Consider the following 57,671-nt stretch of genomic DNA (forward strand, 5'->3'; position numbering starts at 1 on the left):
GCTTGCCAGGTCGGCGGCATACAGCGCCGCACCGGCATTGAGCACAATCATCTCGGCAGCTTTCTGGCCGTTTTCGGTTTTGCGCTTGCCGAGGGCATCACGGATCAGCGCCAGCGAAGCTTCCGGGCCTTCGACCGACAGGCCGTGCAGGCTCTGGCTCTTCATGCCGAGGTCTTCCGGTTCGACCCAATACTCAGTGATTTCGTTGTTCTTCAGCTCGGCGACAAAGGTCGGCGCGGCGAGGCTGAATTCATCCAGACCGTCCTTCGAATGCACCACCAGCACGTGCTTGCTGCCCAGCCGCTGCAAGACTTCGGCCAGTGGCCGGCATAGCGTCTGGGTGAACACGCCGACGACCTGATGTTTCACACCGGCCGGATTCGTAAGCGGGCCAAGCATGTTGAACAACGTGCGCAGGCCGAGTTCGCGGCGCGGGCCGGCGGCGTACTTCATCGCTTTGTGATGGGTCTGGGCGAACATGAAACCGATGCCGACGTTGTCGATGCAGCGCGCGACCTGTACCGGAGTCAGATTCAGGTAAATGCCGGCAGCTTCCAGCAGATCGGCGCTGCCGCTCTTGCCGGACACTGCGCGGTTGCCGTGCTTGGCCACGGTGCAACCGGCCGCCGCGACAACAAAGGAAGACGCGGTCGAGACGTTGAAGATGTTCGCACCGTCACCGCCGGTACCAACCACATCGACCACGCCATCGAGGGTTTTCAGCTGGACCTGATCGGCCAGCTCGCGCATCACCGACACCGCGCCGACAATTTCGTCGATGCTCTCGCTCTTCATGCGCATGGCCATCATGAACGCGCCAATCTGCGCTTCGGTGCACTGGCCGGTCATGATCTCGCGCATCACGTCACGCATTTCCTCGGTGCTCAGGTCGAGATGCTCGACGATACGGCTCAGGGCTGTCTTGATATTCATGGGAAGTCCTTAGCGCGTGCCGCCGGTTTGTTTGAGGAAATTGGCAAACAGTTCATGACCCTGCTCGGTGAGGATCGATTCGGGATGGAACTGTACGCCTTCGATGTTCAGGGTCTTGTGACGCAGGCCCATGATCTCGTCGACCGAGCCATCATCGTGCTGGGTCCATGCGGTCAGCTCGAGGCAATCGGGCAGGCTGTCGTGCTTGACGATCAGCGAGTGGTAACGGGTAACGGTGAGTGGATGATTGAGGCCGGCGAACACGCCCTTGTCCTCGTGGAATACCGGGCTAGTCTTACCGTGCATGACTTGGCGGGCACGCACCACATCACCGCCGAAGGCCTGGCCGATGGACTGGTGGCCGAGGCAAACGCCGAGGATCGGCAGTTTGCCGGCGAAGTGCTTGATCGCGTCGATGGAAATGCCTGCCTCGGTAGGCGTGCACGGCCCGGGGAAACCACGATGCGCTCGGGATTCAGCGCCTCGATTTCGGCGATGGTCAGTTCGTCGTTGCGCACCACTTTGACCTCGGCACCCAGCTCGCCGAGGTATTGCACAACGTTGTAGGTAAAGGAGTCGTAGTTGTCGATCATCAGCAACATGGCGTTTCGAACCTCTTGAATTCTGACTTGATGACAGCCTTCAGATGACTTGCCCGCAGGGCGCTGCGCGATGTCGGACGCGCAGAGAGCGCCAGCACAGCGGCATTTCAAACAGACAAGGAAGGCAAAGCGATACAGATCCGGCGGGGCCGGCAGAGAAGATTCAGGCGCGCCAACGCCAGCGGGCGTGTGCCTTGATGACTTGATCCAGGAGTTTGCTGGTGATCAACACGGGGAAGGTCTCGTTCATACGTTCCGGCACAGTAACTTAGCTGGGCGGACCGTGCAATATGGCGGGGCCTGCGGGTTATAAAACGGCAGAAGGATTCGCGACCGATGGCAAAATGCCGAACGTTTTTGGTACTGTCGTTTCGTTCACCTACAACAATAAATAAACGGACTTGCTCATGATCAGACAGACGTTGTTTGTACCGCTGGCCAGTTGCTTGCTCGCACTGGCCTGCGCCCAGGCCAATGCGGCGCCCAATCCTTATTCCAGTTTCATTGTGTTCGGCGACAGCCTCAACGATGCCGGGACCTTCGCCGACACCGGCGGCCCCGCGGGTTCCACCGAGCGCTACACCAACCGCACCGGGCCGGTGTATCAGAATGGCAGCGGCGAAGTTTATTCATTGAATTCCACGCAACTGCTCGGTGCCCGCCTGGGCTATTCGCCTGACCAGACAGCCTCCTCCAGTTCTGCGGTGCGCGCGGCAAACGGTCAGCCCGACGGCAACAACTGGGCGGTCGGCGGTTATCGCACCGACCAGATTCTCGACTCGATCACTACCCAGTCGGCCACTGGCGAACGCACGCGGCCCGGTTACCTTCCTTCGAACGGCCTGCGCGCCGACCCGAATGCGCTGTATTACATTTCCGGTGGCGGCAACGACTTCCTCCAGGGCCGCATTCTCAGCCTGCCCCAGGCCAACGCCGCAGCCGATCGCCTGGCCGACAGCGTGCAAACCCTGCAGACCGCCGGCGCCAAATACGTGATGGTCTGGCTGCTGCCCGACGTGGGCCTGACCCCGGCCCTCAATGGCACGCCGCTGCAAGCATTCAGCAGCACCCTCGCCAACCAGTTCAACAGCCAGTTGGTGACGCGCCTGCAGGGCATCAATGCCGAAGTCATTCCGCTGAATATTCCAGTGCTGCTCTCGGAAGTCTTCGCCGACCCGGGGCGCTTTGGCCTGGCCACCGACCAGAACCTCACGGCGACTTGCTTCAGTGGCAATAACTGCCCGGAAAACGCCCGCTACGGCATCAACAGTGCTACGCCGGATCCGACCAAGCTGATCTACAACGATGGCGTGCACCCGACCGAATCCGGGCAGAAACTCATCGCCGATTACGCCTACTCTCTACTGGCAGCGCCGTGGGAACTGAGCCTGTTGCCGGAAATGGCCCACGGCACTGTGCGTGCGCATCAGGATGAATTGCGTAACCAATGGCAGGCGGACTGGGAGAACTGGCAAGCGGTCGGCCAATGGCGCGCGATTGTCTCGGCCGGCGGACAACGTCTGGATGTCGACAGCCAGAGCAGCGGCGCCAGTGCCGATGGCAGCGGTTACAACCTCAACGTCGGCGGCAGCTATCGCCTGAACGAGGCTTGGCGCGTGGGCGTAGCGGCCGGTTTGTACCGACAGGATCTCGAGGCCGGGCACAACGATTCCGACTACAAACTCAACAGCTACATGGCCACCGCGTTTGCCCAGTTCCAGCAGAACCGCTGGTGGGCCGACGCGGCGCTGACCGGCGGCAAACTCGACTACGACAACCTCAAGCGCAAGTTCGACCTCGGCGCCAGCGAGGGCGCGGAGAAAGGCGATACCGACGGCAGCCTGTGGGCGTTCAGCACGCGTCTCGGCTATGACATTGCCCAACCGGGCAGCCAATGGCACCTGTCGCCGTTTGTCAGCGCCGATTACGCCAGTGTCGATGTCGACGGTTACTCGGAAAAGAGCAACCGCGCCACCGCGCTGACCTTCGATGACCAGAGCCGCGATTCAAAACGCCTGGGCCTGGGCATCCAGGGCAAGTACAACTTCACCGCGCAAACCCAGGTGTACGGCGAATACGCCCACGAGCGTGAGTACGAAGATGACGTGCAGAAGGTCAACATCGCACTCAACACCCTGCCGGCCAATGACTTCACCCTGGAAGGCTACACACCGGCAAGTCACCTGAACCGCTTGAGCCTCGGTGTCAGTCACAAGCTGACGGCGGATCTGGCGCTGCGTGGCGGTTATACGTTCCGCAAGGACGATGACTTCAAGCAGCAGGGAGTGAATGTCGGGGTCGTGCTGGATTTCTGAGTCGTAGATGCAAAAAAGCGGCGCCTGACAGGGCGCCGCTTTTTTATGCCTCAACACAAAACCCAATGTGGGAGCGAGCCTGCTCGCGAAAGCGCTGGGTCAGTCAGCATCAACGGTGACTGACTCACCTCTTCGCGAGCAGGCTCGCTCCCACATGGGAAATTGCGTGGATCAGGCGTCCGGGGTCTGCTCGGCCAACGCCACGGCGCGGAACATCGCGCGGCGTTTGTTCAGGGTTTCTTCCCATTCCAGCGCCGGCACCGAGTCGGCGACGATGCCGCCGCCGGCCTGCACGTGCAATTCACCGTTCTTGATCACCGCCGTGCGAATGGCAATCGCGGTGTCCATGTTGCCGTTCCAGGCGAAGTAACCGACCGCACCGCCGTACACGCCACGCTTGACCGGCTCCAGTTCATCGATGATTTCCATCGCACGAATCTTCGGCGCGCCCGACAAGGTGCCCGCTGGCAGAATCGCCCGCAGTGCGTCCATCGCGGTCAGTCCTTCTTTCAACTGGCCGGTGACGTTGGAGACGATGTGCATCACATTGGAATAACGCTCGATGACCATTTCTCGGTGAGCTTCACCGAACCGATTTCCGAGACTCGCCCGGTATCGTTGCGGCCCAGATCGATCAGCATCAAGTGCTCGGCGATCTCCTTGTCATCCGAGAGCAGATCCTGCTCCAGCGCCACATCGGCTTCTTCGGTGGCACCGCGTGGGCGCGTGCCGGCGATCGGGCGCACGGTGATCAGGTTATCTTCGACGCGCACCAGTACCTCCGGCGAACTGCCGACGACGTGGAAATCGCCGAAGTTGAAGAAGTACATGTACGGCGTCGGGTTGAAGCACCGCAGCGCGCGGTACAGATCGATCGGCGCAGCCTTGAAGTCGATCGACATACGCTGCGACGGCACCACTTGCATGCAGTCGCCGGCAAGGATGTATTCCTTGATGGTGTCGACGGCTTTTTCGTAATCGTCCTGAGTGAAACTGGAACGAAACACCGGATCGGCCGCTTGCTGTTTGCTGAAATCCAGGCCACGACGCGGGGTAATCGGCTGACGCAGTTGCTCGAGCAGTTCCTGCAACCGCGCCTGACCTTGTTCGAAGGCATCGGCTTGCGCAGGGTCGGCAAGGACAATTGCGTGCATCTTGCCAGCGAGGTTGTCGAACACCACCACGGCGTCGGAGACCATCAGCAGAATGTCCGGCACGCCCAGCGGATCCGGGTTCGGGCATTTGCCCAGACGCTTCTCTACATAACGTACACAGTCGTAACCGAAGTAGCCGACCAGACCACCGTTGAAGCGCGGCAGGCCGGCGATGGTCGGCACGTTGTAGCGCGCCTTGAAGGTTTCGACGAACGCCAGCGGGTCTTCAACCTCGTGGCTCTCGGTCTCGACGCCATCCACGCTGATGCTGACGTGATGGTCGTGCACCCGCAGCACAGTGCGGCACGGCAGGCCGATGATCGAGTAACGGCCCCATTTCTCGCCGCCCTGCACCGATTCGAGCAGGTAGGAGTTGGGCTGGTCGGCCAGTTTCAGGTAGATCGACAGCGGCGTGTCGAAGTCGGCCAGGGTTTCGCAGGCCAACGGGATGCGGTTATAGCCATCAGCGGCCAGACGCAGGAATTCTTCGCGATTCATAAGGTGCCTCGTGGTGTGAGGTGCAATCAGTCAGGTATGCAAACGCGCCGGCAGGGCCGGCCAGAATCAGTCAGGCGCGCCAACGCCAACGGGCCAGGGCCTTGATGACTTTCATCCAGAGTTTGCGGGTGACCACCACGATGGCGTTTCCAGAAGGGGTTGAACAGCGTCGGGCAACGTTATCCCACCGGCCAGATCCAGGCAACCGGGAATTAGTTTGCGCAAATCGTCGATCACCAGCGCCGGCGATTCCTCGGCAATCGGCCGGCCATGGTTGTAGCCATAACTGAGCGCCACACATTTGACCCCCGCCGCTTTCGCCGCTTGCACATCGCTGCGCGAGTCGCCGACGAACAACGATTGCGAGGCCGGAATGTTGGCCATTTTCATCACGAAAAATAGTGCTGCCGGGTCAGGCTTCTTCTGCGGCAGGGTATCGCCGCCGATGATCCACTTGAAGTAGCGACCGATCTTCATCTGATCGAGCAGCGGCGCGACGAAGCGCTCGGGCTTGTTGGTGATCAGCGCCATGGCCACGCCTTGCTTGTGCAGCCACTTGAGCGTGTCGCGCACACCGGGATAGACCACGGTCAGCTCATGGCTGGCGCCGTACGCCTCCATGAAAATCTCCAATGCGCGCTCGGCTTCAGCGTCATCCACAGCCGAATGATCGATGCCACCGGCCAAGGCCCGACGCACCAGCACCGGCGCGCCATTGCCGACCCATTCGCGCACTGCTTCGATGCCCGCCGGCGGACGGCCGAGGGAGAGCAGCATGGTGTCCACCGCCGCCGCCAGGTCGGGAACCGAATCGATCAGCGTGCCATCCAGATCGAACATCACCAACCGTGGCAGTTGCCCCGGGAACAACTGCTCAAAACCGCTCATGGGCGTGCCAGTGCCAGTTCGGAACGCATCTTGTCGATGACTTCCTGATAGTTCGGCGCGTTGAAAATGGCCGAACCGGCGACGAAGGTGTCAGCGCCGGCAGCGGCGATTTCGCGGATATTGTTGACGTTGACGCCGCCGTCGATTTCCAGGCGGATGTCGCGGCCCGAGGCATCGATGATGGCGCGCGCTTCACGCAGCTTGTCGAGGGTGCCGGGAATGAACTTCTGCCCGCCGAAGCCCGGGTTGACGCTCATCAGCAGGACCATGTCGACCTTGTCGATCACGTACTTGAGCACGTCCAGCGGAGTCGCCGGATTGAACACCAGGCCGGACTTGCAGCCGCCTTCACGGATCAGCTGCAGCGAGCGATCGACGTGCAAAGTAGCTTCGGGGTGGAAGGTGATGTAGGTCGCGCCGGCTTCAATGAAGTCGCCGACGATGCGGTCCACCGGGCTGACCATCAGGTGCGCGTCGATCGGCGCGGTGACGCCGTACTTGCGCAGCGCCGCGCAGACCATCGGGCCGATCGTCAGGTTCGGTACGTAGTGGTTGTCCATGACATCGAAGTGGACGAAGTCGGCGCCGGCGGCGAGAACGTTGTCCACTTCCTCGCCGAGGCGGGCGAAGTCGGCGGAGAGGATCGACGGAGCAATTACGAAGGGCTGCATGACGCACCTGTGCTGAGCTAAATCACGATGGCGCGCATTGTATACCTCAAGTTTCCACGCGCGCACCGTGACCGGGATGATTGGGTTGTGCCATGAGCCCTCAGCGACCGCGCCTCAGTAAGCCGCGCGGTAGATCTTCTCGATATCGCCGGCGCTGAGTTTGCGCGGGTTGTTGCGCATCAGCCGCTCGATGCCGGCGGCCTCCACGGCCATCGCCGGGATCGCTTCCTCCGGCACGCCGAAACTGCGCAGCCCGGCAGGGATTTCCACCGCCGCGCACAGGTCGGTCATGGCCTGCACGGTTTTGTCAGCAGCTTCGCTGGCGCTCAGATGAGCGGTCTTCACGCCCATGGCTTCGGCAATATCCTGCATGCGTTCGACGCAGGCCATTTTGTTCCAGGTCATCACATAGGGCAGCAGCAAGGCGTTGCTGACGCCGTGGGCAATGTTGAAGCGCCCGCCCAGCGGATACGCCAGCGCATGCACCGCACCCACCCCGGCGTTACCGAACGCCATGCCGGCCATCAGGCTGGCGGTGGCCATGTCTTCGCGCGCTTGCAAGTTGGCACCGTTGGCGTAGGCCTTGGGCAAGGCGCTGGCGATCAACTTGATCGCGCCAATGGCGAGGAGTCGGTGATCGGCGAGGCATTCACCGACAGATAGGATTCAATGGCGTGCACCAGTGCATCGACACCACTGGCGGCGGTGACGCTGCGCGGACAGGTCAGGGTCATTTGCGGACTGACCAGCGCCACGTCCGGCAGCAGATAGTCGCTGACGATGCCTTTCTTCAACTGCGCGACCTTGTCCGAAAGAATCGCCACGTTGGTGACTTCAGAGCCAGTGCCGGCGGTGGTCGGAATGGCAATCAGCGGCGGGCCTTTGCGCGGCACCTGATCGACGCCGAACAGATCTTCCAGCGCGCCGTGGTAACCGGCGTAGGCGGCGACACTTTTGGCAATATCGATGGCGCTGCCACCCCGAGGCCGATCAAACCGTCATGCCCGCCCTCACGGTAGGCACGCATGCAATCTTCGACGATGGCGATTTCCGGGTCGGGCAGCACACGGTCGAAAATCTCGTACTCGCGCCCGCCAAGTTGCACCAGCGCCAGCTCGACAGTACCGGACTTGACCAGCGCGGCGTCGGTGACGATCAGCGGGTTGTCGATGTCGAGGCGGGTGAGTTCGGCGGCCAGTTGCTCGATGGCTGCGGCGCCGGTGATCAGTTTGTGAGCGATTTTGAACTGGGACAGACTCATGGTGCGCAGCCTCTTATAGATGTGGGAGCTGGGCACAAGATTAGCTGGGGATTTGGGGTTGTCTGCTATTCACCCTATGAATGGCCAGATCGAGAAGACCACGATCAACTGTGGGAGCGAGCGTGCTCGCGAATACGGTAGCCCTTTCAACTGATATGCCAGCTGACACACCGCCTTCGCGAGCAGGCTCGCTCCCACATTTTTGACCGCTTTCGAAGTCAGACTTGCGCGGTGCGGAGTTTCTCGCTGCGCCCGCGCAGCCATTCCAGCGTCAGCAGCAAGATCACCGAGAAGGCAATCAGCAACGTCGCCGCCGCGGCAATCGTCGGGCTGAGGTTTTCGCGAATCCCGCTGAACATCTGCCGAGGCAATGTCGCCTGCTCGGGCCCGGCAAGGAACAGCGTCACCACCACTTCATCGAAAGAAGTCGCAAAGGCAAACAGCGCCCCGGAAATCACTCCCGGCGCAATCAGCGGCAAGGTCACCCGGCGGAATGCTGTCAGTGGTGAAGCACCGAGACTCGCAGCAGCACGCACCAGGTTGTGATTGAAGCCCTGCAACGTCGCCGACACGGTGATGATCACAAACGGCACACCCAATACCGCATGCACGACGATCAGCGAGAAGAAGCTGTTGCCCAGCCCCAGCGGCGCGAAGAACAGATAACTCGCCACGCCGATGATCACCACCGGCACCACCATCGGTGAAATCACCAGCGCCATCACCAGCGACTTGCCGGGGAAGTCGCCACGGGTCAGGCCGATCGCCGCCAGCGTACCGAAGATCATCGCCAGCACCGTCGCCGCCGGGGCGACGATGATGCTGTTTTTCAGTGCGCGCATCCATTCCGCCGAGGCGAAGAAGTCGTGATACCACTGCAGCGAGAAACCCTGCAGCGGATAGACCAGAAAACTCCCCGAGTTGAACGACAGCGGAATAATCACCAGCACCGGCAGGATCAGAAACAACAGGATCAGGCCGCAGAGAATCCGCAGGCTGTAGAACCACACCCGTTCGATGGGCGACATGTAAGGACTCAGCATCGCAAATTCCCCTTAGCTCAGGCGCAGGCGACTGGCGCCGACCAGCCAGCTGTAGATCAGATAAAGCACCACGGTCGCCAGCAACAGCAAGCCGCCGAGCGCGGTGGCCATGCCCCAGTTGATGCTGGTGTTGGTGTAGAAGGCGACGAAGTAGCTGACCATTTGGTCGTTCGGACTGCCGAGCAGCGCCGGGGTGATGTAGTAGCCGATGGCGAGGATGAACACCAACAGGCAGCCGGCGCCAACGCCGGCGTAGGTCTGCGGGAAGTACACCCGCCAGAAACTGGCGAACGGGTGGCAGCCGAGGGAAATGGCGGCACGCATGTAGGTCGGCGAGATGCCTTTCATCACGCTGTAGATCGGCAGAATCATGAACGGCAGCAGGATGTGCACCATCGAGATGTAAACGCCGGTGCGGTTGAACACCAGTTCCAGCGGTTTATCGATGATGCCCATGGCCAGCAGCGCACTGTTGATCAGACCGCCGGATTGCAGCAGCACGATCCACGCTGCGACCCGCACCAGAATCGAAGTCCAGAACGGCAGCAGCACCAGGATCATCAGCAGGTTGCTCTGCCGCGAAGGCAGGTTCGCCAGCAGATAAGCCAGTGGATAGGCGAGCAGCAGGCAGATCACGGTGATGACCAGGCCCATCCAGAACGTGCGAGCGAAGATGTCGAGGTAGATCGCTTGATCCGGGGTGGCCGGGGCCAGTTCGCCGAGATCATCGATACGGTGATCGACCGCCGCCAGCAGGTAATACGGAGTGATGCTGCTGGTGTTGCGTTTCACCGCTTGCCAGTAGGCCGGGTCGCCCCAGCGTTCGTCGAGCGCTTCCAGCGCTTCTTTATAAGAGGCCGGTTCGCTGGCGAACGGCAGCGCCCGGGCGGTTTTGGTCAGCAGGCTGCGGTAGCCGGCCAACTCCATGTTCAAGCGCTTGGACAGATCGCCCAGCGTCTGGTTTTGCGGGCTTCGGCGAGGTCTTCGCTGGCCGCCTTGTACACCGGCTCGGCGGGCAGACCACGGCCGTCCCAACTGGCGATGGCAGTGACAGTGCGCGGCATGCCGCCAACCACTTCCGGGTTGCCGACGCTTTTATAGAGCAGCGCCACGATCGGCACCAGAAACACCAGCAGCAGAAACAGCACCAGCGGCGCAATCAGCGCTTGAGCCTTCCAGCGGTTGACCCGCTCGGCGCGCTTGAGCTTCTGCTTCAAGGTGGGGCTGGCGCCCTCGTTCAGGGAACGGCGATGGCCATGACGTACTCCGCAAATCTTTGATCGTTACAGAGGTGGCGAACCACCTCTGTTGCGTTGAAACACTGCTACCTGTGGGAGCGAGCCTTTCTGTGGCAGCGAACCTTTGTGGCGAGGGGATTTATCCCCGTTCGGCTGCGCAGCAGTCGTAAAACCTGAGAATGCGGTTTACCTGACCCACCGAGCGGGTATGGCTTCGGGGCTGCTACGCAACCCGACGGGGATAAATCCCCTCGCCACAAAAGCGCCCTTGCCATCTCCATACAGGTAAAACAGTGGTTATTTCGCCGCCCAGGAATTGAAGCGCTGCTCCAGTTGCTCGCCGTTGTCAGCCCAGAAGCTGACGTCGATCTGCACCTGGTTGGCGATGTTTTCCGGGGTGGTCGGCATGTCTTTCAGGACATCCTTGGCCAGCAGCGGCACAGCCTGGGTGTTGGCCGGGCCGTAGGCGATGTTTTCCGAGTAGGTCTTCTGCTGCTGCGGCTGTACCGAGTAGGCGATGAATTTCTTCGCCGCTTCCGCGCGCTTGGCGTCCAGGCCTTTCGGGATGGCCCAGGCGTCGAAGTCGTAGATGCCGCCGTTCCACACGACTTTCAGGTTGGATTCTTTCTGCACCGCAGCGATGCGACCGTTGTAGGCCGAACTCATTACCACGTCGCCGGAAGCGAGGTATTGCGGCGGTTGCGCGCCGGCTTCCCACCACTGAATGCTTGGCTTGAGCTCATCGAGTTTCTTGAACGCCCGATCCTGGCCGCCCTTGCTCGCCAGCTCCTTGTAGACGTCTTTCGGCGCCACACCATCGGCCATCAGCGCGAATTCGAGGGTGTACTTGGCGCCTTTGCGCAGGCCGCGCTTGCCCGGGAATTTCTTCGTATCCCAGAAATCCGCCCAACTGGTCGGTGCGGTTTTCAGCTTGTCGGCGTTGTAAGCCAGCACGGTCGACCAGACGAAGAAACCTACGCCGCACGGCTGAATGGCGCCTTTGACGTAGTCTTCGGTCTTGCCGAACAGCGCAGGATCAAGCTGCTCGAACATGTCTTCGTCGCAACCACGGGACAGCTCTGGCGATTCAACTTCGACCAGGTCCCAGGACACGCTCTTGGTGTCGACCATGGCTTTGACCTTGGCCATCTCGCCGTTGTATTCGCCGGCAACGATCTTGCCGTTACCCGCCGCTTCCCACGGTGCATAGAAGGCTTTGACTTGCGCCGCCTTGTTCGCCCCGCCAAACGACACCACGGTCAAGTCCGGGCCGGCGGCCATCGCGCCGGTCGCACCCATCAGGCCCAGAGTCAGGGCGGTGAACTTCAGGGATCTCAACATTTATTGTTCTCTCCACGTGCAGGATTGGTGTGTTGGTATTGCCGGGGCGCTTAGTGCGCCTCTAAAAGCGGATCAAGCGCGCGAACGTGCTCGACCTGCCAGCCAAGCGGAACCACGTCGCCGACAGCGAGCGCGGGATCGAGCTCGGCAATCGGTTGCTTCACGAAGAAGTCGGTCTTGCCGCAGACTTCCAGGCGCACCCGGACGTGGTCGCCCAGATAGATGAATTCCGCCACCCTCCCTGAGAAGCGGTTGACGCATTGATCGCTCGAACCGTTGAGACTGACGCGCTCCGGACGGATCGACAGGGTCACTGGCTCGCCGGTCTGGCCGACGTTGACCGCCAGCGCCTCGACCTTTTCGCCACGGCCCAGTTCGACCACGCAACGCTCGCCGCTCTGGCTGAGCAGGCGGCCGTTGAGACGGTTGTTCTCGCCGATGAAGTTGGCGACAAAGGTGTTTTTCGGCTCTTCGTAAAGCGTGCGCGGCGGGGCGATCTGCTGGATTTCGCCCTGATGGAACACCGCGACGCGGTCGGACATGGTCAGCGCTTCGCCTTGGTCGTGAGTCACGTAGACGACGGTCACGCCGAGGCGCTGGTGCAGGTGCTTGATCTCCATCTGCATGTGTTCACGCAGTTGTTTGTCGAGTGCGCCGAGCGGCTCGTCCATCAACACCAATTGCGGCTCGAACACCAGCGCGCGTGCCAGTGCCACACGCTGCTGCTGACCACCGGACAGCTGCGCCGGATAACGCGAGGCGAAGGCATCGAGCTGAACCATGCTGAGGACTTTCTTCACCCGCTCGCTGACGTCGCTTTTGTTCAGGCCACGCACGGACAGCGGAAAAGCGAGGTTTTCGGCAACGGTCATGTGCGGGAACAGCGCGTAATTCTGGAACACCATGCCGATGTCGCGCTTGTGCGGCGGCACGTTGTTGATCGAACGCCCGGCCAGCAGAATCTCGCCGGCGGTCGGCGTCTCGAATCCGGCGAGCATCATCAGGCTGGTGGTCTTGCCCGAACCGGACGGCCCGAGCAGGGTGAGGAATTCGCCTTTGCGAATGTCCAGGTTGAGGTCTTTGACGATCAGGTTCTCGCCGTCGTAGCTCTTCTGCACACCACGAAAGCTGACCAGCACATCACCGGTCCCTGCGTTTGTATCGACCTGGCTCATACCCACACCTTTGTTGTTGATGACTGCTTGTTCATCAAGCCTAGTGGCTGGCGGCGGCCACGCAAATCGGGGCGCAGGAGAGAATCGCTTAAGCGTAATGGAAGGCTGGGGTAGGGATTGCCCTACAAGGATGGCGCGTTTGGGCAAACGCAGCGGCAAGGGGCAAGCTGCAAGCGGCAAGAACAGGCAAAAGCGTTTGTCGCTAACAGATATGCCCAAGATGCCAGCCTCAAAGCACATCCCTTGTGGGAGCGGGCTTGCTCGCGAATGCGGTGGGTCATTCAACTCATTCGGCGACTGGTACACCGCTTTCGCGAGCAAGCCCGCTCCCACAGTTTTGACCGCGGTGATTTTTAGAGGAGTTTGTGCTCCATCGCATATTTCACCAGCTCGGCCAGCGAGGTGATGTTGAGCTTCTGCATCAGCCGCGCCTTGTGCGTGCTGATGGTCTTGCTGCTCAAGGCCAGTTGCTGGGCGATGTCGTTGACGTTGGCGCCTTGGGCCAGGCGCTCGAACACCGAGAATTCGCGTTCCGACAGCAGCGAATGCAGCGGCCGGGTATCAGTCAGGCCGACTTCGAAGACCATGCGATCGGCCAGTTCCGGGTCGATGTAGCGCCCGCCCGCCGCGACTTTGCGGATCGCCGTGAGCAGCAGCGCCGGGTCGCTGTCCTTGGTCGCATACCCGGCCGCGCCGACCTTCAAGGCTCGCGCGGCCATTTGCGCTTCGTCGTGCATCGACAGCACCAGAATCGCCGGCGGATTGTTCAGCGCCCGGATACGCGGGATCGCTTCCAGGCCATTGACGCCGGGCATGGAGATGTCCAGCAACACCACCTCGCAAGGCACGCTGCGCAGAGTCTCCAGCAGTTGCTCACCATTGCTCGCCTCCCCCACCACTTGCAGATCCTTGGCCAGGCCGATCAATTGCTTGATGCCTTCACGGACGATGGTGTGGTCTTCGGCTACCAGTACACGGATCACGTTCTTCTCCAGATTTCAGGTACACACCAATCCCTGTAGGAGTGAGCCTGCTCGCGATAGCGTCAGCCCAAACACCACAGACTTTCAGACCTCACGCACCGGCACTCGCACCACCAGACTGGTGCCCTCCCCGGCTCACTCACCAGCTCCAGCCGCCCGCCCATGATCAACACTCGCTCACGCATGCCGACCAGACCAAACGACGTCGGCCGACCCTCGGCGGCGACAAATCCTACGCCATCATCGCTGACGGTCAGACACAATTCATCGCCCGCAAGCGCCAGCGTCAATTCCACCGTATGCGCCTGAGCATGGCGCATCACGTTGGTCAGCGCTTCCTGCAAAATCCGGAACAGCCCCACCGCCTTGGCATCGCTGAGCGCCGGCAGGTTGTCCGGCACCTGCACCAGACACGGTATCTGTGTGCGCGCCTCGAAACGCCGAGCCTGCCACTCGATGGCCGAGGCAATCCCCGCATCAAGAATCGGCGGACGCAACGCCGTCGCCACATCGCGCACCAGCTGAAACAACTGCGCGATCAGGCGTTTCATGCTGTTGAGCCGCTCGTTGAGACCCGGGTCGAGTTGCGCGTAGGCCAGTTCGCACATCGACGTCTCCAGTTTCAGCACGGTGAGCATTTGTCCCAACTCATCATGAACTTCGCGGGCGATGCGCGCCTTCTCTTCTTCGCGCACGCTCTCCAGGTGCGCCGACAGTTCACGCAGTTGCTCGCGCGAGGCCGCCAGCTCAAGCTCGATGCGCTTGCTTTCGCTGATGTCCCAGACGATGCCGTCCCAGACGTAAGCGCCATCTTCCAGTTGGCGGGTGATCGCCTTGATCTCGGCCCAGCGCTGCTCGCCCTGGCGCGTGACGATGCGCCCCTGCCATGACCAGTCGCTGTCGGTGTCCAGCGCCTGATCCTGGGTGCGGTGATAACTGGCTTTGTCGTCGGGGTGCACCAGACTGCGCAGGCCCATGTCGCGATGTGCGATGGCTGCCGGCGCATAACCGACCAGACTTTCGCTGCCTTCGCTGATATAGGCAAAGTCGATCTGCCCAGTGACCGGTGCCCGCTCCAGCCTGAACACCAGACCCGGGACGTTGGCGGCGATGCCTTGCAAACGCGCCTCGCTTTCCTGCAGCGCGGCGAGCGCACGGCGACGGTCGGTGACATCGGTGAGGTAGACCACCAGATATTCACTGTCGCGAAAACGCAGGAAGCTCAGGGAAACGTCAGCCGGCAACACGCTGCCATCGGCACGCAGGCAGCTGGTTTCGAAGCTCAGCGGCCCTTCCTCACTGGCCCGTGCACGCTTCCACAGATTGAGCCAGCGATCCATGTGCAGGCCGGGCTCGAAATCGATCAGCGGCCGTTCGATCAGCCCGCCCGAGGGATAGCCGAGCATGTTTTCCGCCGCGCGGTTGGCGTAACGCACATGGCTGTCCCAATTGACCCAAAGAATGCCGACGGTGCTTTGGTCGATGGAAAACTGTGTCAGCCGCAGCGCCTCTTCACTGGCCGCGCGCAACGCAATGTCTTCGCGGGCGCTGAGCAGGCGTTGTTCGAGGCTGTGCTGTTGGCGCCGCTGCCAGACCACGATCGCCGCGCAACTGAGCAGCATCACCGCGAACAACAGACTGAGGTTCTGCCAGAACCCCGGCGATTCGGTCAGCCGTGGGTATTTCGGCTGCAGCCATTGGTTGTGCAGTTGTTCCAGATCCTTGGCCGGGATCGCGCGCAAGGCGCTCTGGACGATGCCGGCCAGTTCCGGCCAATCGCGCCGCGAGGCCACGCGCAGCAGTTGCGGCAGGCCGATATCGCCGACCACTACCAGTTCGGCAAATTCCGGCTCCACCGACAGCCGGCCCAACTGTGCTTCGTCGACCACCGCGTAGGAGGCTTGCTGACTCAACAGCAGTTGCAAGGCCTGACGCTCCAGCGGTACGCCTTGCAGATTCAAGTGCGGATAGTTGCTGCGCAGGTAATCGGCGGTGCTGCTCGGCATGCGCACGGCGACGCGGGTCTGGCTGTCGAGTTTTTCCAGATCGACCGCGCCGCTGCTTTTCTGATCGCTGACCACCAATTGCGGCACGCGCATGTACGGGTCGGAAAACTGCCAGAGGCGCAGCGCGCTGGGAGTCTGGCTCAGGCCCGGGGCGATGTCGATTTCACCCTCGCGCAAAGCGCTTTCCAATGCCCCGATATCCTGAAAGTTACGCCAGCTCAGTTCCACGCCGAGGGTTTTGGCCAGCAGTTTCATCAACTCGACATTGGCCCCGGACAATCGCTGCAAGCGCCGATCGTAGGTTGCGTAGGGTGCTTGCAAGACCAGGCCGACGCGCAATTCGTTGTGCTGCGCCAGCCATTGCTGCTGCTCTGGCGACAATTGCGCGGCATGATCCGGTGGCGCAGGCGCCGCCCAGCCCATCAAGGGAAACCACAAACAGCCGATAACCCACAGGCAGCAAAATCGCTTCATTGAAGTCTCATACACTGACAAATTCTGACCAACCCATTAGGCTGCCGGGATACTTTCTGGCCTGGAATAACCGATGCCCTCTGTCTACCGCCTGGCACTGCCAGCATTGTGCCTGTCGCTGATCCTGCCTTGTGCGTTTTCCGTCGAAGCCGCCGACCCGGCGCCTGCCGCCACGGATAAACCCGCCGAAGAAAAACCGGCCGAGCGCCAGCCACTGCTTGAGCGTAGTCAGGAAGAGGCCGCCGCACTGCAACGTAAACTGCCGGCGCAAGAGCAGCAACAACTGCAGGCTGGCAGCGACACCTTCCTCGCCCTGTGGAAACCGGCCAACAGCGCCGAGCCCAAAGGCGCGGTGATCATCGTTCCCGGCACCGGCGAAACCGCTGACTGGCCGCAGGCAGTCGGCCCGTTGCGACGCAAATTGCCGGATGCCGAGTGGAGCAGCCTGAGCATTACCCTGCCGGACCTGCAAGGCGACGCTATCGCCCCGCGCGTGATCGAACCGGCCGCCGCGCCGAAAGCCCCGGAAACCACAAGCAAGGACGCCACCACCGCGCAACCGATCGAACAAGCCGCTGGCGGTGAAGCGGAAGTTGCCGAACAGGTGGTCGCCGAGACCAGCGAAGAACAGGCCAAGGCTGATGCCGATCGCATTTTCGGGCGAATCGACGCAGCGATTGCCCACGCCGAACAGCAAAGCGCGCGCAGCATTGTCGTGCTCGGTCATGGCACCGGCGCCTACTGGGCGGCGCGTTTTCTCAGCGAGCGACAAACGCCTCAGGTGGAAAAACTGGTCATGGTTGACGCGCAAGCACCGGCCAAAGCCCTGCCGCCACTCGCCGAACTGACGCCGACGCTGAAGCTGCCGACGGTGGATATTTTCTACATGGACAAAGCGCTGGATCGAAACGCGGCGCTGGAACGCATGCAGGCGAGCAAGCGTTTGAAGACCTCAGCGTTCAGCCAGGTGGCGCTGAAGGTGTTGCCGGACAAGAAGGCTGAGCAGGAACAATTGTTTCGGCGGGTGCGGGGCTGGTTGAATCCTCAGGCTGTTGACTGATAACCGAGTCGCCCCATTCGCGAGCAAGCTCGCTCCCACATCTAACCGTGTTTTATCTGAAGGACCCGGGTCGAATGTGGGAGCGAGCTTGCTCGCGAAGGGCCATTGCAGGCGTCACATCTTCAATGCCTAGCGAAAATCCCGCCGCTCCCGAATCAACGTATAGGCGCTATGCAATTCCCGCGTCCGCTCGGTCGCCTCACGCACCTGTGCCGGCGTCGCGCCGCTGCCGGCGATCTTGTCCGGGTGATGGCGACTGAGCAATCGCCGGTAGGCGCGCTTGATCTGTGCCGGCTCGCTGCTCGCCGACACCCCAAGCAATTTCATCGCCTCCTGATAGCTCACCGCCGCACTGACGATCGGCCGCTTGCCCGGCTCATAATCGCTGGCCAGCGCTTGCACCTGCTGCGGCGTCCAGCCCAGCCATTTGCCCCACTGCGCCAGTAACTCACGTTCGCTGACACCAGCGCGACCATCGGCCCAGACCATGCGCCAGCAGGCACGCAAAACGCCTTCGGCCGCATGGGGCTGAGTACTTAACCGGCGCAGATAGCCGCGCAGATTATCGCTGCCGGACTTGCCGCGATTGAACGCCGCGATGGCCCGTCGAGTCGCCGGCTCGCTCATCTCCAGCGCACGCATTTCATTGCGGGCCTGCTGGATATGCCCGTCAGTGACGCGCCCGTCACTCTTGGCCAGACGCCCGAGCAACACGAACAGCAGTTCATCGTTGCGCAGCATCGGCCGGCCGCCGAGCTTTTCACGTAAGTGTCCCCAGCTCTGCAAATGCAAGCGCCGATCCAGCGCCTGCCCCAACAACGCCCCAAGCATGGCCCCCGGAATGCTGGCAATCGCATACCCCACTCCGGCCCCAATCAGAGTCCCTGGCCACAGCATCTCAGCGACTCGCTTCTATCAAGGCTTCGGCTTCGGCCAGGCGCTCGTGGGTACCGACATCCACCCAATGCCCCTTCAGGCGCTCGCCCGTTACTTCACCGTTGGCCATGGCGTTGCGTAGCAGCGGCGCAAGTTTGAAAGCGCCATCGCTGCAACCGTCGAACAACTGCGGATGCAGCACGGCGATACCGCTGTAGGTCAGGGTCGCTGCATCAGGCTCGCCGTCCTGAACTTGGCCGTCGATCAGGGTGAAATCGCCGTTCGGGTGATGCGCCGGATTGTCCGCCAGCACCAGATGCGCCAGGCCATTGATCGGCTGGTGCAGCACACTGAAGTCGTAATCGGTCCAGATGTCACCGTTGACCACCAGAAACGCATCGTCACCGAGCAACGGCAGCGCGCGGAAAATCCCGCCACCGGTTTCCAGCGGCTCGCCCTCCGGCGAGTACTGGATGCTCAGGCCGAAACGCGAACCGTTACCCAGATGATCCTCGATCTGCTGACCGAGCCAGGCGTGGTTGATGACGATTTCGTTGAAACCTGCGGCCGCGAGGGCACGCAGGTGATACTCGATCAGCGGCACGCCAGCGGCACGCACCAGCGGTTTCGGCGTGGTCAGGGTCAGCGGGCGCATGCGCTCGCCTTTGCCTGCGGCCAGAATCATTGCCTTCATGCCGTCGCTCCAGCACGCAAGCTGCTGAACAGCGCTTGCAGCTCCGCCAGTTCAGGGCGGCGCGCGATCACTGCTTCTATATAAGCGAAGAAGCGCGGCACGTCCGCCAGATAACGCGGCTTGCCGTCGCGATGACAGATGCGCGCGAAGATGCCGATGACTTTCAGGTGACGCTGCACGCCCATCAGGTCGCTGGCCCGCAGAAAGTCTTCGAAGTCGGGCTGCACTGGGATGTCCAGCGCCGAGGCTTGCTGCCAATAACTTTCCAGCCAGCCGCGCACGCGTTCTTCAGGCCAACTGAGGAAGGCGTCCTTGAACAGGCAAGTCACGTCGTAGGTCACCGGGCCGTATACCGCGTCCTGGAAATCCAGCACGCCGGGATTGGGCTCGCTGAGCATCAGGTTGCGCGGCATGTAGTCGCGGTGCACCAGCACTTTCGGCTGCGCGAGCGCGCTGTCGATCAGCAGCTCACTGATGTGCTGCCATTGTTGCTGCTGAGCCGCATCGAATTCAATGCCCAGCTCATGCTTGACGTACCACTCGGGGAACAATTCCAGCTCGCGACGCAACAAGGCGACGTCGTAACTGGGTAACGGCGCAACCATCGGCAACTGTTGAAAAGCCAACAGCGCTTGCAGGGCATCGTGGAATAACGCGTCGGCATTTTCGCCATCGATCACGTCGAGATAGGTCTTGTTGCCCAGGTCATTGAGCAAAAGAAAACCGCGCTCGAGGTCTTCGGCATAAATTTTCGGCACATTTATTCCGGATTTCGCCAGCAAAAAGGCGATATCCACGAACGGTTTGCAGTTTTCCTGGGGCGGCGGCGCGTCCATCACGACGAAGCTGCGACCATCGCCCTCCCAGCGGAAGTAGCGGCGGAAACTCGCGTCGCTGCTGGCCGCAGTCAACGTGGCCGGGGGCACGGTGCCCCAGCCCTGTTCGGCAAACAGCTTTGCCAACTGCTCATCGAGCCAAACTTTCAGGTGTTGCAAGCGTACATCTTGGTCAGGCATTGCAAGGGTCTCCGACGGCGCTAGCCGTCAAGCGGGTCATGCTTTATTATCCAGCATCTTTTTCAGACCATCGAGAGGCGTGCGGCCCACACCGCGGGCAGATGGCACGCAGGAAGCCCGGACTAATAAGATGGCATTGAAATCCCCCGCGTTTCGTAAAAATTTCCGTTGTTGGTAACCGGCAGTCTGCTGGCTATGCAACCTCTGGCCAGTCAATTCGTTGTTGCCGCCGAGCAGTATGACTGCTCCGTCTCGGCTACGGGTGGCTGGGACTGTGCGCCCAAGTCGCCCGCCGCGGCATTGCCGCCGCGTCCGGTGCATGACGGCAGTGCCGTCAGCTCTGCTGGCGAGGCCCCGGCCGACAACGGTTCCGGCGCAGAGACCGGTGCAAAAACCGCACTGGTCACTGAGTCCAAGGGCCGCGGCCTGAAATCCCGTAGCGAAGACTACAGTCACCTCGACTGGGTTCCGCGCGAGAAGCTCACCGCCGCCCAATTGGCCGAGACTGGTCCTTACTGCTCTGGTTCCTATATCGAACCGATTCGTCCTGGCATGAATGACAAGACGAATAAAAGTGACGCGCCGACCTTCATTGGTGCCAAAGCGTCGCGTTACGAGCAAGACACCCAGGTCGCCAGCCTCGCCGGTGACGTGATCATGCGTCAGGGCAGCATGCAGGTCGAAGCTGACGAGGCTAATCTGTATCAGGCCGAGAGCCGTGGCGAACTGGCCGGCAACGTGCGCATCCGCGACAACGGCGCACTGATCGTCGGCGACCACGCCGATGTGCAGCTCGACACCGGTGAAGCCAAGGTCGACAACGCCGAATACGTGATGCACAAATCGCGTATCCGCGGTAATGCGCTGTATGCCAAGCGTGCCGAAAACGCGATCATCCGCTTGAAGGACGGCACGTACACCACGTGCGAACCTAACAGCAACGCGTGGCAGCTCAAGGGCAACAACATCACCTTGAACCCGGCGACCGGTTTCGGTACCGCAACCAACGTGACGTTGCGCGTCAAAGACATCCCGATTCTGTACACCCCGTACATCTACTTCCCGATCGACGACCGTCGCCAGTCAGGCTTCCTGCCGCCGACCATCGGCTCGGGCAGCGACACCGGCTTCATGCTGGTCACGCCGTACTACTTCAACCTGGCGCCGAACTACGACGCCACGTTGTACCCGCGCTACATGAGCAAGCGCGGCATGCTGGTGGAAGGCGAATTCCGTTACCTGACCAAGTCGAGTGAAGGTCAGTTCGGGGCCTCGTACCTCAACGACGAGAACGACGATCGCAAACGCCAGTCCGACTACAACGAGACTCGCTACATGTACAACTGGCAGCACAAGGGCGGTCTCGACTCCCGCGTGCTGACCCAGGTTGACTACACCAAGATCAGCGATCCGTATTACTTCCAGGACCTGCAAACTGACCAGATCGGCGTCAAGAGTGACGATTTCGTCAACCAGCAGGGCTCGGTCACTTATCGTGGCGACAGCTACACCGCACGCCTCAACGCGCAGCAATACCAACTGGCTACTGTCTCGAACATCACACCGTATGGCCGTCTGCCGCAGATCACCTTCAATGGTCAGCTGCCGTATCATCCAGAAGGCCTCGATTTCGATTATCAGACCGAGCTGGTGCGTTTCGACCGCGATCTGAGAAGCGGCACCTTTGTGCAGGAAGACGGTATTACCACCGAGCCGCGTCTGGACAACAACATCACCGGCCTGGCTCGTGCCAATGGCGATCGCTTGAATCTGAAGCCGGGCGTCAGCCTGCCGATGAGCTGGACATATGGTTTCCTGAAGCCATCGCTGAAATATCAGTACACCCAATATCAGCTTGATCTGGATAACACCGGTAAAGCGCAGATCGATGCGCTGTCGCCAGCAAACCAGAAGCTCTACGGCAAGTTTGACAGCAACCAGAATCGTGGCGTACCGATCGCCAGCATTGATAGTGGCCTCTACTTCGACCGAAATACTTCGTACTTCGGCAAGAACTATCGCCAGACTCTGGAACCACGCCTGTTCTACCTGTACGTCCCTGAGGTCGATCAGGAGGATATTCCGGTGTTCGATACCAGCGAAACGACGTTCAGCTACTCCTCGCTGTTCCGTGACAACCGCTTTACCGGTGCCGACCGTGTCGGTGACGAGAACAAGCTGTCACTGGGTGTGACCAGCCGCTGGATCGAAGACAACGGTTTCGAGCGTCAGAAAATCAGCGTAGGCCAGGCTTATTACTTCAAGAATCGCGAAGTGCAGTTGCCTGGCATCGATGCGAAAACCCGTGAAGATTCCAAATCCAGTGTCTCGCCATACGCGCTTGAATACGAATACCGCTGGAACCGCGACTGGCGCGCCACAGCCGACTACAACTGGGACCCGGACAGCCGCAGCCCGCGCTCCGGCAGTGCGATGTTCCACTACCAGCCAGCCGACAACCCGAACAAGGTCATCAATGCCGGCTATCGCTATCGCAACGATCAGATTCGTTATGACCAGAACACCGGTCAGTGGTCGGTGGGCGGTGGTGACTACGGCGTTCCCGGGCAGCCTGGCTACGTGAAGGACTACTACAAGATCCAGCAGCATGACTTCTCGGTCATCTGGCCGATCGTTCCGCAGTGGAATGCCATCAGCCGCTGGCAGTACGACTACAACCGTAATCGCACGCTGGAAGCTTTCGGTGGTTTCGAATACGACAACTGCTGCTGGAAACTGCGCCTGATCAACCGTTACTGGGTTTCCTATGACGAGTTCAGCCAGGAAGCTCCGCAAAACGAAAAAGGCGACCATGGCGTCTTCCTCCAAATTGTTCTGAAGGGACTCGGCGGCCTGACTGGCGCCAAGGTAGAGAGCTTCCTCGACAAAGGCATTCAAGGTTATCGTGAACGTGAAGACCAAGCTTTCTGATTGTCTGCGCCCGGTGCTGCTGGGCGCGTTGTTCCTGGTACGGCGGCCAACGCCGCCGTACAGTCCATCGATAAAGTGGTGGCGATCGTCGACAACGACGTGGTCATGCAGAGCCAACTGGACCAGCGCGTTCACGAAGTTCAGCAGACCATCGCCAAGCGCGGTGGCGGTCTGCCGCCTCCGGGCGTGCTCGATCAGCAAGTGCTCGAGCGTTTGATCGTAGAAAACCTGCAACTGCAGATCGGCGAACGTTCGGGCATCCGCATTACTGACGAAGAGCTGAACCAGGCTGTCGGCACCATTGCTCAGCGCAACAACATGACTGTTGATCAGTTTCGTGCTGCGCTCGCTCGCGATGGCCTGAACTATGATGACGCCCGTGATCAGATCAAGCGCGAGATGATCATCAGCCGTGTGCGTCAGCGTCGTGTGGCCGAACGTATTCAGGTTTCCGAGCAGGAAGTGAAAAACTTCCTCGCCTCCGACCTTGGCAAAATGCAGCTGTCCGAAGAACTGCACCTGGCCAACATCCTGATCCCGACTCCGGAAAGCGCCAACTCTGATGCCATTCAGAGCGCCGCGCGTCAGGCCATGGAGGTTTACCAGCAGCTCAAGCAAGGCGCCGACTTCGGTCAGATGGCTGTTGCCAAGTCCGGCAGCGACAATGCGCTGGAAGGCGGCGACATGGGCTGGCGTAAAGCCGCGCAACTGCCACCGCCTTTCGATCGTGAACTGAGCAGCATGGCCGTCGGCGACATCACCCAACCTGCACGTACACCGGGCGGTTTCATCATTCTGAAGCTACTGGGCAAACGTGGCGGCGAAGCGCAGATGCGCGACGAGGTTCATGTGCGCCACATCCTGGTCAAGCCGAGCCCGATCCGCGACGAGGCCAAGACCAAGGCACTGGTGCAATCGTTGTACGACCGCATCACTGCCGGCGAAGACTTCGCCGAGCTGGCGAAGAACTACTCGGAAGACCCGGGTTCCGCGCTCAATGGTGGCGACCTGAACTGGATCGACCCGAACGTACTCGTGCCGGAATTCCGCGAGGTGATGGCCAAGACCCCACAAGGTCAGCTGTCCAAGCCATTCCAGACGCAATACGGCTGGCACGTGCTGGAAGTCCTTGGCCGTCGCGCCACCGACAGCACCGAACAGGCCCGTGAGCAGCAAGCCATGACCGTACTGCGCAACCGCAAATACGACGAAGAGCTGCAAACCTGGCTGCGGCAGATCCGTGACGAAGCGTACGTAGAAATAAAACTCCCTGGTGCAGACCAGGCAGCGCAGTGAAACCCAAGCGTTTCGCGCTGACACCCGGCGAACCAGCCGGCATCGGTCCCGACCTGTGCCTGCTGCTCGCCTCGCAAGCCCAGCCACATCCCCTGATTGCCATTACCAGCCGCGACCTGCTCCTTGAGCGGGCCGCGCAACTGGGGCTGGTCGTCAATCTGCTGGATGTCGCGCCAGGGCAGTGGCCAGATGTTCCAGCGCCGACCAACAGCCTGTACGTCTGGGACACTCCGCTCAGCGCACCGGTAGTCGCAGGGGAACTGGACAAGGCCAACGCGGCGTTCGTCCTCGAAACCTTGACCCGTGCCGGCAATGGCTGCCTGAACGGCGACTTCGCCGGGATGATCACCGCGCCGGTGCACAAAGGCGTGATCAACGAGTCGGGCATCGCGTTTTCCGGACACACCGAGTTCCTCGCTGATCTGACGCACACCGCGCAAGTAGTGATGATGCTTGCCACTCGCGGTTTGCGCGTGGCGCTGGTCACCACGCATCTGCCTCTGCGGGAGATTGCCGACGCGATCACCCCGCAACGGCTAGAGCGAGTGACGCGAATCCTGCACACCGATCTGCAAGAAAAATTCGGCATTGCCCGGCCACGCATCCTGGTCTGCGGCCTCAACCCGCACGCCGGTGAAGGTGGCCACCTGGGCCATGAAGAAATAGACATTATCGAACCGACATTAGAGCGCCTGCGCGGCGAGGGCATGGACCTTCGTGGCCCGCTGCCTGCCGACACTCTGTTTACCCCCAAATATCTGGAGCACTGCGACGCAGTGCTGGCGATGTATCACGACCAGGGCTTGCCCGTGCTCAAGTACAAGGGCTTCGGCGCTGCCGTCAACGTGACGCTGGGCCTGCCGATCATCCGCACTTCGGTCGACCATGGCACCGCCCTGGATCTGGCCGGCAGCGGCAGGATCGACACCGGCAGCCTGCAAGTCGCCCTGGAAACCGCCTACCAGATGGCCGAGACCCGTTTATGAACGAGCAATACCAACACAAGGCGCGCAAACGCTTTGGTCAGAACTTCCTCCACGATGCCGGCGTTATCGACCGCATTCTGCGCTCCATTCACGCCAAGCCTGACGACCGCCTGCTGGAAATCGGCCCCGGCCAGGGTGCCCTGACCCAAGGTTTGCTTGGCTCTGGCGCGCAACTCGACGTGGTGGAACTGGACAAGGATCTGATTCCGATCCTCAATCAGCAGTTTGCTGGCATGAGCAATTTCAACCTGCATCAGGGCGATGCGCTGAAGTTCGACTTCAATTCGCTGAACGCCGCGCCAAACAGCCTGCGGGTAGTCGGCAACCTGCCCTACAACATCTCCACGCCGCTGATTTTTCACCTGCTGAACAACGCCGGCATCATTCGTGACATGCACTTCATGTTGCAGAAAGAAGTGGTCGAGCGTCTGGCCGCAGGCCCGGGTGGCGGTGATTGGGGTCGTCTGTCGATCATGGTTCAGTATCACTGCCGTGTAGAACATCTGTTCAACGTCGGACCGGGCGCGTTCAATCCGCCGCCGAAAGTAGATTCGGCGATCGTTCGTCTCGTGCCCCACGCGGTACTGCCGCACCCGGCCAAGGATCACAAGCTGCTGGAGCGCGTGGTGCGCGAAGCTTTCAACCAGCGCCGCAAAACCTTGCGCAATACCCTCAAGCAATTGCTCAGCAATGCCGAGATCGAAGCCGCTGGCGTCGATGGCAGCCTGCGTCCCGAGCAACTGGATCTGGCCGCATTCGTGCGTCTGGCCGACCAGCTCGCGATACAGGTCCCGGCAGCTCCCGCCGCCGACTGACCCGCGATGAACGCTATCGGGCAGCACACCACTCTGGTTTACTGCCCGATACTTGCCTAGACTGATTCCCCATCAGCTACGCCCCGCGTTCCGCTTCGTTAAGGCCCTCTTGCATGTCCGATTCCCGTTATCAGGTCGATGTCAGCGTCGTCACTCACTATCTGGCAGACCAATCGCAACCCGAACACGACCGTTTCGCCTTCGCCTACACCATCACCGTGCAGAACAACGGCGAGCTTGCCGCCAAGCTTCTGGCCCGGCACTGGGTAATTACCGATGGTGACGGCCATGTCGAAGAAGTACGCGGTGAAGGCGTCGTTGGCCAGCAACCGTTGATCGATGCAGGCAAGAGCCACACGTATACCAGCGGCACGGTGATGACCACCAAGGTCGGCACCATGCAGGGCACCTATCAGATGCTCGCTGATGACGGTAAACATTTCGATGCAGTCATCAAACCGTTTCGCCTCGCTGTACCCGGAGCCCTGCACTGATGACGACGTACGCCGTCGGCGACTTGCAAGGCTGCCTCGAGCCGCTCAAGTGCCTGCTCAAGCAAGTTGCCTTTGACCCGGCGCTGGATCGGCTATGGCTGGTTGGCGATCTGGTGAACCGTGGCCCGCAGTCGCTGGAAACCCTGCGTTTTCTCCATGAGATGCGCGAGTCGCTGGTCTGTGTCCTCGGCAATCACGATTTGCATCTGCTGGCCGCCGCGAAAAAGATCGAGCGTTTGAAGAAAAGCGACACCTTGCGCGAAATCATCGAGGCGCCCGATGGCCCGCAACTGATGGAATGGCTGCGCCAGCAGAAGCTGATGCATTACGACGAAATCCGTGATGTCGCCATGGTCCACGCCGGCATCCCGCCGCAATGGTCGCTGCGCCGTGCCCTTAAATGCGCCGCCGAAGTCGAGACTGCACTGCGCGACGACAATGTCTTCCCGGCCTACCTTGACGGCATGTACGGCAACGAGCCGGCAAAATGGGACAACGACCTCAAAGGCATCGATCGCCTGCGGGTGATCACCAATTACTTCACGCGCATGCGCTTTTGCACCGCCGAGGGCAAGCTTGACCTCAAGAGCAAGGAAGGCCTCGACAGCGCCCCGCCCGGCTACAAACCGTGGTTTCAGCACAAAGAACGCAAGACCAAAGGCCTGCGCATCATTTTTGGCCACTGGGCAGCGCTCGAAGGCAACATCCACGAGCCGGGCATTTCAGCGCTGGACACCGGATGCGTATGGGGCGGCAGCCTGACACTGATGAACGTCGACAGCGGCGAACGTCTGTCATGCAAATGTGATGAACACGGCGGGCTTGCACACACGGTCGCGCCACTTATCCCCGAATCTTCGCCAGTCGGCGCACCGCGTTAGACTGCACTTTCAGTTGAGCTACAGGAACCCGCCATGAGCGAATTCAAACGAATCCCCCAGAACAGGCGCAGGCCCTGCGTGAACAGGGCGCAGTCGTAGTCGACGTACGCGATCCAGCGACCTTCGCCGCGCTGCATATCAGCGGCTCGAAGCATCTCGACAACCATTCGCTGCACGCTTTCATTCAAGGTGCCGACCTTGATGCACCGACCGTGGTGGTCTGCTACCACGGCAATTCCAGCCAGGGCGCAGCCGCCTATCTGGTCAGCCAGGGCTTCTCCGACGTTTACAGCATGGACGGCGGCTTTGAGCTGTGGCGTACGACTTATCCGTCGGAAACCGCGCAAGGCACCGCCGAATAATTTTTGCGCGGCGCAGGCCCCGGCTGCCGTGGGCCTGCGCGCGGCAGACGAACGGTCTGCCACAACTAATTACGTATCTCGCCTTTACCTCTCGAATTCCCAACTATCCTTAAGCGCAGGCCATCCAAAACAGGGAGAGCCGGTACACCGGCGCGCGGGTCATCGGGAGTAGCTTTCGCGGTTTGTCGACCGTGGAAGAATTCTGGGGTAAACAGCAGCTGCCACAGCGACTGCTGCCAGCATCGACTGAGTGATCCGGCGTCGGCTCCACGTATCGAGCGAGGTGACGTCATGAGTATCTTTAGCCACTTCCAACAACGCTTCGAGTCCACACGCCAGGAAGAACTCTCGCTGCAAGAGTACCTGGAGCTGTGCAAGAAAGACCGGAGCGCCTACGTTTCCGCCGCCGAGCGTCTATTGATGGCTATCGGCGAACCGGAACTGCTCGACACTTCGACCAACTCGAGGCTGTCGCGCATTTTTTCCAATAAGGTGATCCGCCGCTATCCGGCCTTTGAAGACTTCCACGGGATGGAAGAATGCATCGACCAGATCGTCTCCTATTTCCGCCACGCGGCCCAGGGCCTGGAAGAGAAGAAACAGATCCTCTACCTGCTCGGCCCCGTCGGTGGCGGTAAATCGTCCCTGGCCGAGAAGCTGAAACAATTGATGGAGAAGGTGCCCTTCTACGCCATCAAGGGCTCACCGGTTTTCGAATCGCCCCTGGGTTTGTTCAACGCCACCGAAGATGGCGCAATCCTCGAGGAAGATTTCGGCATTCCACGGCGCTACCTGAACACCATCATGTCGCCCTGGGCGACCAAGCGCCTGGCCGAATTCGGCGGCGACATCAGCCAGTTCCGCGTGGTCAAGCTGTACCCGTCGATCCTCAATCAGATCGCCGTGGCAAAGACCGAACCCGGTGATGAGAACAACCAGGACATCTCGGCGCTGGTCGGCAAGGTCGATATCCGCAAGCTTGAAGAATTCCCGCAGAACGACGCCGACGCCTACAGCTACTCCGGTGCGCTGTGCCGGGCCAACCAGGGCCTGATGGAATTCGTCGAAATGTTCAAGGCACCGATCAAGGTGCTGCACCCTTTGCTGACCGCTACGCAGGAAGGTAACTACAACAGTACCGAAGGCCTCGGCGCGATTCCGTTCACTGGCATCCTGCTGGCTCACTCCAACGAATCGGAGTGGCATACCTTCCGCAACAACAAGAACAACGAGGCGTTCATCGACCGGATCTACATCGTCAAAGTGCCGTACTGCCTGCGCGTCAGCGATGAAGTGAAGATCTACGACAAACTCCTGTTCAACAGTTCCTTGTCCAAGGCGCACTGCGCACCGGACACCTTGAAAATGCTTGCGCAATTCACCGTGCTGTCACGCCTCAAGGAGCCGGAAAACTCCAACATCTACTCGAAGATGCGCGTCTACGACGGTGAAAACCTCAAGGACACCGATCCGAAGGCCAAGTCGATTCAGGAGTATCGCGATTCGGCCGGTGTCGACGAAGGCATGAACGGTCTGTCGACCCGCTTCGCCTTCAAGATCCTCTCCAAGGTGTTCAACTTCGATCCGCATGAAATCGCCGCCAACCCAGTGCACCTGCTCTATGTGCTGGAGCAGCAGATCGAACAGGAACAGTTCCAGGCCGAAACCCGCGAGCGTTATCTGCGCTATCTGAAGGAATACCTGGCACCGCGCTACATCGAGTTCATCGGCAAGGAAATCCAGACTGCTTATCTGGAATCCTACAGCGAATACGGTCAGAACATCTTCGACCGCTACGTGCTGTACGCGGATTTCTGGATCCAGGACCAGGAGTATCGCGATCCGGAAACCGGCGAGATCCTCAACCGCGTGGCGCTGAACGAAGAACTGGAAAAAATCGAAAAACCGGCCGGCATTAGCAATCCGAAGGATTTCCGTAACGAAATCGTCAACTTCGTCCTGCGCGCCCGGGCCAACAACAACGGCAAGAACCCGACCTGGCTCAGCTACGAAAAACTGCGGGTGGTCATCGAGAAGAAAATGTTCTCCAACACCGAAGACCTCCTGCCCGTCATCAGTTTCAACGCCAAGGCCAGCAAGGAGGATCAGCAGAAACACAACGACTTCGTTACGCGAATGGTTGAACGTGGCTACACCGATAAACAGGTACGCCTGCTGTCCGAATGGTACCTGCGGGTCCGCAAGTCGCAGTGAGGCAGCTGCAAGCTATAAGCCACAAGCTGCAAGAAAGAGCGCGCGGAGGCTGAATCCTGGCCCAATCGCTTCAACTTGCAGCTTGCAGCTCAAAACTTGAAGCTCCCCGGAGGGGCCTTATGAGCTATGTGATCGACCGACGCCTCAATGGCAAGAACAAGAGCACGGTGAACCGTCAGCGTTTTCTGCGACGCTACCGTGACCACATCAAGAAGGCTGTCGAAGAGGCAGTCAGCCGGCGCTCCATCACCGATATGGAGCACGGTGAACAGATCAGCATTCCCGGTCGCGACATCGACGAACCGGTGCTTCATCACGGACGCGGCGGCAAACAGACCGTCGTGCATCCCGGTAACAAAGAGTTCACGGCCGGTGAACATATCGCTCGTCCACCGGGAGGCGGCGGTGGACGCGGTCCGGGCAAGGCGGGGAATTCCGGCGAAGGCATGGACGAGTTCGTCTTCCAGATCACGCAGGAAGAGTTTCTCGAATTCATGTTCGAAGACCTGGAACTGCCGAACCTGGTCAAACGCAACCTGACCGGCACCGACACATTCAAAACCGTACGCGCCGGGATCAGCAACGAGGGCAATCCGTCGCGGATCAACATCATCCGCACCCTGCGCTCAGCGCATGCGCGTCGTATTGCCCTGTCTGGCAGCAGCCGCGCGAAATTGCGCGAAGCCAAGGAAGAGCTGGCACGGCTCAAGCGCGAAGAACCGGACAACTTCGGCGATATCCAGGAACTCGAGGCTGAAATTGAAAAACTCAGCGCACGCATCCATCGCGTGCCGTTCCTAGATACCTTCGACTTGAAATACAACCTGCTGGTCAAGCAACCCAATCCCAGTTCCAAAGCAGTGATGTTTTGCCTGATGGACGTTTCCGGTTCGATGACGCAGGCGACCAAGGACATCGCCAAGCGCTTCTTCATCCTGCTGTACCTTTTCCTCAAGCGTAACTACGACAAGATCGACGTGGTGTTCATCCGTCACCACACCAGCGCCCGGGAAGTGGACGAAGAGGAGTTTTTCTATTCTCGTGAGACCGGCGGCACCATTGTTTCCAGCGCCCTGAAGCTGATGCAGGAAATCATGGCCGAGCGCTATCCGACCAACGAGTGGAACATCTACGCCGCTCAGGCCTCCGACGGCGACAACTGGAACGACGATTCGCCGATCTGCCGCGACATCCTGATCAACCAGATCATGCCGTTTGTGCAGTACTACACTTATGTGGAGATCACCCCGCGCGAACACCAGGCCCTGTGGTACGAATACGAACGCATCGCCGAAGCCTTCTCTGACACGTTTGCCCAGCAGCAACTGGTCTCGGCCGGAGATATCTATCCGGTCTTCCGTGAACTCTTCCAGCGCAGGTTAGTGACATGACCGCCAAAGAGCAGAAACGCCAACCCATTTCCACCGGCTCCGAATGGACATTCGAGCTGATCCAGACCTACGACCGTGAAATCGCCCGGATCGCGGCCCGTTATGCACTGGACACCTATCCCAACCAGATCGAAGTGATCACCGCCGAGCAGATGATGGACGCCTATGCCTCGGTGGGCATGCCGCTGGGCTATCACCACTGGTCCTACGGCAAACACTTCCTCAGCACAGAGAAATCCTACAGTCGCGGGCAGATGGGCCTGGCCTACGAGATCGTGATCAACTCCGACCCGTGCATCGCCTATCTGATGGAAGAAAACACCATCTGCATGCAGGCGCTGGTGGTGGCCCATGCCTGCTATGGCCACAACAGCTTCTTCAAGGGCAACTACCTGTTCCGCACCTGGACCGATGCCAGTTCGATCATTGATTACCTGGTGTTCGCCAAGCAGTACATCATGCAGTGCGAGGAACGCCACGGCATCGACGCCGTGGAAGATCTCCTCGATTCCTGCCATGCCTTGATGAATTACGGCGTCGACCGCTACAAGCGTCCGTATCCGATCTCCGCCGAAGAAGAGCGCCGGCGGCAAAAGGACCGTGAAGAGCACATGCAGAAGCAGATCAATGATCTGTGGCGCACCATTCCCAAAGGCGCGGACAAATACAGCGACAAGGACAACGCCCGCTTCCCGGCCGAACCGCAGGAAAACATCCTCTATTTCATCGAGAAACACGCGCCACTGCTGGAACCCTGGCAACGCGAAATCGTGCGCATCGTGCGCAAGATCGCCCAGTATTTCTATCCGCAGCGCCAGACCCAAGTCATGAACGAAGGCTGGGCAACGTTCTGGCATTACACGCTGATGAATGATCTGTATGACGAAGGCCTGGTCACCGACGGCTTCATGATGGAATTCCTCACCTCGCACACCAGCGTGGTGTTCCAACCGGGTTTCGACAGTCCGTACTACAGCGGCATCAACCCCTATGCGTTGGGTTTCGCCATGTACCGCGACATTCGGCGCATGTGCGAAGAGCCTACCGAAGAGGATCGCCGCTGGTTCCCGGACATCGCCGGTTCCGACTGGCTGTCGACCATCAAGTTCGCCATGAGCAGTTTCAAGGACGAGAGCTTCATCCTGCAGTACCTGTCGCCGAAGGTGATTCGCGATCTGAAACTGTTCAGCATCCTCGATGACGACCAGAAGGACGACCTGCTGGTGCCAGCCATTCATGACGAGGGCGGCTACCGAATCATCCGCGAAACCCTGGCTGCGCAGTACAACCTCGGCAATCGTGAGCCGAACGTGCAGATCTACAGCATTGACCGGCGCGGCGATCGCTCGCTGACCCTGCGTCATCAGCAGCACGACCGCAAACCGTTGGGCGACTCCACCGAGGAAGTGCTCAAGCATCTGCATAGGCTGTGGGGCTTCGACATTCATCTGGAAACCCTGCAGGGCGACCAGATCATGAAAACCCATCACGTGCCGCCACGCAGTGAGCACAACGAGGGCGATTACGGCCGGCTCGATCTGGCCGTGATTCATCTTTGATCCGGTTCCGGCCTCCGAAAGTCTGACGCAAGGGTTATCCTGTCGGACTGACGGAGGTTTTTATGCAGGTTTACAAGGTTGGCGGCGCGGTACGTGATCGCCTGTTAGGGTTGCCGGTCACCGATGTCGACCGGGTCGTGGTGGGCTCTACCACGGAGGAAATGCTCGCCCAGGGGTTTCGCCCGGTCGGCGCAGATTTTCCCGTGTTTCTGCACCCGAAAACCGGCGAGGAGTATGCCCTTGCCCGCACCGAGCGCAAGAGCGGTCGCGGTTACGGTGGCTTCACCTTCTATGCAAGTCCGGAAGTCACGCTGGAAGAAGACCTGATTCGCCGCGACCTGACGATCAATGCCATGGCCGAGGACGATCAACTCAACCTGACCGATCCGTATCATGGTCAACGCGACCTCGAAGCACGAATCCTTCGCCATGTTTCCCGGCGTTCGCCGAAGATCCGCTGCGTGTGCTGCGCGTTGCCCGTTTCGCCGCGCGCTATGCCGGGCTGGGCTTCACGGTCGCCGATGAAACCATGGACCTGATGCGGCAGCTCAGTGAGTCCGGCGAACTGCAAGCGCTGACTGCCGAGCGCAGCTGGAAGGAAATTTCCGCGCCTTGATGGAAGATCACCCACAGGTGTTCATCCAGGTATTGCGCGACTGTGGCGCGCTGAAAGTACTGATGCCGGAAGTCGACGCCTTGTTCGGCGTGCCGCAGCCGGAAACTCATCACCCGGAAATCGACACGGGCCTGCACACTTTGAGCGTGCTGGAGCAATCGGCCCTGCACAAGCAGCCGCTGACGGTGCGCTGGGCCTGCCTGCTGCACGACTTGGGCAAAGGTCTGACGCCGGAAGATGAATGGCCCCGGCATATCGCCCATGAGCACACGGGGCTGAAGCTGATCAAAGCGGTCAACGAGCGCTTCAAGGTCCCCAAGGACTGTCAGGAACTGGCGCTGCTGGTCGGGCAGTATCACACCCATGGGCACCGGGCGCTGGAGCTGAAAGCCTCGACGCTGCTGGAGTTATTGCAGAGCTTCGATATATATCGCCGGCCGCAGCGCTTCGAAGAGTTTATCGTCGCGTGCGAGATGGACGCCCGTGGCCGCAAGGGCCTGGAGCAGCGCAGTTATCCACAGGCGGATTATTTGCGCGGAGCGGCGCAAGCTGCGCGAGCGGTGGCGGTGCAGCCTTTGCTGGAGCAGGGGTTCAAGGGGCCGGAATTGGGCGAAGCGCTGAAGCGTGAGCGGCTCAAAGCGTTGAAGACCTACAAAGACAACGCCTGAAGCAAGATCAAAGATCGCAGCCTTCGGCAGTTCCTACAGGGAAACGCAAATTCCTCTGTGGGAGCTGCCGAAGGCTGCGATCTTTGCTTTAAAGATTCGACGGAGTCAATTGCTGCCCATTCCATTCGAACGCAACCGGCGCCAACACCTGATCAATCTGCGCCTCGGCCCACAACGTCGCAAAGCTCTTTCCCACCCCTGGGTGAACCCGCTGCGGCGCAATCAGCGAAAGCGGCCAAAGTACAAAGGCATTTTTCAGGATTTCCACACGCGGCAGAATCAATCCATCAAAGTTACCCACCAGATCGCCATACAGCAGCACGTCGATATCCAGCGGCAGACCCTTGCGATCCGGGGCATAACGACCGTTGTCCGCCTCGATGAATTTCAAGCGGCGATCGAGCTCCATCAACGGCAGATCGGTGTAGGCCGAGACCACGAAATTGAAGAACGGCCCGCTCTTGATCCCCACCGGCTGGCTCTCGAACACTGCCGAACAACGGATATCCACCAGAAACTTGGCCAGCGCATCGAGACCGGCGCGCAAATGGGTTTCGCGCTCGATATTGCTACCGAGCCCGAGGTAGACCTGAGTCAGCGACATCCGCGCTCGATCTCCACACCTACACCACCCTTGGCCGCCGGCACCGCGCCCGGCTTGGTCAGTTTCAGCCGCACCCAGGTGATCTTGAATTCGGCCATGAGCACTTCAACCAGACGCTCGGCAAAGGTCTCGACCAGTTGGAACTGCGCCTGCTCGGCAAACGCCTGGATGCGCGTGGAAACACTGGCATAATCGAGCGCCAGGGTCAGATCGTCACCGGCGGCGGCCGGGCGATTGTCCCAGGCGAAGCTCAGATCAAGACGCAGGCATTGACGGATGCCGCGCTCCCAGTCGTAGGCACCGATCACGGTGTCGACTTCCAGGCCCTCGATAAACACTCTGTCCAAGCACTTCTCTCCGCTGCACGACAAGGGCGCGATGCGCCGTTAGAATCAGGGCGTCCTCGCCCGGAATAGTTAGCATGTTTTGGTTACTGGCGATTCTCGCCTACCTGCTCGGCTCGCTGTCCTTCGCCATTTTGCTCAGCCGCCTGACCGGAAACCCGGATCCTCGAATGAGTGGCTCGGGTAATGCCGGCGCCACCAACATGCTGCGCCTGGTCGGTCGCAAACTGGCGATCCTGACCCTGCTCGGTGATCTGTGCAAAGGCCTGCTGCCGGTGCTGATCGCCTCCAGCGCAGGCCTTTCGCTGCAGGATCAGGCCTGGATCGGCGTATGCGCCGTGATCGGTCACCTGTTCCCTTTGTACTTCCGCTTTCGCGGCGGCAAAGGCGTTGCCACTGCCGCCGGCATGCTGCTCGGCCTGTATCCACCCGCCGCGCTGCTGGCGGTGTGCGCCTGGCTGCTGACGTTCTACCTGACCCGCACCAGCTCGCTGGCGGCGCTGATTGCCACGCCACTGACCCTGCCATTGCTGGCCTGGCAAGAGCCGGAAGCCTTGCTGCCAATGAGCGCGCTGACCTTGCTGATTGTCTGGCGTCATCGCGGCAATCTACGCGACCTGTTTGCCGGGCGCGAACGGCATTTTTGAATGCCGTTCGTGAGCGTCGCTCATCACAGTGCCGACAACTGCTCCATCGGCCAGCGTGCCTGCACGGTGATTGCCAGACTTTCCTGCTGACCGGCCTTCAGGCGCTGGCAACCGGCAAACGCGATCATCGCGCCATTGTCGGTGCAGAACTCCGGGCGCGCGTAGAACACATCGCCCTTCATATCGCCGAGCATCTTTTCCAGCGAAACGCGCAACGCCTTGTTGGCGCTGACGCCGCCGGCAATCACCAGCCGCTTCATGCCCGCCTGTTTCAGGGCGCGCTTGCACTTGATGGTCAAAGTCTCCACCACAGCCTGCTGGAACGCCAGCGCGATGTCGCAACGGGCTTGCTCGCCGTCGTCCCCGGCGTTGACGCATTGCTGCCAGGTGTTGAGGGCGAAGGTTTTCAGGCCGCTGAAGCTGAAGTCCAGCCCCGGACGGTCACACATCGGACGCGGAAAGGTGAAACGTCCTACGACGCCTTTCTCGGCCAGCTTGGCGATTTCCGGTCCGCCAGGGTAATTGAGGCCCATCATCTTCGCGGTTTTGTCGAAAGCTTCGCCGGCCGCATCGTCGAGCGTCTCGCCGAGCAGGCTGTATTGGCCAATGCCGTCGACCTGAACCAACTGGGTATGACCGCCAGAGACCAACAAAGCGACGAACGGGAATTCAGGTGGTTTTGGCTCCAGCATCGGAGCCAGCAAGTGGCCTTCCATGTGGTGCACACCGAGGGCCGGAATGCCCCAGGCAAACGCCAGCGCCTGTGCGCAGGAAGCACCGACCAGCAACGCGCCAACCAGGCCAGGACCTGCGGTGTAGGCGATTGCATCGATCTCGGTCGGCACGCAGTCGGCCTCGGTCAACACCTGACGGATCAAGGGCAGCATGCGTTTGACGTGGTCACGCGAAGCCAGCTCCGGCACCACACCGCCGTAGACGCGGTGCAGGTCGATCTGACTGAACAGCGCGTCGGCCAACAGGCCGCGTTCGCTGTCATACAATGCGACGCCGGTTTCGTCGCAAGAGGTTTCTAATCCCAGTACTAGCATGGGTTTGCGCCTTGTTTAGGCTGAATTCGAAGGCGCGCATAATAGTCGCCACGTGATGCCCCGACCAGCGGTTTTCGATCAGAGGCTTTGCATTCCGAGCGATGAGGGGTTAACATCCGCAACCCTTAAAAACCGACGTCTTCAAGTGCTCTTTTGCCGCGAGGATGTTGACCCCGGTAATGAATGAAGGTAGCTCTGGATGCCAGCCGTCAAAGTAAAAGAGAACGAACCCTTCGACGTAGCTCTGCGTCGTTTCAAGCGCTCCTGCGAAAAAGCCGGTGTACTGGCTGAAGTTCGTAGCCGCGAATTTTACGAGAAGCCAACTTCTGAGCGTAAGCGCAAAGCAGCAGCCGCTGTTAAGCGTCACGCCAAGAAAGTTCAGCGCGAACAGCGCCGCGCCGTTCGTCTGTACTAATACACAGACGTTCGTAGCAAGCTTCTTGCCTAAGCCCGGCCCTCAGCCGGGCTAATGGCATTTGCGTAAAACGCTTGATGCTTCACCGTCGACGCCGCCGATGCGACCGAGACAAATCTGCTTCACCGCGTCAGGCCTGGCTCTTTTGCCAGCGGTGCACGTCTTTTCTGACGAGCCTTTCAAGGCTACTGACGAGCACACCCACTGATTCCTCTTACGACGATCAGCCCAAGGCACCTGCATGCGTGCCCGCTTTATTGAGCTATCCGAGGCCGACAACCGGCCGTCAGCGGATTCAGCGCAACACTTTCACATAGTCGAAGACTGATAGGTACTAACGTCAGTGGATTTTCGGCAGATACACTTCCCGACAGCGATCACGCAGACGACACCGGTCGAGCCGCACTTTTTGTGCGTTTCCAGCAATGGCCCGCGTCCGACAGCCTGTCGCAACGGACCTATTGCAGCGCAGACGACGAGAACGCCATGGCCGGGCTGATTCCCCAGAGCTTCATTGACGACCTGCTGAACCGCACCGACATCGTCGACGTGGTCAGCTCGCGCGTGCAATTGAAGAAGGCCGGCAAGAACTACACCGCCTGTTGCCCGTTCCACAAAGAGAAAACCCCGTCGTTCAGTGTCAGCCCCGACAAACAGTTCTATTACTGCTTCGGCTGCGGCGCTGGCGGCAACGCCCTCGGCTTTCTCATGGATCACGACAACCTGGACTTCCCCAGGCCGTCGAAGATCTGGCCAAAGCCGCCGGCATGGAAATCCCTCGCGAAGAAAGCGGTCGCGAGCGCAAGCCGCGTCAGCCGACCGATTCGCCGCTGTACCCGCTGCTCACTGCCGCCGCCGACTTCTACCGGCAGGCACTCAAGAGTCATCCGTCGCGCAAGGCTGCAGTGGATTACCTCAAGGGCCGCGGCCTGACCGGCGAGATCGCTCGCGATTTCGGCCTCGGCTTTGCACCGCCGGGCTGGGACAACCTGCTCAAGCATCTGAGCAGCGACACCCTGCAACAAAAAGCCATGATCGAAGCCGGCCTGCTGATCGAGAACGCCGAAACCGGCAAACGCTATGATCGCTTTCGTGATCGCGTGATGTTCCCGATCCGCGACACCCGTGGACGGATCATCGCCTTCGGCGGTCGCGTACTGGGCGACGACAAGCCCAAGTACCTGAACTCACCGGAAACCCCGGTATTCCATAAAGGCCAGGAACTCTACGGCCTTTATGAAGCGCGCAAGAACAATCGCAACCTCGACGAGATCATCGTCGTCGAAGGCTACATGGACGTCATTGCCCTAGCGCAGCAAGGCTTGCGCAATGCCGTTGCCACGCTGGGCACCGCGACCAGCGAAGAGCATCTGAAGCGTCTGTTTCGCGTCGTCCCGAACGTATTGTTCTGCTTCGATGGCGACCAGGCGGGCCGCAACGCCGCGTGGCGCGCACTGGAAGCGACCCTGCCGTGTCTGCAAGACGGTCGTCGCGCGCGGTTCCTGTTTTTGCCCGAAGGCGAAGACCCGGACACCCTGGTTCGCGCCGAAGGCACCGACGCTTTCAAAGCGCGCATCAATCAGCACGCGCAGCCGCTGGCCGATTATTTTTTCCAGCAACTGACCGAAGAAGCCGACCCGCGTTCACTTGAGGGCAAGGCGCACATGGCCACCCTCGCCGCGCCATTGATCGATAAGGTTCCAGGCGCGAACCTGCGCATCCTCATGCGTCAGCGCCTGACCGAGATTACCGGCCTGAGCAGCGAGACCGTCAGCCAATTGGTTCAGAGTGCGCCGCAGGAAGCACCGCCCGCCTACGATCCGGGCTTCGATTACGACGCCATGCCGGACTACAGCGACTACCATCAGCCGCAGGCACAGGACATGTACGCGCCGCAGCAGGAATGGACGCCGAAGAAACCCGGCGCCGGCGGCAAGAAGTGGGACAAGAAACCATGGGACAAGAACGGCAAGCGTGGTGGCGATCGCGAACAGCAGCGCCCGCGCACGCCGATTGGCGTCGAATCGCCGACCCTGACGGCCCTTAGAACATTGCTCCATCATCCGCAACTGGCCAAGCGCGTCGAAGACGCCGGGCACATTGCCGATGAAAATCAGACCAACGCCCAGTTGCTTGTGGCACTGCTCGAAGCCGTACAGAAGAATCCCAAGCTAAACTCATTTCAGTTGATCGCACGGTGGCACGGTACTGAACAGGGTCGTTTGCTCAAGGCACTGGCAGAAAAGGAATGGCTGATTGACGGAGATAACCTTGAACAACAGTTTTTCGACACCATTACTAGCTTGTCCGCCCGCCAACGCGAGCGAAATCTCGAACAGTTACTCAGGAAAGCGCGGCAAAGCGAACTGAGCGTCGAAGAGAAAAATCAACTGCGCGACCTTTTAAGTCGCAATGTTTCCGCATCAAACCCGACCTCAACTGGCGCGTGAGGTCATAGCTCAGGTATAATCCTCGGCTTGTTTTTTGCCCGCCAAGACCTTCAGTGGATAGGGTGTTATGTCCGGAAAAGCGCAACAGCAGTCTCGTATTATTGAGTTGATCAAACTGGGTCGTGAGCAGAAGTATCTGACTTACGCCGAGGTCAACGACCACCTGCCCGAGGATATTTCAGATCCGGAGCAGGTGGAAGACATCATCCGCATGATTAACGACATGGGGATCCCCGTACACGAGAGTGCTCCGGATGCGGACGCCCTTATGTTGGCCGACGCCGATACCGACGAGGCCGCTGCGGAAGAAGCAGCCGCTGCGTTGGCGGCGGTGGAGACCGATATCGGTCGCACCACTGACCCGGTGCGCATGTACATGCGTGAAATGGGTACGGTCGAGCTTCTGACCCGTGAAGGCGAAATCGAAATCGCCAAGCGGATCGAAGAAGGCATTCGTGAAGTGATGAGCGCAATCGCGCACTTCCCTGGCACGGTTGACCACATTCTCTCCGAGTACACCCGCGTCACCACCGAAGGTGGTCGCCTGTCCGACGTCCTGAGCGGTTATATCGACCCGGACGACGGCATCGCGCCGCCTGCGGCAGAAGTGCCGCCGCCGGTCGACCCGAAAGCCGTCAAGGCCGACGACGATACCGACGACGATGAAGCCGAATCTTCCGATGACGAAGAAGAAGCCGAAAGCGGTCCGGACCCGGTTATCGCTGCGCAGCGCTTCGGCGCCGTGGCCGACCAGATGGAAATCACCCGCAAGGCCCTGAAAAAGCACGGTCGCCATAACAAGGCAGCGGTTGCCGAGTTGCTGGCCCTGGCCGAGCTGTTCATGCCGATCAAACTGGTTCCGAAGCAATTCGAAGCCCTGGTCGAGCGTGTGCGCAGTGCCCTGGATCGTCTGCGTCAGCAAGAACGCGCGATCATGCAGCTGTGTGTACGTGATGCACGTATGCCGCGCGCCGATTTCCTGCGTCAGTTCCCGGGCAACGAAGTCGACGAAAGCTGGTCCGACGCCCTGGCAAAAGGCAAGAGCAAGTATGCCGAGGCCATCGGTCGCGTGCAGCCGGACATCATCCGTTGCCAGCAGAAGCTGATCGCACTGGAAACCGAGACCGGCCTGACCATCGCCGAAATCAAGGACATCAACCGTCGCATGTCGATCGGTGAGGCCAAGGCCCGCCGCGCGAAGAAAGAGATGGTTGAAGCCAACCTGCGTCTGGTGATCTCGATCGCCAAGAAGTACACCAACCGCGGTCTGCAATTCCTCGATCTGATCCAGGAAGGCAACATCGGTCTGATGAAGGCGGTGGACAAGTTCGAATACCGTCGTGGTTACAAGTTCTCGACTTATGCCACCTGGTGGATCCGTCAGGCGATCACTCGCTCGATCGCCGACCAGGCCCGCACTATCCGTATTCCGGTGCACATGATCGAGACGATCAACAAGCTCAACCGTATTTCCCGGCAGATGCTGCAGGAAATGGGTCGCGAACCGACCCCGGAAGAGCTCGGCGAACGCATGGAAATGCCTGAGGACAAGATCCGCAAGGTACTGAAGATCGCCAAAGAGCCGATCTCCATGGAAACCCCGATCGGTGATGACGAAGACTCCCATCTGGGCGATTTCATCGAAGACTCGACCATGCAGTCGCCAATCGATGTCGCCACGGTGGAAAGTCTGAAGGAAGCGACTCGCGAAGTGCTGTCCGGCCTCACTGCCCGTGAAGCCAAGGTATTGCGCATGCGTTTCGGTATCGACATGAACACCGACCATACGCTCGAAGAAGTGGGCAAACAGTTTGACGTAACGCGTGAGCGGATCCGTCAGATCGAAGCCAAGGCGCTGCGCAAGCTGCGCCACCCGACGCGAAGCGAGCATCTGCGCTCCTTCCTCGACGAGTGATACCAGAACCCCGGCCCAGGCCGGGGGTTTTGTTTTATGGCAGATTAAATTCCCCGCTCCGCCCTCCCCGCCGCATACCGCGTCTACACTCGAAACAATCACCCCCAGCCCTAACGAGAGCGTTATGCCCAGACTGGCGCCCGTGCTGTTTCTGCTGTCATTGATGATCTGCACCGCCACGGCTGACGCGCTGACTCTCACCGATGAAGAACGCAGCTGGCTGGCGGCTCACCCCGACTTGCGCCTGGGTGTCGACGCGTCATGGCCGCCCTTTGAGTTTCGTGACGATCAGAACCGTTATCAGGGACTGGCTGCCGACTATATCGAGGTGATCCGTCAGCGCTTGTCCATCAAGCTGACGCCTATCGAACCGGTGAGCTGGACGGTGGTGCTGGAGCAGGTGAAGAAGGGCAGGATCGATTTGCTGCCGGGGATAATGTCGACACCAGAGCGCCAGAGTTATCTGTCATTCACCCGGCCGTACCTCGACTTCCCGATCGTCATCCTCGCCCATGTCGGCGGCGCCCAGCCGCGCAAACTCGACGACCTGTACGGGCTGAAAATCGCCGTGGTGGAAAACTACGCCCCCACGAACTGCTGCGTACTCACCATCCCGATCTGAATCTGGTAGCCATGCCCAACGTCAGTTCAGCGCTGCAAGCCCTGGCGACTGACGAAGTGGACGCGGTAGTCGGCGATCTGGCTTCCAGCGTCTGGAGCCTGCGCCAGCTCAAGCTTGACGGCCTCTATGTCAGCGGCGAAACGCCGTATCGCTATCAACTGGCGATGGCCGTGCCCCGGGACAACAAGGTGCTGGTGGGCATTCTCGACAAAGTCCTGGCGGACATGACGCCGGCGGAAATCAGCAGCATTCAGGAACACTGGGTCGGCAACGTGCTTGACCACCGCACGTTCTGGTCGGACCTGCTGATGTACGGCCTGCCCGGCCTGTTGCTGCTGATAACAGTCCTCGCCGCGGTGATCCGCATCAACCGCCGTCTGAGCTCGGAAATCACCCGGCGCATCGACCTCGAGCAGGAGTTGCGCAGCAGCGAATATCACTACCGCGGCCTGGTGGAAAGCCTGTCGGCGATTGCCTGGGAAGCGCGGATGAGCGACTTCACCTACAGCTATGTCTCGCCGCACGCTGAAGACTTGCTCGGTTATCCACAATCTCACTGGCTGATTCCGGGCTTCTGGCACAACATCATTCACCCCGCCGACCTGACCCGCACGCAGAACTACTGCAAGGAAGCACTGCGCCAGGGCCGCGATCACATCGTCGACTACCGCGTGATCACCGCCGACGGTCGCTGCCTGTGGGTGCGCGATATCGTCAGCCTGATAGAGCACGGCCACGAGCCAGTGATGCGCGGCCTGATGATCGATATCAGCGAGATCAAGCGCACTGAAGAAGCGCTGCGCCTGTCGGAGCAGAAGTTCGCTTCGGTGTTCGAGCAATGTCCGGACATTCTGGTGATTGCGCGCCTGTCCGACGGCTGCCTGCTGGAGGTCAACGAGGCCTTCGAGGAACAGATCGGCCTGCGCGCCGACGACGTGATCGGTCAAACCGCCACCAACCTTAATATCTGGGGGATTCCCGGGGTTGGACCGGGCCTGCTGCAGCGCTTGCAGGCCGGCAGCATCCGCAACCTGGAAATGCCCTTTCGCCGCAACAACGGCCAGGTGTTCACCGGGCTGATATCCGCCGAGCCATTCGACCTCGACACCACCCCGGCGCTGGTGGTGGTGGTGCGCGACATCAGCCAACTCAAGGAAACCCAACAGCAACTGCAAACCTCTGAAGAGAAATTCGCCAAGGCTTTCCATGCGTCGCCCGACGGCCTGTTGCTGTCGCGCCAGAGCGACGGCCTGCTGCTGGAGGTCAACGAAGGCTTCAGTCGCATCACCGGTTTCAACAGCGCCATGTCGGTGGATCGTTCGACGCTGGACCTGGGTATCTGGGTCAACCTCAACGAACGCAAACAGATGATCGACCTGCTGCAGCGCGACGGTTTTGTCCGCGACTTCACCTGCCACATCCGTCGCAGCGACGGGCAGATCCGCCTGTGCGAAGTGTCCAGTCGTCCACTGCCGATCGGTGACGAAGACTGCATGCTGACCATCGCCCGCGACATCACCGAACGCCATCTCATGCAGGAAAAACTACAGCAGGCCGCAACCGTTTTCGAGAGCACTGCCGAGGGCGTGCTGATCACCGATACCCAACAACACATCAGTGCGGTCAATCGGGCGTTCACCGAAATCACCGGCTATAGCGAAAGCGAAGCACTGGGCCACACCCCCGGCTATTGGCGTCCGGGCTGCATGACAGCGCGTTCTACGCGGCGATGTGGCACCAATTGACCGACGAGGGACACTGGCAAGGCGAGATTTCCAACCGGCGCAAGAACGGCGAGCTGTACCCGAGCTGGCTGACCATCAGCGCCGTGCGCAATCGCGACAAATTCATCACCCACTTCGTCGCGGTGTTCGCCGACATTTCCAGCCTCAAGCACGCCCAGGCCAAACTCGATTACCAAGCTCACCACGACCCCCTCACCGGTTTGCCCAACCGCACCTTGTTCGAGAGTCGCCTGCAAATGGCCCTGACCAGCCAACAGGAAAATGGTGGCCAGGGCGCGGTGCTGTTTCTCGATCTCGACCGCTTCAAACACATCAACGACAGCCTCGGCCACCCGGTCGGCGACCTGTTGCTCAAGGGCATTGCCGTGCGCTTGAAAGAACAACTGCGCGATATCGACACGGTCGCGCGATTGGGTGGTGACGAGTTCATCATCCTGTTGCCAGGTTTGCAGCAAGCCAGCGACGCCGACAACATCGCGACGAAACTGCTCAACTGCTTCGGCGCGCCGTTCCAGGCCGGCGAACACGAGTTCTTTATCAGCGCCAGCATCGGCACCAGCCTCTATCCCCGCGACGGTTGCGACGTGGCCACGCTGGTGAAAAACGCCGACGCGGCGATGTACCGCTCCAAAGCCAAAGGACGCAACCGCGTCGAAAGCTACACCCGCGACCTCACCGCGCAGGCCAGCGAGCGCATAGCGCTGGAACACGAACTGCGCCGCGCCATCGAGCGCGATGAGCTGTTTCTCTATTACCAACCGAAAATCAGCCTGGTCGATCACAGTCTGGTCGGCGCAGAGGCGCTGATTCGCTGGCGCCACCCAACCTTCGGCGACGTGCCGCCCGAGCATTTCATTCCGCTCGCGGAAGAAAACGGCATGATCCTGCAGATCGGTGACTGGGTGCTGGAGACCGCTTGCCGGCAGATGTTCGAGTGGAACGAGATCTACCAACCGTTGGGGCCGCTTTCGGTCAACCTCGCCGGTGCGCAATTGCGTCAGCCCAACCTCTTGGTGCGCATCGAACAACTGCTCAAGGACAACCGCCTCAGGCCGGATTTACTGCAACTGGAAATTACCGAGAATTTCATCATGAGTCAGGCCGAAGAGGCGCTGGCGGTGCTGCACCAACTCAAACACCTCGGCGTGCAACTGGCGATCGATGACTTCGGCACCGGCTACTCCTCGCTCAGCTACCTCAAACGGCTGCCGCTGGACATCCTCAAGATCGACCAGTCCTTTGTCCGCGGACTGCCTGACGATCCCCACGACGCGGCGATCGTGCGTGCCATCATCGCACTCGGCCGCAGCATGCAGTTCACCGTAATTGCCGAAGGCGTGGAAACCCAAGCGCAACAACAATTCCTCGCCGCAGAAGGTTGTGAACAGATCCAGGGCTACATCGTCAGCCTGCCGCTGCCCCCGGAGGAATTCGCCGCGACGTTTCTGCGTGTAACCGTATCGGATTTTTCGGATAGCACAGCCGCGAAACCGTCGCTATAATCCGCGGCCTACTGAGGGCCTATAGCTCAGTTGGTTAGAGCAGAGGACTCATAATCCTTTGGTCCACGGTTCAAGTCCGTGTGGGCCCACCAAATTGAAAAGCCGCGCTGAATGCGCGGCTTTTTTGTGGGCGATTGGTTGGGTTTCGTCTCGGCGGGCGCAATGTTCGGAAGACCTACCAGAGCTGTAGGAAAGATCCTAAGCTGCGGTTTTGAGCGGTTAGACAAAAATCCGTGTGAGAGAAAGCAAAAAGCCCCGATGCTTGCGCAACGGGGCTTTCTGTAAATCTGAAATATCGGCCTGTCCTTTTACGGTTTCCCGCTTATCCCGCTCACTGGCTAGGAGTGGCTTGCGCCACCGAAATCAACACCCTTTGCTTGCAAAGTTCCGGTCTGTGCTGACGGGCCGATCATAGCCCTTGAACCTGACAAGAGCAACCGTCACAGCCGTTATCCCTCCCTTCGAGCGATAGGTTCCAAATATGCCCCAACGCGCTTGACCCTGTACCATCGGCAATCTCATCGCCCACGCCATCGGAGCCCCCTTGCCAGACACCCGCCACCCCATCCTCGACGAGATCGACCGCCAACTGATCGCCGCGCTGCAAATCAATGCCCGCGAAAGCGTGGCCATGCTCGCCCGTCAGCTAGGCATTGCTCGCACGACGGTGACGTCGCGTCTGGCCCGGCTGGAAAAGGCCAAGGTGATCACCGGTTACGGCGTGCGCCTCGGTCAGCGTGTTGTCGATGGGGGCTGCAAGCCTACGTCGGGATCAAGGTCCAACCGCGTTCCGGCAAGGACGTGCTGCGGCGCTTGAGTGCGATGGCGCAGGTGCAGCAGCTGTGTGCGGTGAGTGGCGAGTTTGATTATGTGGCGTGGTTGCGCACCGATTCGCCGGAGCAGCTTGATCAGTTGCTGGATCAGATTGGCAGCGTCGATGGGGTGGAGAAGACCACAACGTCGATCATTCTGAGTAGCAAGATAGATCGGGGTCAGCCGGTTTAAGATTTTGATCGAGCTTCTCGGCTGAATTTCAAAGCCTCTTCTCGAGCAGGCTCGCTCCCACATTTTGGTCGGTATGCAGCCTGCATTCGTCAGTCTGCACAACAATCAGGCAAAACGACGACACATTGCGTCTTATTAACGCGCTCCACGCTCCCTAGAATGGCGGCATCTTTTCCTATACTCAGACGCGAATCCTGCGTCGGGTCGCCAACAAGGTCAGCCATGAACAACAATCGTCACCCTGCAGACGGCAAGAAACCCATCACCATCTTCGGTCCGGACTTTCCGTTCGCGTTTGACGACTGGATCGAGCATCCGGCTGGTTTGGGCAGCATTCCCGAGCAGCACCATGGCGCTGAAGTGGCGATTGTCGGAGCGGGCATCGCCGGTCTGGTGGCCGCGTATGAGCTGATGAAGCTCGGTTTGAAACCGGTGGTGTACGAGGCGTCGAAACTCGGTGGTCGTCTGCGCTCGCAGGCCTTCAACGGCACAGACGCCATCGTCGCCGAGCTCGGTGGCATGCGCTTTCCGGTGTCCTCCACGGCGTTCTACCACTACGTCGACAAGCTCGGCCTCGAAACCAAGCCTTTTCCCAACCCGTTGACCGGCGCGTCTGGCAGCACCGTGATCGATCTGGAAGGCGAAACCTATTACGCCGAAAGCCTGAAGGATCTTCCGGTATTGTTCCAGGAAGTGGCTGATGCCTGGGCGGATGCGCTGGAAGCAGGCTCGCAGTTTTCCGATATCCAACAAGCCATTCGCGACCGTGATGTGCCGCGCCTTAAAGAGCTGTGGAACAAGCTGGTGCCGCTGTGGGACGACCGGACCTTTTACGACTTCGTCGCCACTTCGAAGGCCTTCGCCAAATTGTCTTTCCAGCACCGCGAAGTGTTCGGCCAGGTCGGTTTCGGCACCGGCGGCTGGGATTCGGACTTCCCCAATTCGATGCTGGAAATCTTTCGCGTGGTGATGACCAACTGCGACGATCATCAGCACTTGGTGGTCGGTGGCGTCGAGCAGGTGCCGCAGGGCATCTGGCGCCATGTACCGGAACGTTGCGTGCACTGGCCGGCCGGCACCAGCCTGAAATCCCTGCACCGTGGCGCGCCGCGTTCGGGCGTAAAGAAAATTGCCCACGCACCGGAGGGCCGTTTCGCCGTTACCGACAACAATGGTGACACCCGCGAATACGCCGCTGTGCTGACAACCTGCCAGAGCTGGCTGCTGACTACCCAGATCGAGTGCGACGAAACCTTGTTCTCGCAGAAAATGTGGATGGCCCTCGACCGCACCCGCTACATGCAAGCGTCAAAAACCTTCGTGATGGTCGATCGGCCGTTCTGGAAAGACAAAGATCCGGAGACCGGCCGCGACGTGATGAGCATGACCCTCACCGATCGCCTGACCCGCGGCACCTATCTGTTCGACAACGGCGACGACAAGCCGGGGGTGATCTGCCTGTCGTACTCGTGGATGAGCGACGCGTTGAAAATGCTCCCGCATCCGGTGGAAAAACGCGTTGAGCTGGCGTTGAACTCGTTGAAAAAGATCTACCCGAAAGTCGACATCGCCGCGCGGATCATCGGCGATCCGATCACTGTGTCGTGGGAAGCCGATCCGTACTTCCTCGGTGCCTTCAAAGGCGCCCTGCCCGGCCATTACCGCTACAACCAGCGCATGTACGCGCACTTCATGCAGGACGATATGCCAGCGGAGCAGCGCGGTATTTTCATCGCTGGCGACGATGTGTCGTGGACACCGGCGTGGGTCGAAGGCGCGGTGCAGACTTCGCTCAACGCGGTGTGGGGCATCATGAAGCATTTCGGCGGTTCGACACATAAAGAGAACCCGGGCCCGGGTGATGTGTTCAAAGACATCGGCCCTATCGCCCTGCCCGAGTAAGAGGATTCCCCGATGCGCGTAGCCGTTTACCAATGTCCACCCTTGCCACTGGACCCCGCCGCCAACCTGCAGCGTCTGCATCAAGTAGCAATGGAGGCCAAGGGCGCTGATCTGCTGGTGCTGCCGGAGATGTTCATGACCGGCTACAACATCGGCGCCGAAGCGGTGAGCACGCTGGCCGAGGTCTATAACGGCGAATGGGCGCAGCAGATTGGCCGGATCGCCAAGGCTGCGGGTCTGGCGATCGTATACGGCTACCCCGAACGCACCGCCGACGGGCATATCTACAACGCCGTGCAACTGATCGACGCCCACGGCGAGCGCCTGTGCAATTACCGCAAGTCGCATCTGTTTGGCGATCTCGACCGGTCGATGTTCAGCCCCGGTGACTCCGACTTGCCGGTGGTTGAATTGAACGGCTGGAAGCTCGGCTTCCTGATCTGCTATGACTTGGAGTTTCCGGAAAACGCGCGTCGTCTGGCCTTGGCCGGCGCCGAGCTGATCGTCGTACCGACAGCAAACATGGTTCCGTTCGACTTCGTCGCCGACGTCACCGTGCGTGCCCGCGCCTTCGAAAACCAGTGCTACGTGGCTTACGCCAATTACTGCGGACATGAAGGCGATATCCAGTATTGCGGGCAAAGCAGTATTGCCGCGCCGGACGGTAGCCGTATCGCCCTGGCAGGTCTGGACGAGGCGTTGATCGTCGGTGAACTGGACCGCCAATTGATGAACGACTCACGCCAGGCCAACCGCTACCTCAGCGATCGCAGGCCAGAGCTTTACGGCGCGCTCAACCGCCGCTAATCCGCTAGCATGGGCACTTCACTGTTCTGGAAGTGCCCATGCCTGCGCCGACTCATCCCCGCCCCGACACTGAAACACTGGCCAACGGCCTGCGCGTGACCCTGCGCCACGTGCCCGGTCTCAAGCGCAGCGCTGCCGCGTTACGCGTGGCGGCCGGCAGTCATGACGTGCCGCTGGCATGGCCGGGGCTGGCGCATTTTCTCGAGCATTTGCTGTTTCTCGGCACCGAGCGTTTTCCCACAGATGAAGGGCTGATGGCCTACGTGCAACGTCACGGCGGGCAGGTGAATGCCAGCACCCGCGAGCGCACCACGGACTTTTTCTTCGAGTTGCCTGTGTCGTCCTTCAGCGCGGGGCTCGAGCGTCTGTCGGACATGCTCGCCCGGCCACGGATGAATCTGGACGATCAACTGCGTGAACGGGAAGTGCTGCAGGCGGAGTTTGTCGCCTGGTCGCAGGATCCGACAGCGCAACAGCAGTTTGCCTTGTATGAAGGTTTACCAGCGGAACATCCGTTGCGCGGTTTTCATGCGGGCAATCGGGACAGCTTGCAGGTCGAATCGCCTGGGTTTCAGTCGGCGCTGAAAGATTTCCATCAGCGCTTTTATCGAACCGGGCAAATGAGCCTGAGTCTGGTCGGGCCGCAAAGTATCGATGAGCTTCGGGAGCTGGCGCAGCAATTCGCAGCGGTGTTGCCGGTTGGGGATAAAGTTGCCCAGGCCGCACCGCCACCGCTGACGGTGAGAAGTTATCAACAGGTTGGCGCTCACGCGAACCTGTTATTCGCCTTCGACGGCTTACCCGAACCATCCGCAGAGGCGATGGCCTTTCTCTGTCATTGGTTGAACAACGCCAAACCCGGTGGATTGCTCGCACACCTGCAACGACAGAACCTGGCTGACAGTCTGAAAGCCGCGCCGATCTACCAGTTCGCTGGGCAAGCGCTGCTGCATCTTCAATTCCATGCCGCCGGCGAGCAGTTGAACACCATTCATGAACAACTGCTGGACTGGCTGAGCTTCTTCGCCCGCCAGGACTGGACGCCGTTGCGCGAGGAATACGCCGCCCTGCTTCAGCGCCAGCAGCAAGTCAGCGGCGCGTTGCAACTAGCGCGCATCGACGTTGAGCAGAAAGAATCAGGTCTGTCCGAGTCGGGTGTTGCCGGACTTGCGCACATCCTTCGCGAAATCGGTGGTGTGGATAACTTCAGCGATCATTGGCACCTGCCCGCCGCGAACCCGTTCCTGCGCGCCAATGAACCGCTAGCCAACGCCGGGCTGATTCGCGGCCAGACCAGCGCCCATCGTGGCCTGCGCACATTCGCCCAGGATCGCTCGCGCAGTCGTCGCGAACGGTCGCCGATGCACTTCAGTCGTGCGCTGCCAGACAGCAGCGATGAGGGCGCGATTTACCTGCGCTGGCAGGTCGACATGGCGGCCAGCGCCGATCTGCGCTCAAGATTGCAGCGCAGTCTGCGTCAGACCCGACAGGATGCGTCCGAAGCCGGAGTGGACTTGTCTTTCAGCGCCGCAGGTAACCAATGCCTGTTGAAAATGACCGGATTACAGGAACCGATGCCCAGCGTCCTGGAGCACGCGCTGAAATGTCTGACGATGATCGACGCCGATTCGCCGCGCGACGAGGTGCAGATACCTTCGATGCCGATCCGCCAACTGCTCGAAGCGTTGCCGGAAAAATACCTGCCCCCGATTGAAACCAGCGATGACGCCAAACAGCTGTGGACAACTTCGCGCTGGGACGGCCTCGCTCTAGGGCTGAATCAACAGACCCAATCAGCCATGGGCCTGGCGCTGAGCCGCATTCCCGGCACACCGGACAATCAGCTACCGGTGACACCGATCACCCAAGGCCAGTACCAATGGAGCCAGATCAACACCGCCTCCAGCGAACACGCCTTGCTGCTGATCTGCCCGACCGCCAGTTGTGACATCGCTGATGAAGCTGCATGGCGCCTTCTGGCGCAGTTGTGCCAGACGCCTTTTTACCAGCGCCTGCGTGTCGAATTGCAATTGGGGTACGCCGTGTTCAGCGCGCTGCGTCAGGTGCACGGCACGACTGCGATTGTCTTTGCCGTGCAATCGCCAACGAACCCGGTGGGCAAGTTGCTCGAATACATTCAGGAGTTCTTCAACGGCATTCCGGCGATGATCGAAACGCTTGATGTCGCTGGCCTCAAGCAACAACGCCAAAACCTCGCCGACCAATTCGATCCGGCGACACAGTTCAACAAGGACGCTGCCGAACTTCTGTGGCAGGGCAAACTCGCCGGCCATTCGTCGGATTACCGTGAGCAACTGGTTATGGCGATCCGGCAGCTGGATCACAAGGCTTTGCTGGCCGCTGCGCAGCGCCTGATCAATGCCAATGGCGGCTACCACTGTCTGGCCAATGAACCGATGCCCGGCGCGCCGTGGCAAGCGGCAAATTGATCATTACCGGGGCTGCAAGGAGCTTTCTCAAAGATTCACGGGTCACGCCGTTGAAATTTTGAGTAACATAGCCGCCTAACTAATTGGAACATCACCGCGCTGCCGTGGACTATAACTATGGATAGCGCTATCCCAACCCTCAGAAGGAGACATCTCATGGCCTGGACCAAACCTGCTTACACCGACCTGCGTATCGGCTTCGAAGTCACCATGTACTTCGCCAGCCGCTGAGTTCTGCTTACGCAGATCCGCAGTGCAACGCCTCGGCTCGCCGAGGCGTTTTATTTTCCGCGTTGAAATGATGGAGCGTTCATGTTCGTCCAGATTCTGGGTTCGGCCGCCGGTGGCGGTTTTCCGCAGTGGAACTGCAACTGCGTCAACTGCGCAGGCTTTCGCGACAGCAGCCTGAACGCCAAGGCCCGCACCCAATCGTCCATCGCCATTTCCGATGACGGCGTGAACTGGGTGTTGTGCAATGCCTCGCCGGACATCCGCGCGCAACTGCAAAGCTTCGCCCCGATGCAACCGGGCCGGGCCCTGCGCGACACCGGCATCAGCGCGATCATCCTGATGGACAGCCAGATCGACCACACCACCGGCCTGCTCAGTTTGCGCGAAGGCTGCCCGCATCAGGTCTGGTGCACGGACATGGTTCACGAAGACCTGAGCACCGGTTTTCCCCTGTTCAAGATGCTCACCCACTGGAACGGCGGGCTGGACTGGAACCGTATCGAGCTCGACCAGAGCTTCACCGTAGCGGCCTGTCCGAACCTGCGTTTCACCCCGCTGCCATTGCGCAGCGCCGCGCCGCCGTATTCGCCGCACCGTTTCGATCCGCATCCGGGCGACAACATCGGTTTGATCGTTGAAGACCTCAACACCGGCGGCAAGCTGTTCTACGCGCCAGGGCTGGGCAAGGTCGATGCGCCGCTGCTGGAAATCATGGCGGGCAGCGATTGCCTGCTGGTCGACGGCACGCTGTGGGATGACGATGAAATGCAGCGCCGTGGCGTCGGCACCCGCACCGGTCGCGAGATGGGCCACCTGGCGCAGAACGGCCCCGGCGGCATGCTCGAAGTGCTGGAGCAGTTGCCCGAGCAGCGCAAGGTACTTATCCACATCAACAACACCAACCCGATCCTCGACGAGGATTCGCCGGAGCGTGCCGAGCTGGCGCGGCGTAATGTTGAAGTGGCGTTTGATGGCATGAGCATCGTGCTTTAAGCAATCGAGACCGCGGCGCGGTCTATCGCGAGCAGGCTCGCGCCCACATTGGAATGCGATCAACTGTGGGAGCGAGCCTGCTCGCGAAGAGGCCAGCACAGACACCAGAGATTTCCAGGGTTGTTCCCGGAGAACAGACATGACCGACACCCCGCTGTCCCCGCCGAATTCGAAGCGGCCCTGCGCGCCAAAGGCGCCTATTACCACATCTATCACCCCTACCACGTGGCGATGTATGAAGGCCGCGCGACTCGCGAGCAGATTCAGGGCTGGGTCGCCAACCGCTTCTACTATCAGGTAAACATTCCCCTGAAAGACGCAGCGATCCTCGCCAACTGCCCGGATCGGGAAATCCGCCGCGAGTGGATTCAGCGCCTGCTCGACCACGACGGCGCGCCCGGTGAAGACGGCGGCATCGAAGCCTGGCTGCGTCTGGGTCAGGCTGTCGGCCTCGATCCGGATCAGTTGCGCTCCCAGGAGCTGGTATTGCCCGGCGTGCGTTTCGCCGTCGATGCCTACGTCAACTTCGCCCGTCGCGCCAGTTGGCAGGAGGCGGCAAGCAGCTCGCTGACCGAATTGTTCGCGCCGCAGATCCACCAGTCGCGCCTGGACAGCTGGCCGCAGCATTACCCGTGGATCGACCCGGCCGGTTATGAATATTTCCGCACTCGTCTCGGTCAGGCGCGGCGTGACGTCGAGCATGGGCTGGCGATCACCCTTGAGCACTACAAGACCCGTGAAGGCCAAGAGCGCATGCTGGAAATTCTCCAGTTCAAACTGGACATTCTTTGGAGCATGCTCGATGCCATGAGCATGGCCTACGAACTGAACCGTCCGCCGTATCACAGCGTGACCGAACAACGGGTCTGGCATAAAGGAATCATCTTATGAGTTTCGACCGCAGCAAAGTGCCGAGCTGGCGCCCGGGCTATCGCTTCCAGTACGAACCGGCGCAAAAGGGCCATGTGTTGCTGTACCCAGAGGGCATGATCAAGCTCAACGAAACGGCCGCGCTGATTGGCGGCCTGATTGATGGCGAACGCGATGTCGCGGCAATCATTGCCGAACTCGACAAGCAGTTCCCCGGCGTACCCGAGCTCGGTGACGACGTCGAGCAATTCATGGAGGTTGCCCGTGAGCAACACTGGCTCACCCTTGGCTGATCTGCCGGCCAAACCGGAAGTCGGCCTGCCGCTGTGGCTGCTCGCCGAGCTGACCTACCGTTGCCCGCTGCAATGCCCGTACTGCTCCAATCCGCTGGATTTCGCCGAGCAGGGCAAAGAGCTGACCACCGAACAATGGATCAAGGTGTTCCGCGAAGCGCGCGAGATGGGCGCGGCGCAATTGGGCTTTTCCGGCGGCGAACCGCTGGTGCGTCAGGACTTGGCCGAACTGATCCGTGAAGCGCGGCAGTTGGGTTTCTACACCAACCTGATCACTTCCGGCATTGGCCTGACCGAGCAGAAAATCAGCGACTTCAAAAAGGCCGGGCTCGATCACATCCAGATCAGTTTTCAGGCCAGCGACGAGCAAGTGAACAACCTGCTCGCCGGCTCGAAAAAGGCCTTTGCGCAGAAGCTGGAAATGGCGCGTGCGGTGAAGGCCCACGGCTATCCGATGGTGCTGAACTTCGTCACCCATCGTCACAACATCGACAAGATCGACCGCATTATCGAACTGTGCATCGCGCTGGAGGCTGACTTCGTCGAACTCGCCACTTGCCAGTTCTACGGCTGGGCGCAGCTCAACCGTGTTGGCCTGCTGCCGACCAGGGAACAACTGGTGCGCGCCGAACGCATCACCAACGAATACCGGGCCAGGCTGGAAGCCGAAGGGCATCCGTGCAAGCTGATATTCGTCACGCCGGACTACTACGAAGAACGCCCGAAAGCCTGCATGAACGGCTGGGGCAGCATCTTCCTGACCGTCACCCCGGATGGCACCGCCCTGCCCTGCCATGGTGCGCGCCAGATGCCTGTGCAGTTTCCCAACGTGCGCGATCACAGCATGCAGCACATCTGGTATGACTCGTTCGGCTTCAACCGTTTTCGCGGTTACGACTGGATGCCCGAGCCGTGCCGCTCTTGCGACGAGAAAGAAAAAGACTTCGGCGGCTGCCGCTGCCAGGCGTTCATGCTCACCGGCGACGCCAGTAACGCCGACCCGGTGTGCAGCAAGTCCGAACATCACGGCGTGATCCTCAAGGCCCGCGAAGAAGCCGAGACCGCCACTCAAACCATCGAACAACTGGCCTTTCGCAATGAACGAAACTCACGCCTCATCGCCAAGGGCTGAGCCTTTCAGCGCCGCCCAGGCCGTCGCCGCCGGAACCGACTTCGCCGAAATGCAACTCGGCGTCCACGGCGTGTTCTGGAATGAATATCGCCCAGAGGACGCCGCGTGCCGAATCTGGCATTGGCGCGATGGCGCAGCGAAACGTCTGACGCCGGACGGTTTCAGCGTGCGTAGCCGCGTGTACGAATATGGCGGTGGTGCGTTTTGTCTGACGCCTGACGGGGTGGTTTTCATCAATGAAGCGGATCAGCAGATGTATCGGCAGGCGCTGGATGGCGAGCCGGTCGCGCTGACGTCGACTGACTGCCGCTACGGCGATCTGCAATTCGCCGCTGGCCGAGTATTGGCGGTTGAGGAGCAGCAGGATCGACATCGCCTGGTGGCGATTGATCTGGCGACCGGCACGCGACAGGTGCTGGCCGAGGGTGCGGATTTCTATGCATCGCCAACGCTGAGCCCGGACGGCCAGCGCTTGGCATGGATCGAGTGGAGCCGACCGCATCAGCCGTGGACCTCGACGCGCTTGATGGTCGCGGAAGGTGTTTTTTCCGCACCTCGTTGTATTGCCGGCGAGCAGATTGAGGAGTCGATCCAGCAGCCGCGTTTCGACGCCGACGGCCGGCTCTACTGCCTGACAGATCGTGGCGGCTTCTGGCAGCCGTGGGTCGAAACGTCCGATGGCTTGCACGCGCTACCGAGTGCCGAGGCCGATCACGCGCCTGCGCCCTGGCAACTGGGTGGCTGCACTTGGCTGCCTGCCGGTGATCAATTCTTAGCCAGCTGGAGCGAGGCTGGTTTCGGCCGCCTGGCCCTTGGTAGTGAGGATTTCAGCGGCGACTACAGCCGCTTCCGTCACCTGGCAGTTGATCAGCAGTTCATCTACTGCATTGCCGCCTCGCCGGTCAGCCCGTCGGCAGTGATTGCCATCGATCGTGCTTCTCACGCAGTGAAAGTCCTCGCTGGCGGCGTGGCGCCATTGCCCGCCGAACGCATCAGCCGTCCGCAGACCTTGCGTTATCCGAGCGGCTCTGGCGAAGCGCACGGTTTCTTCTATTCGGCCATGAACGGTGAAGCGAAACCGCCGCTGGTGGTGTTTATCCACGGCGGCCCGACGTCGGCGTGCTATCCGATCCTCGATCCGCGTATCCAGTACTGGACCCAGCGCGGCTTTGCTGTCGCCGACCTCAACTATCGCGGCAGCAGTGGCTATGGTCGCGAATATCGGCAAGCGCTGCATCTGCGCTGGGGCGAGGTGGATGTCGAGGATGCCTGCGCGGTGGTGGGTTATCTCTCTGGCCAAGGGTTGATTGATGGCGACCGAGCGTTCATTCGCGGTGGTAGTGCGGGCGGGTACACGACATTGTGTGCGCTGGCGTTCAAAAAGTCTTCCGCGCTGGTGCCAGCCTTTATGGCGTCAGCGATCCGGTCGCTTTGGCCCGCGTAACACACAAGTTCGAAGGCGACTATCTGGACTGGCTGATCGGCGATCCCGAGCGAGATGCCGAACGCTATGCCGCACGCACGCCGTTGCTGCACGCAGACAACATTCGCGTGCCGGTGATTTTCTTCCAGGGTGAACTGGACGCGGTGGTCGTGCCGCAACAGACCCGTGACATGGTCGCGGCGCTGGAGCACAACGGCATCCCGGTCGAAGCGCATTACTACCCCGACGAACGCCACGGCTTTCGTCGCGCGGCTAACCAGGCGCATGCGCTGGAGCGGGAGTGGACGTTTTATCAGCGGGTGATGGGGCTGAATGACTGAGCCCTCACTTTGAGACTGCGTCGCTCAATCGCGGGCAAGCCCGCTCCCACAGGTTATTTGGTGTACACAAAAATTGTGATCCCTCATAACACTGTGGGAGCGGGCTTGCCCGCGATAGCTATTGATCAGACGCCACTGAACTCAACGCTTGGCGATGATATACACCGCATGCACGATCCCCGGAATGTAGCCGCACAACGTCAGCAGAATGTTCAGCCAGAACGCCCCGCCAAACCCGACCTGCAGAAACACGCCCAGTGGCGGCAACAGAATAGCGATGATGATGCGAATGAAATCCATGGGGCAGCTCCTGAATGGGGGTTGGCTCACTTGAGCCATACAAGCTAATCGACCTGCGCCGTTCGTCAGGGTTCATTACGCTTGCTATTTGACGCCAGCATCACAAAAAAACGCCCCACGCCAAAAGAATCAGGCGTGGGGCGTGCGTTATACCGCGAGACGGTTCGAGTAATCGGTTGGGGCACCTCTG

At 60.3% G+C, this 57,671-nt stretch carries 32 protein-coding genes, 1 tRNA gene and 15 pseudogenes (1 of these 48 only partly in view); 29 read left to right on the forward strand and 19 right to left on the reverse strand.

The genetic code is table 11. From position 1 onward, the window contains the following. Positions 1–933, reverse strand: the 5' portion of a protein-coding gene (gene trpD, locus LJU32_01730) for an anthranilate phosphoribosyltransferase (protein WKV89226.1). 117 nt of this gene lie to the left of the window's left edge; only the first 933 of its 1,050 coding nucleotides appear in the window; it begins with the start codon at positions 931–933; the stop codon falls past the left edge of the window. Positions 934–942: 9 nt separating this feature from the next. Beyond that, positions 943–1,535, reverse strand: a pseudogene (locus LJU32_01735) (aminodeoxychorismate/anthranilate synthase component II). A gap of 407 nt (positions 1,536–1,942) precedes the next feature. On the opposite strand from LJU32_01735, the gene LJU32_01740 reads away from it, so the two are divergent. After that, a complete protein-coding gene (locus LJU32_01740) occupies positions 1,943–3,850 on the forward strand; it encodes an autotransporter domain-containing protein (protein WKV89227.1) in 1,908 nt (635 codons plus the stop codon). Positions 3,851–4,021: 171 nt separating this feature from the next. Here LJU32_01740 and trpE read toward each other — a convergent pair. From trpE to LJU32_01790, 10 genes and pseudogenes are all read right to left on the reverse strand, one after another. Continuing rightward, positions 4,022–5,502, reverse strand: a pseudogene (gene trpE, locus LJU32_01745) (anthranilate synthase component I). Between the two features lie 70 nt (positions 5,503–5,572). Continuing rightward, positions 5,573–6,390 (reverse strand): annotated as a pseudogene (locus tag LJU32_01750) (phosphoglycolate phosphatase). Further along, on the reverse strand, positions 6,387–7,061 hold the full coding sequence (gene rpe / locus LJU32_01755) for a ribulose-phosphate 3-epimerase (protein ID WKV89228.1): 675 nt from the start codon (positions 7,059–7,061) through the stop codon (positions 6,387–6,389). Before rpe ends, LJU32_01750 begins: the two are co-directional and overlap by 4 nt. Positions 7,062–7,175: 114 nt before the next feature. Further along, positions 7,176–8,322 (reverse strand): annotated as a pseudogene (locus LJU32_01760) (iron-containing alcohol dehydrogenase). Positions 8,323–8,540: 218 nt separating this feature from the next. Continuing rightward, a complete protein-coding gene (locus LJU32_01765) occupies positions 8,541–9,365 on the reverse strand; it encodes an ABC transporter permease (GenBank protein WKV89229.1) in 825 nt (274 codons plus the stop codon). 12 nt (positions 9,366–9,377) lie between these two features. Continuing rightward, a pseudogene (locus tag LJU32_01770) lies at positions 9,378–10,623 on the reverse strand (ABC transporter permease). A 277-nt stretch (positions 10,624–10,900) separates the two neighbouring features. Further along, positions 10,901–11,944, reverse strand: a complete 1,044-nt coding sequence (locus LJU32_01775) for an ABC transporter substrate-binding protein (GenBank protein WKV89230.1) — start codon at positions 11,942–11,944, stop codon at positions 10,901–10,903. A 50-nt stretch (positions 11,945–11,994) separates the two neighbouring features. Next, positions 11,995–13,119, reverse strand: a complete 1,125-nt coding sequence (locus tag LJU32_01780) for an ABC transporter ATP-binding protein (protein WKV89231.1) — start codon at positions 13,117–13,119, stop codon at positions 11,995–11,997. Positions 13,120–13,472: 353 nt separating this feature from the next. Beyond that, positions 13,473–14,102 (reverse strand): response regulator transcription factor, encoded by a 630-nt coding sequence (locus LJU32_01785; protein WKV89232.1) that lies wholly within the window; start codon positions 14,100–14,102, stop codon positions 13,473–13,475. Positions 14,103–14,186: 84 nt separating this feature from the next. Further along, a pseudogene (locus tag LJU32_01790) lies at positions 14,187–16,582 on the reverse strand (transporter substrate-binding domain-containing protein). A gap of 73 nt (positions 16,583–16,655) precedes the next feature. On the opposite strand from LJU32_01790, the gene LJU32_01795 reads away from it, so the two are divergent. Then, positions 16,656–17,642, forward strand: coding sequence for an alpha/beta hydrolase family protein (locus tag LJU32_01795; GenBank protein ID WKV89233.1), 987 nt, complete (start codon positions 16,656–16,658; stop codon positions 17,640–17,642). Between the two features lie 129 nt (positions 17,643–17,771). Here LJU32_01795 and LJU32_01800 read toward each other — a convergent pair whose 3' ends face one another. The 3 genes from LJU32_01800 to LJU32_01810 are packed head-to-tail and all read right to left on the reverse strand — an operon-like array spanning position 17,772 to position 20,228. After that, positions 17,772–18,539 (reverse strand): TerB family tellurite resistance protein, encoded by a 768-nt coding sequence (locus LJU32_01800; protein WKV89234.1) that lies wholly within the window; start codon positions 18,537–18,539, stop codon positions 17,772–17,774. 1 nt (position 18,540) lies between these two features. After that, positions 18,541–19,212, reverse strand: coding sequence for a nucleotidyltransferase family protein (locus tag LJU32_01805; GenBank protein ID WKV89235.1), 672 nt, complete (start codon positions 19,210–19,212; stop codon positions 18,541–18,543). Continuing rightward, the gene (locus LJU32_01810; protein WKV89236.1) at positions 19,209–20,228 is read right to left on the reverse strand and encodes a phosphotransferase; all 1,020 of its coding nucleotides are present in this window, start codon (positions 20,226–20,228) and stop codon (positions 19,209–19,211) included. The genes LJU32_01805 and LJU32_01810 overlap by 4 nt, the downstream gene beginning before the upstream one ends. A gap of 130 nt (positions 20,229–20,358) precedes the next feature. Here LJU32_01810 and LJU32_01815 point away from each other — a divergent pair. The 11 genes and pseudogenes from LJU32_01815 to LJU32_01865 all read left to right on the forward strand — a co-directional run bounded on the left by LJU32_01815 (position 20,359) and on the right by LJU32_01865 (position 34,441). Further along, a pseudogene (locus LJU32_01815) lies at positions 20,359–23,159 on the forward strand (LPS-assembly protein LptD). Further along, a pseudogene (surA, locus tag LJU32_01820) lies at positions 23,134–24,455 on the forward strand (peptidylprolyl isomerase SurA). Before LJU32_01815 ends, surA begins: the two co-directional pseudogenes overlap by 26 nt. Then, a complete protein-coding gene (gene pdxA / locus LJU32_01825; GenBank protein ID WKV89237.1) occupies positions 24,452–25,441 on the forward strand; it encodes a 4-hydroxythreonine-4-phosphate dehydrogenase PdxA in 990 nt (329 codons plus the stop codon). Before surA ends, pdxA begins: the two are co-directional and overlap by 4 nt. Further along, on the forward strand, positions 25,438–26,256 hold the full coding sequence (gene rsmA / locus LJU32_01830) for a 16S rRNA (adenine(1518)-N(6)/adenine(1519)-N(6))-dimethyltransferase RsmA (protein WKV89238.1): 819 nt from the start codon (positions 25,438–25,440) through the stop codon (positions 26,254–26,256). The genes pdxA and rsmA overlap by 4 nt, the downstream gene beginning before the upstream one ends. 113 nt (positions 26,257–26,369) lie before the next feature. Further along, a complete protein-coding gene (gene apaG / locus LJU32_01835) occupies positions 26,370–26,750 on the forward strand; it encodes a Co2+/Mg2+ efflux protein ApaG (protein WKV89239.1) in 381 nt (126 codons plus the stop codon). Beyond that, positions 26,750–27,631, forward strand: a complete 882-nt coding sequence (locus tag LJU32_01840; protein ID WKV89240.1) for a symmetrical bis(5'-nucleosyl)-tetraphosphatase — start codon at positions 26,750–26,752, stop codon at positions 27,629–27,631. Before apaG ends, LJU32_01840 begins: the two co-directional genes overlap by 1 nt. A 33-nt stretch (positions 27,632–27,664) precedes the next feature. Further along, positions 27,665–27,993: pseudogene (gene glpE, locus LJU32_01845) on the forward strand (thiosulfate sulfurtransferase GlpE). A gap of 291 nt (positions 27,994–28,284) precedes the next feature. Continuing rightward, the gene (locus tag LJU32_01850) at positions 28,285–30,207 is read left to right on the forward strand and encodes a PrkA family serine protein kinase (protein ID WKV89241.1); all 1,923 of its coding nucleotides are present in this window, start codon (positions 28,285–28,287) and stop codon (positions 30,205–30,207) included. 119 nt (positions 30,208–30,326) lie between these two features. Further along, the gene (locus LJU32_01855; GenBank protein ID WKV89242.1) at positions 30,327–31,598 is read left to right on the forward strand and encodes a YeaH/YhbH family protein; all 1,272 of its coding nucleotides are present in this window, start codon (positions 30,327–30,329) and stop codon (positions 31,596–31,598) included. Continuing rightward, positions 31,595–33,157 carry a SpoVR family protein gene (locus LJU32_01860; GenBank protein ID WKV89243.1) on the forward strand — a complete coding sequence of 521 codons (1,563 nt, stop codon included), beginning with the start codon at positions 31,595–31,597 and terminating at the stop codon, positions 33,155–33,157. Before LJU32_01855 ends, LJU32_01860 begins: the two co-directional genes overlap by 4 nt. A gap of 62 nt (positions 33,158–33,219) precedes the next feature. Next, positions 33,220–34,441, forward strand: a pseudogene (locus LJU32_01865) (multifunctional CCA addition/repair protein). 88 nt (positions 34,442–34,529) lie between these two features. On the opposite strand, the gene folK reads toward LJU32_01865, so the two are convergent. Both folK and folB read right to left on the reverse strand, forming a co-directional pair. After that, a complete protein-coding gene (gene folK / locus LJU32_01870) occupies positions 34,530–35,045 on the reverse strand; it encodes a 2-amino-4-hydroxy-6-hydroxymethyldihydropteridine diphosphokinase (GenBank protein WKV89244.1) in 516 nt (171 codons plus the stop codon). Further along, positions 35,036–35,392, reverse strand: coding sequence for a dihydroneopterin aldolase (folB, locus tag LJU32_01875; GenBank protein WKV89245.1), 357 nt, complete (start codon positions 35,390–35,392; stop codon positions 35,036–35,038). The genes folK and folB overlap by 10 nt, the downstream gene beginning before the upstream one ends. Before the next feature lie 74 nt (positions 35,393–35,466). Here folB and plsY point away from each other — a divergent pair, with 74 nt between their 5' ends. Next, the gene (gene plsY, locus LJU32_01880; protein ID WKV89246.1) at positions 35,467–36,036 is read left to right on the forward strand and encodes a glycerol-3-phosphate 1-O-acyltransferase PlsY; all 570 of its coding nucleotides are present in this window, start codon (positions 35,467–35,469) and stop codon (positions 36,034–36,036) included. 23 nt (positions 36,037–36,059) lie between these two features. On the opposite strand, the gene tsaD is transcribed toward plsY, so the two are convergent. Then, a complete protein-coding gene (tsaD, locus tag LJU32_01885; GenBank protein ID WKV89247.1) occupies positions 36,060–37,085 on the reverse strand; it encodes a tRNA (adenosine(37)-N6)-threonylcarbamoyltransferase complex transferase subunit TsaD in 1,026 nt (341 codons plus the stop codon). A gap of 199 nt (positions 37,086–37,284) precedes the next feature. Between tsaD and rpsU the strand changes: the two genes are divergently transcribed. The 15 genes and pseudogenes from rpsU to LJU32_01960 all read left to right on the forward strand — a co-directional run bounded on the left by rpsU (position 37,285) and on the right by LJU32_01960 (position 57,181). Next, the gene (gene rpsU / locus LJU32_01890) at positions 37,285–37,500 is read left to right on the forward strand and encodes a 30S ribosomal protein S21 (GenBank protein ID WKV89248.1); all 216 of its coding nucleotides are present in this window, start codon (positions 37,285–37,287) and stop codon (positions 37,498–37,500) included. A 486-nt stretch (positions 37,501–37,986) separates the two neighbouring features. Beyond that, positions 37,987–39,950, forward strand: a pseudogene (gene dnaG / locus LJU32_01895) (DNA primase). 67 nt (positions 39,951–40,017) lie between these two features. Beyond that, positions 40,018–41,865: an RNA polymerase sigma factor RpoD gene (rpoD, locus tag LJU32_01900; GenBank protein ID WKV89249.1), complete on the forward strand. Its 1,848-nt coding sequence runs from the start codon at positions 40,018–40,020 to the stop codon at positions 41,863–41,865. 124 nt (positions 41,866–41,989) lie between these two features. Beyond that, positions 41,990–45,734, forward strand: a pseudogene (locus LJU32_01905) (EAL domain-containing protein). Positions 45,735–45,749: 15 nt separating this feature from the next. Further along, a tRNA-Ile gene (locus tag LJU32_01910) sits at positions 45,750–45,826 on the forward strand. Positions 45,827–46,278: 452 nt separating this feature from the next. Next, positions 46,279–46,739 (forward strand): annotated as a pseudogene (locus tag LJU32_01915) (Lrp/AsnC family transcriptional regulator). A gap of 222 nt (positions 46,740–46,961) precedes the next feature. Beyond that, positions 46,962–48,641 carry an FAD-dependent oxidoreductase gene (locus tag LJU32_01920; protein WKV89250.1) on the forward strand — a complete coding sequence of 560 codons (1,680 nt, stop codon included), beginning with the start codon at positions 46,962–46,964 and terminating at the stop codon, positions 48,639–48,641. 12 nt (positions 48,642–48,653) lie between these two features. Further along, on the forward strand, positions 48,654–49,448 hold the full coding sequence (locus LJU32_01925; protein ID WKV89251.1) for a carbon-nitrogen hydrolase family protein: 795 nt from the start codon (positions 48,654–48,656) through the stop codon (positions 49,446–49,448). 38 nt (positions 49,449–49,486) lie between these two features. After that, a complete protein-coding gene (pqqF, locus tag LJU32_01930; GenBank protein WKV89252.1) occupies positions 49,487–51,898 on the forward strand; it encodes a pyrroloquinoline quinone biosynthesis protein PqqF in 2,412 nt (803 codons plus the stop codon). A 156-nt stretch (positions 51,899–52,054) separates the two neighbouring features. Next, a complete protein-coding gene (gene pqqA, locus LJU32_01935) occupies positions 52,055–52,129 on the forward strand; it encodes a pyrroloquinoline quinone precursor peptide PqqA (protein WKV91019.1) in 75 nt (24 codons plus the stop codon). Between the two features lie 81 nt (positions 52,130–52,210). Further along, complete coding sequence (gene pqqB / locus LJU32_01940) at positions 52,211–53,122, forward strand: pyrroloquinoline quinone biosynthesis protein PqqB (GenBank protein ID WKV89253.1); 912 nt, start codon at positions 52,211–52,213, stop codon at positions 53,120–53,122. A 139-nt stretch (positions 53,123–53,261) separates the two neighbouring features. Then, positions 53,262–54,013, forward strand: a pseudogene (gene pqqC, locus LJU32_01945) (pyrroloquinoline-quinone synthase PqqC). Continuing rightward, the gene (gene pqqD / locus LJU32_01950) at positions 54,010–54,285 is read left to right on the forward strand and encodes a pyrroloquinoline quinone biosynthesis peptide chaperone PqqD (protein WKV89254.1); all 276 of its coding nucleotides are present in this window, start codon (positions 54,010–54,012) and stop codon (positions 54,283–54,285) included. The pseudogene pqqC and the gene pqqD overlap by 4 nt, the downstream one beginning before the upstream one ends. Further along, complete coding sequence (gene pqqE / locus LJU32_01955; GenBank protein ID WKV89255.1) at positions 54,257–55,417, forward strand: pyrroloquinoline quinone biosynthesis protein PqqE; 1,161 nt, start codon at positions 54,257–54,259, stop codon at positions 55,415–55,417. Before pqqD ends, pqqE begins: the two co-directional genes overlap by 29 nt. Continuing rightward, positions 55,383–57,181, forward strand: a pseudogene (locus LJU32_01960) (S9 family peptidase). Before pqqE ends, LJU32_01960 begins: the two are co-directional and overlap by 35 nt. 141 nt (positions 57,182–57,322) lie before the next feature. Here LJU32_01960 and LJU32_01965 read toward each other — a convergent pair. Beyond that, positions 57,323–57,481, reverse strand: coding sequence for a YqaE/Pmp3 family membrane protein (locus tag LJU32_01965; protein ID WKV89256.1), 159 nt, complete (start codon positions 57,479–57,481; stop codon positions 57,323–57,325). Positions 57,482–57,671: the final 190 nt, after the last annotated feature.

It is taken from the genome of Pseudomonas sp. B21_DOA (assembly GCA_030544685.1).
Taxonomy (GTDB): Bacteria; Pseudomonadota; Gammaproteobacteria; order Pseudomonadales; family Pseudomonadaceae; genus Aquipseudomonas; species Aquipseudomonas fluorescens_AO.

What these genes read in the sequence shown, in the direction of transcription:
- LJU32_01765 (WKV89229.1), bottom strand. Translation starts at nt 9,365, where the DNA reads ATGCTGAGTCCTTACATGTCGCCCATCGAACGGGTGTGGTTCTACAGC.
- LJU32_01925 (WKV89251.1), top strand. Translation starts at nt 48,654, where the DNA reads ATGCGCGTAGCCGTTTACCAATGTCCACCCTTGCCACTGGACCCCGCC.
- LJU32_01740 (WKV89227.1), top strand. Translation starts at nt 1,943, where the DNA reads ATGATCAGACAGACGTTGTTTGTACCGCTGGCCAGTTGCTTGCTCGCA.
- LJU32_01965 (WKV89256.1), bottom strand. Translation starts at nt 57,481, where the DNA reads ATGGATTTCATTCGCATCATCATCGCTATTCTGTTGCCGCCACTGGGC.
- tsaD (WKV89247.1), bottom strand. Translation starts at nt 37,085, where the DNA reads ATGCTAGTACTGGGATTAGAAACCTCTTGCGACGAAACCGGCGTCGCA.
- LJU32_01920 (WKV89250.1), top strand. Translation starts at nt 46,962, where the DNA reads ATGAACAACAATCGTCACCCTGCAGACGGCAAGAAACCCATCACCATC.
- LJU32_01860 (WKV89243.1), top strand. Translation starts at nt 31,595, where the DNA reads ATGACCGCCAAAGAGCAGAAACGCCAACCCATTTCCACCGGCTCCGAA.
- LJU32_01800 (WKV89234.1), bottom strand. Translation starts at nt 18,539, where the DNA reads ATGCTGTGGCCAGGGACTCTGATTGGGGCCGGAGTGGGGTATGCGATT.
- LJU32_01810 (WKV89236.1), bottom strand. Translation starts at nt 20,228, where the DNA reads ATGCCTGACCAAGATGTACGCTTGCAACACCTGAAAGTTTGGCTCGAT.
- LJU32_01805 (WKV89235.1), bottom strand. Translation starts at nt 19,212, where the DNA reads ATGAAGGCAATGATTCTGGCCGCAGGCAAAGGCGAGCGCATGCGCCCG.
- apaG (WKV89239.1), top strand. Translation starts at nt 26,370, where the DNA reads ATGTCCGATTCCCGTTATCAGGTCGATGTCAGCGTCGTCACTCACTAT.
- rpe (WKV89228.1), bottom strand. Translation starts at nt 7,061, where the DNA reads ATGCAGCCCTTCGTAATTGCTCCGTCGATCCTCTCCGCCGACTTCGCC.
- LJU32_01795 (WKV89233.1), top strand. Translation starts at nt 16,656, where the DNA reads ATGCCCTCTGTCTACCGCCTGGCACTGCCAGCATTGTGCCTGTCGCTG.
- LJU32_01850 (WKV89241.1), top strand. Translation starts at nt 28,285, where the DNA reads ATGAGTATCTTTAGCCACTTCCAACAACGCTTCGAGTCCACACGCCAG.
- pqqF (WKV89252.1), top strand. Translation starts at nt 49,487, where the DNA reads ATGCCTGCGCCGACTCATCCCCGCCCCGACACTGAAACACTGGCCAAC.
- plsY (WKV89246.1), top strand. Translation starts at nt 35,467, where the DNA reads ATGTTTTGGTTACTGGCGATTCTCGCCTACCTGCTCGGCTCGCTGTCC.
- rpsU (WKV89248.1), top strand. Translation starts at nt 37,285, where the DNA reads ATGCCAGCCGTCAAAGTAAAAGAGAACGAACCCTTCGACGTAGCTCTG.
- rsmA (WKV89238.1), top strand. Translation starts at nt 25,438, where the DNA reads ATGAACGAGCAATACCAACACAAGGCGCGCAAACGCTTTGGTCAGAAC.
- pqqB (WKV89253.1), top strand. Translation starts at nt 52,211, where the DNA reads ATGTTCGTCCAGATTCTGGGTTCGGCCGCCGGTGGCGGTTTTCCGCAG.
- pqqD (WKV89254.1), top strand. Translation starts at nt 54,010, where the DNA reads ATGAGTTTCGACCGCAGCAAAGTGCCGAGCTGGCGCCCGGGCTATCGC.
- rpoD (WKV89249.1), top strand. Translation starts at nt 40,018, where the DNA reads ATGTCCGGAAAAGCGCAACAGCAGTCTCGTATTATTGAGTTGATCAAA.
- LJU32_01855 (WKV89242.1), top strand. Translation starts at nt 30,327, where the DNA reads ATGAGCTATGTGATCGACCGACGCCTCAATGGCAAGAACAAGAGCACG.
- LJU32_01840 (WKV89240.1), top strand. Translation starts at nt 26,750, where the DNA reads ATGACGACGTACGCCGTCGGCGACTTGCAAGGCTGCCTCGAGCCGCTC.
- LJU32_01775 (WKV89230.1), bottom strand. Translation starts at nt 11,944, where the DNA reads ATGTTGAGATCCCTGAAGTTCACCGCCCTGACTCTGGGCCTGATGGGT.
- LJU32_01780 (WKV89231.1), bottom strand. Translation starts at nt 13,119, where the DNA reads ATGAGCCAGGTCGATACAAACGCAGGGACCGGTGATGTGCTGGTCAGC.
- folK (WKV89244.1), bottom strand. Translation starts at nt 35,045, where the DNA reads ATGTCGCTGACTCAGGTCTACCTCGGGCTCGGTAGCAATATCGAGCGC.